The organism is Cupriavidus sp. SW-Y-13 (assembly GCF_009793345.1).
Classification (GTDB): Bacteria; Pseudomonadota; Gammaproteobacteria; order Burkholderiales; family Burkholderiaceae; genus Cupriavidus.
This window is the reverse complement of sequence record NZ_WHLX01000001.1, coordinates 685,189-741,871: the sequence shown is the minus strand read 5'-3', so window position 1 is coordinate 741,871 and position 56,683 is coordinate 685,189. Positions and strand designations below refer to the sequence as shown.

50 protein-coding genes (2 of these 50 running past the window's edge) are annotated in these 56,683 nt (G+C 65.4%); 28 read left to right on the top strand and 22 right to left on the bottom strand.

Annotated elements, in window-relative coordinates; genetic code table 11:
• Together lolA and GA566_RS03390 are read right to left on the bottom strand one after the other, a co-directional pair.
• Positions 1–208, bottom strand: partial view of an outer membrane lipoprotein chaperone LolA gene (lolA, locus tag GA566_RS03395; RefSeq protein WP_160471635.1) — the 5' end (the start) only. 428 nt of this gene lie to the left of the window's left edge; 208 of the gene's 636 nt are visible here — the first part of the coding sequence; its start codon is at positions 206–208; the stop codon falls past the left edge of the window.
• Positions 209–327: 119 nt separating this feature from the next.
• Positions 328–2,661, bottom strand: a complete 2,334-nt coding sequence (locus GA566_RS03390) for a DNA translocase FtsK (RefSeq protein WP_160471633.1) — start codon at positions 2,659–2,661, stop codon at positions 328–330.
• Between the two features lie 181 nt (positions 2,662–2,842).
• Here GA566_RS03390 and trxB point away from each other — a divergent pair, with 181 nt between their 5' ends.
• The 3 genes from trxB to GA566_RS03375 all read left to right on the top strand — a co-directional run bounded on the left by trxB (position 2,843) and on the right by GA566_RS03375 (position 5,215).
• Positions 2,843–3,796 (top strand): thioredoxin-disulfide reductase, encoded by a 954-nt coding sequence (gene trxB / locus GA566_RS03385; protein ID WP_137926669.1) that lies wholly within the window; start codon positions 2,843–2,845, stop codon positions 3,794–3,796.
• 106 nt (positions 3,797–3,902) lie between these two features.
• On the top strand, positions 3,903–4,568 hold the full coding sequence (locus GA566_RS03380) for a Smr/MutS family protein (RefSeq protein WP_137926670.1): 666 nt from the start codon (positions 3,903–3,905) through the stop codon (positions 4,566–4,568).
• A 5-nt stretch (positions 4,569–4,573) separates the two neighbouring features.
• Positions 4,574–5,215, top strand: a complete 642-nt coding sequence (locus GA566_RS03375) for a trimeric intracellular cation channel family protein (RefSeq protein WP_137926671.1) — start codon at positions 4,574–4,576, stop codon at positions 5,213–5,215.
• 134 nt (positions 5,216–5,349) lie between these two features.
• Here GA566_RS03375 and glnK read toward each other — a convergent pair whose 3' ends face one another.
• Entirely contained in the window at positions 5,350–5,688 is a 339-nt protein-coding gene (glnK, locus tag GA566_RS03370) for a P-II family nitrogen regulator (protein ID WP_006162803.1), read from the bottom strand.
• A gap of 133 nt (positions 5,689–5,821) precedes the next feature.
• Complete coding sequence (locus GA566_RS03365) at positions 5,822–7,891, bottom strand: NAD(+) synthase (RefSeq protein WP_137926672.1); 2,070 nt, start codon at positions 7,889–7,891, stop codon at positions 5,822–5,824.
• A gap of 178 nt (positions 7,892–8,069) precedes the next feature.
• Here GA566_RS03365 and GA566_RS03360 point away from each other — a divergent pair, with 178 nt between their 5' ends.
• Positions 8,070–9,266, top strand: a complete 1,197-nt coding sequence (locus GA566_RS03360; protein WP_160471631.1) for a GNAT family N-acetyltransferase — start codon at positions 8,070–8,072, stop codon at positions 9,264–9,266.
• Between the two features lie 12 nt (positions 9,267–9,278).
• On the opposite strand, the gene GA566_RS03355 is transcribed toward GA566_RS03360, so the two are convergent.
• Together GA566_RS03355 and ppa are read right to left on the bottom strand one after the other, a co-directional pair.
• Positions 9,279–9,791, bottom strand: coding sequence for a cytochrome b (locus GA566_RS03355; RefSeq protein WP_370459298.1), 513 nt, complete (start codon positions 9,789–9,791; stop codon positions 9,279–9,281).
• 224 nt (positions 9,792–10,015) lie between these two features.
• Positions 10,016–10,543: an inorganic diphosphatase gene (ppa, locus tag GA566_RS03350; protein WP_137926675.1), complete on the bottom strand. Its 528-nt coding sequence runs from the start codon at positions 10,541–10,543 to the stop codon at positions 10,016–10,018.
• Positions 10,544–10,764: 221 nt separating this feature from the next.
• Between ppa and GA566_RS03345 the strand changes: the two genes are divergently transcribed.
• From GA566_RS03345 to GA566_RS03330, 4 genes are all read left to right on the top strand, one after another.
• Complete coding sequence (locus GA566_RS03345; protein WP_160471629.1) at positions 10,765–12,201, top strand: aldehyde dehydrogenase family protein; 1,437 nt, start codon at positions 10,765–10,767, stop codon at positions 12,199–12,201.
• Positions 12,194–12,430, top strand: coding sequence for a hypothetical protein (locus tag GA566_RS03340; RefSeq protein WP_137926677.1), 237 nt, complete (start codon positions 12,194–12,196; stop codon positions 12,428–12,430). The genes GA566_RS03345 and GA566_RS03340 overlap by 8 nt, the downstream gene beginning before the upstream one ends.
• A 111-nt stretch (positions 12,431–12,541) precedes the next feature.
• On the top strand, positions 12,542–13,303 hold the full coding sequence (locus GA566_RS03335) for an SDR family oxidoreductase (RefSeq protein ID WP_160471627.1): 762 nt from the start codon (positions 12,542–12,544) through the stop codon (positions 13,301–13,303).
• A gap of 75 nt (positions 13,304–13,378) precedes the next feature.
• Entirely contained in the window at positions 13,379–14,692 is a 1,314-nt protein-coding gene (locus GA566_RS03330; protein ID WP_160471626.1) for an MFS transporter, read from the top strand.
• Between the two features lie 164 nt (positions 14,693–14,856).
• On the opposite strand, the gene GA566_RS03325 is transcribed toward GA566_RS03330, so the two are convergent.
• The 6 genes from GA566_RS03325 to GA566_RS03300 form a co-directional block, all read right to left on the bottom strand.
• Positions 14,857–20,808: an Hpt domain-containing protein gene (locus tag GA566_RS03325; RefSeq protein WP_160471624.1), complete on the bottom strand. Its 5,952-nt coding sequence runs from the start codon at positions 20,806–20,808 to the stop codon at positions 14,857–14,859.
• Positions 20,809–20,846: 38 nt separating this feature from the next.
• Positions 20,847–23,051, bottom strand: coding sequence for a methyl-accepting chemotaxis protein (locus tag GA566_RS03320; protein WP_137926681.1), 2,205 nt, complete (start codon positions 23,049–23,051; stop codon positions 20,847–20,849).
• Between the two features lie 61 nt (positions 23,052–23,112).
• Positions 23,113–23,658: a chemotaxis protein CheW gene (locus tag GA566_RS03315; protein ID WP_137926682.1), complete on the bottom strand. Its 546-nt coding sequence runs from the start codon at positions 23,656–23,658 to the stop codon at positions 23,113–23,115.
• Between the two features lie 91 nt (positions 23,659–23,749).
• Positions 23,750–24,118: a PleD family two-component system response regulator gene (locus tag GA566_RS03310; protein WP_137926683.1), complete on the bottom strand. Its 369-nt coding sequence runs from the start codon at positions 24,116–24,118 to the stop codon at positions 23,750–23,752.
• Positions 24,119–24,149: 31 nt separating this feature from the next.
• Positions 24,150–24,644, bottom strand: a complete 495-nt coding sequence (locus GA566_RS03305; RefSeq protein WP_137926690.1) for a response regulator — start codon at positions 24,642–24,644, stop codon at positions 24,150–24,152.
• Between the two features lie 362 nt (positions 24,645–25,006).
• Entirely contained in the window at positions 25,007–25,177 is a 171-nt protein-coding gene (locus tag GA566_RS03300; protein WP_008644874.1) for a rubredoxin, read from the bottom strand.
• Between the two features lie 253 nt (positions 25,178–25,430).
• Between GA566_RS03300 and hemL the strand changes: the two genes are divergently transcribed.
• Complete coding sequence (hemL, locus tag GA566_RS03295) at positions 25,431–26,723, top strand: glutamate-1-semialdehyde 2,1-aminomutase (protein ID WP_160471622.1); 1,293 nt, start codon at positions 25,431–25,433, stop codon at positions 26,721–26,723.
• Between the two features lie 83 nt (positions 26,724–26,806).
• Here hemL and dapA read toward each other — a convergent pair whose 3' ends face one another.
• Complete coding sequence (gene dapA, locus GA566_RS03290; RefSeq protein WP_160471620.1) at positions 26,807–27,694, bottom strand: 4-hydroxy-tetrahydrodipicolinate synthase; 888 nt, start codon at positions 27,692–27,694, stop codon at positions 26,807–26,809.
• 370 nt (positions 27,695–28,064) lie between these two features.
• On the opposite strand from dapA, the gene GA566_RS03285 reads away from it, so the two are divergent.
• Genes GA566_RS03285 through GA566_RS03275 form a run of 3 tightly spaced genes read left to right on the top strand, consistent with a single transcriptional unit; the run spans position 28,065 to position 30,039 of the window.
• On the top strand, positions 28,065–28,661 hold the full coding sequence (locus GA566_RS03285; protein WP_160471618.1) for a LemA family protein: 597 nt from the start codon (positions 28,065–28,067) through the stop codon (positions 28,659–28,661).
• A 13-nt stretch (positions 28,662–28,674) separates the two neighbouring features.
• Positions 28,675–29,493 carry a YgcG family protein gene (locus GA566_RS03280; RefSeq protein ID WP_160471617.1) on the top strand — a complete coding sequence of 273 codons (819 nt, stop codon included), beginning with the start codon at positions 28,675–28,677 and terminating at the stop codon, positions 29,491–29,493.
• A 9-nt stretch (positions 29,494–29,502) separates the two neighbouring features.
• The gene (locus tag GA566_RS03275; protein ID WP_137928640.1) at positions 29,503–30,039 is read left to right on the top strand and encodes a TPM domain-containing protein; all 537 of its coding nucleotides are present in this window, start codon (positions 29,503–29,505) and stop codon (positions 30,037–30,039) included.
• 3 nt (positions 30,040–30,042) lie between these two features.
• Here the strand turns inward: GA566_RS03275 and GA566_RS03270 are convergent, their stop codons facing one another.
• Positions 30,043–30,804 carry an MHYT domain-containing protein gene (locus GA566_RS03270; protein WP_137928639.1) on the bottom strand — a complete coding sequence of 254 codons (762 nt, stop codon included), beginning with the start codon at positions 30,802–30,804 and terminating at the stop codon, positions 30,043–30,045.
• A gap of 95 nt (positions 30,805–30,899) precedes the next feature.
• Complete coding sequence (locus tag GA566_RS03265) at positions 30,900–32,186, bottom strand: nitrate/nitrite transporter (protein ID WP_160471615.1); 1,287 nt, start codon at positions 32,184–32,186, stop codon at positions 30,900–30,902.
• 106 nt (positions 32,187–32,292) lie between these two features.
• Between GA566_RS03265 and GA566_RS03260 the strand changes: the two genes are divergently transcribed.
• The 13 genes from GA566_RS03260 to GA566_RS03200 all read left to right on the top strand — a co-directional run bounded on the left by GA566_RS03260 (position 32,293) and on the right by GA566_RS03200 (position 45,677).
• Positions 32,293–33,219 (top strand): LysR substrate-binding domain-containing protein, encoded by a 927-nt coding sequence (locus GA566_RS03260; protein ID WP_137927499.1) that lies wholly within the window; start codon positions 32,293–32,295, stop codon positions 33,217–33,219.
• A gap of 1,081 nt (positions 33,220–34,300) precedes the next feature.
• Positions 34,301–34,480, top strand: a complete 180-nt coding sequence (locus GA566_RS03255) for a Flp family type IVb pilin (protein WP_137927500.1) — start codon at positions 34,301–34,303, stop codon at positions 34,478–34,480.
• Between the two features lie 132 nt (positions 34,481–34,612).
• Positions 34,613–35,158 (top strand): prepilin peptidase, encoded by a 546-nt coding sequence (locus tag GA566_RS03250; protein WP_160471613.1) that lies wholly within the window; start codon positions 34,613–34,615, stop codon positions 35,156–35,158.
• Between the two features lie 330 nt (positions 35,159–35,488).
• Complete coding sequence (gene cpaB / locus GA566_RS03245; RefSeq protein ID WP_137927502.1) at positions 35,489–36,334, top strand: Flp pilus assembly protein CpaB; 846 nt, start codon at positions 35,489–35,491, stop codon at positions 36,332–36,334.
• 88 nt (positions 36,335–36,422) lie between these two features.
• On the top strand, positions 36,423–38,204 hold the full coding sequence (locus tag GA566_RS03240; protein WP_160471612.1) for a type II and III secretion system protein family protein: 1,782 nt from the start codon (positions 36,423–36,425) through the stop codon (positions 38,202–38,204).
• Between the two features lie 37 nt (positions 38,205–38,241).
• Positions 38,242–38,583 carry a hypothetical protein gene (locus GA566_RS03235; protein ID WP_237380036.1) on the top strand — a complete coding sequence of 114 codons (342 nt, stop codon included), beginning with the start codon at positions 38,242–38,244 and terminating at the stop codon, positions 38,581–38,583.
• 34 nt (positions 38,584–38,617) lie between these two features.
• The gene (locus GA566_RS03230; protein WP_137927504.1) at positions 38,618–39,811 is read left to right on the top strand and encodes a CpaE family protein; all 1,194 of its coding nucleotides are present in this window, start codon (positions 38,618–38,620) and stop codon (positions 39,809–39,811) included.
• 22 nt (positions 39,812–39,833) lie between these two features.
• Complete coding sequence (locus GA566_RS03225; protein WP_160471610.1) at positions 39,834–41,195, top strand: CpaF family protein; 1,362 nt, start codon at positions 39,834–39,836, stop codon at positions 41,193–41,195.
• A 10-nt stretch (positions 41,196–41,205) separates the two neighbouring features.
• A complete protein-coding gene (locus GA566_RS03220) occupies positions 41,206–42,183 on the top strand; it encodes a type II secretion system F family protein (protein ID WP_137927506.1) in 978 nt (325 codons plus the stop codon).
• A 39-nt stretch (positions 42,184–42,222) separates the two neighbouring features.
• Complete coding sequence (locus GA566_RS03215; RefSeq protein ID WP_137927507.1) at positions 42,223–43,164, top strand: type II secretion system F family protein; 942 nt, start codon at positions 42,223–42,225, stop codon at positions 43,162–43,164.
• A 39-nt stretch (positions 43,165–43,203) separates the two neighbouring features.
• Positions 43,204–43,647 carry a TadE/TadG family type IV pilus assembly protein gene (locus GA566_RS03210; protein WP_137927508.1) on the top strand — a complete coding sequence of 148 codons (444 nt, stop codon included), beginning with the start codon at positions 43,204–43,206 and terminating at the stop codon, positions 43,645–43,647.
• On the top strand, positions 43,619–44,719 hold the full coding sequence (locus tag GA566_RS03205) for a TadG family pilus assembly protein (RefSeq protein ID WP_370459262.1): 1,101 nt from the start codon (positions 43,619–43,621) through the stop codon (positions 44,717–44,719). The genes GA566_RS03210 and GA566_RS03205 overlap by 29 nt, the downstream gene beginning before the upstream one ends.
• A 169-nt stretch (positions 44,720–44,888) precedes the next feature.
• Positions 44,889–45,677, top strand: coding sequence for a metallophosphoesterase (locus tag GA566_RS03200; protein WP_160471608.1), 789 nt, complete (start codon positions 44,889–44,891; stop codon positions 45,675–45,677).
• A 58-nt stretch (positions 45,678–45,735) separates the two neighbouring features.
• On the opposite strand, the gene GA566_RS03195 is transcribed toward GA566_RS03200, so the two are convergent.
• From GA566_RS03195 to GA566_RS03180, 4 genes are all read right to left on the bottom strand, one after another.
• Entirely contained in the window at positions 45,736–46,689 is a 954-nt protein-coding gene (locus tag GA566_RS03195; protein ID WP_160471606.1) for an IS110 family transposase, read from the bottom strand.
• A gap of 381 nt (positions 46,690–47,070) precedes the next feature.
• Positions 47,071–48,714, bottom strand: a complete 1,644-nt coding sequence (gene groL, locus GA566_RS03190; protein WP_137927511.1) for a chaperonin GroEL — start codon at positions 48,712–48,714, stop codon at positions 47,071–47,073.
• 90 nt (positions 48,715–48,804) lie between these two features.
• Positions 48,805–49,095: a co-chaperone GroES gene (groES, locus tag GA566_RS03185; protein WP_130390881.1), complete on the bottom strand. Its 291-nt coding sequence runs from the start codon at positions 49,093–49,095 to the stop codon at positions 48,805–48,807.
• A 278-nt stretch (positions 49,096–49,373) separates the two neighbouring features.
• A complete protein-coding gene (locus GA566_RS03180) occupies positions 49,374–49,658 on the bottom strand; it encodes an ArsR family transcriptional regulator (RefSeq protein ID WP_137927512.1) in 285 nt (94 codons plus the stop codon).
• 196 nt (positions 49,659–49,854) lie between these two features.
• Between GA566_RS03180 and GA566_RS03175 the strand changes: the two genes are divergently transcribed.
• Both GA566_RS03175 and GA566_RS03170 read left to right on the top strand, forming a co-directional pair.
• Positions 49,855–50,385, top strand: coding sequence for a sigma-70 family RNA polymerase sigma factor (locus tag GA566_RS03175; protein ID WP_137927513.1), 531 nt, complete (start codon positions 49,855–49,857; stop codon positions 50,383–50,385).
• Positions 50,372–50,671 (top strand): anti-sigma factor, encoded by a 300-nt coding sequence (locus GA566_RS03170; RefSeq protein ID WP_137927514.1) that lies wholly within the window; start codon positions 50,372–50,374, stop codon positions 50,669–50,671. The genes GA566_RS03175 and GA566_RS03170 overlap by 14 nt, the downstream gene beginning before the upstream one ends.
• 69 nt (positions 50,672–50,740) lie before the next feature.
• Here GA566_RS03170 and GA566_RS03165 read toward each other — a convergent pair whose 3' ends face one another.
• The 3 genes from GA566_RS03165 to GA566_RS03155 form a co-directional block, all read right to left on the bottom strand.
• The gene (locus GA566_RS03165) at positions 50,741–53,002 is read right to left on the bottom strand and encodes a xanthine dehydrogenase family protein molybdopterin-binding subunit (RefSeq protein ID WP_160471604.1); all 2,262 of its coding nucleotides are present in this window, start codon (positions 53,000–53,002) and stop codon (positions 50,741–50,743) included.
• Between the two features lie 10 nt (positions 53,003–53,012).
• Positions 53,013–53,471, bottom strand: coding sequence for a (2Fe-2S)-binding protein (locus GA566_RS03160; RefSeq protein ID WP_137927516.1), 459 nt, complete (start codon positions 53,469–53,471; stop codon positions 53,013–53,015).
• 167 nt (positions 53,472–53,638) lie between these two features.
• Positions 53,639–54,520: a c-type cytochrome gene (locus tag GA566_RS03155; RefSeq protein ID WP_137927517.1), complete on the bottom strand. Its 882-nt coding sequence runs from the start codon at positions 54,518–54,520 to the stop codon at positions 53,639–53,641.
• A gap of 370 nt (positions 54,521–54,890) precedes the next feature.
• On the opposite strand from GA566_RS03155, the gene GA566_RS03150 reads away from it, so the two are divergent.
• Positions 54,891–56,683, top strand: the 5' portion of a protein-coding gene (locus tag GA566_RS03150; protein WP_137927518.1) for a diguanylate cyclase. It continues 1,570 nt past the right edge of the window; the window shows 1,793 of its 3,363 coding nt (coding positions 1–1,793); its start codon is at positions 54,891–54,893; the stop codon falls past the right edge of the window.

Here is a 56,683-nt window from a genome sequence, read left to right as displayed (position 1 = left end):
GCGCAAAGGCGAACGTGCCGCTGGAGGTACCAGCCACCTTGGTGTCGGCGCCCTGCCCCTTGATCTGCTTTTGCGTGAATTCGCCGCGTGCGGACTTCACGGTGGTCACGAAGGTCTGCAACTGGTCGGTAGCAGCGGCCTGGGCGGCAGGCACAGCCGCCAGCAACGCCAGCGACGCGCACAGCGGCGCGAGGATGCGAGTTCGCATGAATCCAATCCTTTATGAGTCGCGAATGACGGTTAGAGCCTAATGCGGAACGGCAATTCCGCGACAGGCTGTGACCGGCGTAACGGTATATTACCCGTCACATGGCAGAGGGGAGGCGCTCAGTCGTCGCTGGCGGCCCCGGCGCCAGCCGGCACCAGGATGTCGCGATTGCCGTTGCCCGACATGGCCGAGACCAGGCCGGCCTTCTCCATGTCTTCCAGCAGACGCGCCGCACGGTTGTAGCCGATGCGCAGATGACGCTGCACGAGCGAGATCGAGGCGCGGCGGTTCTTGACCACCACTTCCACGGCCTGGTCGTAGAGCGGATCGGCCTCGCCGCCGCTGCTGCCGATACCGGCGCCGCCACCGAGGCTGTCGCCAGCCCCATCGCCGTCGACCAGCCCGCCTTCGAGAATGCCCTCGATGTAGTTGGCCTCGCCACCTTCCTTGAGCTTCTCGACCACGCGGTGGACTTCATCGTCCGAGACAAACGCGCCGTGCACCCGCACCGGCATGCCCGTGCCCGGCGCCAGATAAAGCATGTCACCCATGCCCAGCAGCGCTTCGGCGCCCTGCTGGTCCAGGATCGTGCGCGAATCGATCTTGCTGCTGACCTGGAACGCGATGCGGGTCGGCACGTTGGCCTTGATCAGACCGGTGATCACATCCACGGACGGACGCTGCGTGGCCAGCACGAGGTGCAACCCTGCGGCACGCGCCTTCTGGGCAATCCGCGCAATCAGTTCTTCGACCTTCTTGCCCACCACCATCATCAGGTCGGCCAGTTCGTCGATGACGATGACGATGGTCGGCAGCTTGTCGAGCGGCTCCGGTGCGTCCGGCGTCAGGCTGAACGGGTTCGGAATCTTCTCTTCCTTGGCCGCAGCCTCGTCGATCTTCTTGTTGTAGCCGGCCAGGTTGCGCACGCCGAGCTTGCTCATGAGCTTGTAGCGGCGCTCCATCTCGCCCACGGCCCAGTTCAGCGCGTTGCCGGCCTGGCGCATGTCGGTCACCACCGGGCACAGCAGATGCGGAATTCCTTCGTAGACGCTCATTTCGAGCATCTTGGGGTCGATCAGGATCAGGCGGACCTGATCCGCGCGCGCCTTGTAGAGCAGCGACAGGATCATCGCGTTGATGCCCACCGACTTGCCCGAACCCGTGGTGCCGGCCACCATGCAGTGCGGCATCTTGGCGAGGTCGGCCACCATCGGCTTGCCGGCGATATCCTTGCCGAGCGCCATGGTCAGGCTCGACACGCTCTCGTTGTAGACCTGCGAACCGAGGATTTCCGAAAGCCGCACAGTCTGGCGCTTCGGATTCGGCAGTTCCAGACCCATGTAGTTCTTGCCGGGAATCGTCTCAACCACGCGGATCGACACCAGCGACAGGCTCCGCGCCAGATCGCGCGCCAGGTTCACCACCTGACTGCCCTTCACGCCCGTGGCCGGCTCGATTTCGTAGCGCGTGATGACCGGACCCGGATAGGCGGCCACGACCTTGACCTCGACGCCAAAGTCCTTGAGCTTCTTCTCGATCAGCCGTGACGTGTATTCCAGCGTCTCGGCGCTGACGGTTTCCTGCTGCGTCGGAATCGGATCGAGCAGCGACAGCGGCGGCAGGTCCGTATCCTGGATATCGGCGAACAGCGGCTGCTGCTTCTCGCGCTCCACACGTTCGTGCTTGGGCACGGCCTGCGGACGCACGATCTGCACCGGCGCGGCTTCTTCCTGCTTCACGCGTTGCACTTCCACCGTCTCGGTACGTTCCACCTTGGCGGCGGCACCGATGATGCGGTCCTGCTTGTTTTCACGACGCGCCTTGAAGCCGGCGAAGCCCGTTTCGACGAACGCGCCGACCTGCTCTGCCACGGCGATCCACGAGAAATGGAAGAACAGCGACAGGCCAATCGCAAACATCAGCAACAGCAGCAGCGTGGCGCCGGAGAAGCCCAGCGCGAGTTGCAGCCAGCCGCCGAGCAGGTCGCCCAGTACGCCGCCCGGCGCGCGCGGCAAGGCCGAGCGCAGCGGATACATGCGGATGGCTTCCAGGCCCATGCTGGAAACGAGTGTCAGTGCAAAGCCGATCCAGCTCACGGCGGTGCTGTGCTGCTGCGGTTCGGGCAGGCGCTCGGGCAGTTCGGCGGTCAGCACACGCCAGCCGCGCCAGCAGCGGCGCATCAGCAGCACGCTCCACCAGTAAGCCGAGAAACCGAAAATGAAGAACAGCACATCGGCCACCCAGGCGCCCACACGGCCGCCGAGGTTGTGGATATCCGCCACCTGGCTGGCATGCGACCAGCCGGGATCGGCCTTGCTGTAGCTCGCCAGAACGCAGACGAAGCCAAGGGTCACGGCGAGCAGCAGGAACCAGCGTACCTCGCCCAGCAGCTTGCCGATTCGCGAGGGAAGTGCCGACGGGTCGGTTCGGGTAGTCGTGGTTGCGCGCGCCATGCCTCAGGTTTCAGTCGATCGCTCGGAGTGGAGGATGGCGGCCATTTTACCCTTGGCCGGCACTATCGCACTCATTGGAATTTGCAACAGTCGGCAAACGCCGTGCCACTTATAATGGCGGTTTCCGATGACACCGGTGCGACCATCGCACCGGCTCATCTGCTGCCTACAGGAACGCATCATGTCCGCAAAACACGCAAAAGTGCTGATTCTCGGGTCCGGCCCGGCTGGTTATACCGCCGCCGTCTACGCGGCCCGCGCCAACCTGAACCCGGTGCTGATCACCGGCCTGGCCCAGGGCGGCCAGCTGATGACCACGACCGACGTGGAAAACTGGCCCGCCGATGCTAACGGCGTCCAGGGACCGGACTTGATGCAGCGTTTCCTGGCGCACGCCGAGCGCTTCAACACCGAAATCATTTTCGATCACATCCACACGGCCAAGCTGACCGAGAAGCCCATCCGCCTGATTGGCGATTCCGGCGAGTACACCTGCGATGCGCTGATCATCGCCACGGGCGCCTCGGCACAGTATCTGGGCCTGCCGTCCGAAGAAAGTTTCATGGGCCGCGGCGTGTCGGCCTGCGCCACCTGCGATGGCTTCTTCTACAAGAACCAGGAAGTGGCCGTGATCGGCGGCGGCAATACCGCTGTCGAGGAAGCGCTCTACCTGTCGCACATCGCCAGCAAGGTGACCGTGATCCACCGCCGCGACAAGTTCCGTGCCGAGCCGATCCTGGTGGACCGCCTGCTGCAACGCGTGAAGGAAGGCCGCGTGGAACTGCGCTACGACCACACGCTGGACGAAGTGCTGGGCGACAACTCGGGCGTGACCGGCCTGCGCATCCGCAGCACCAAGGACACGACGAAGACGGAAGACCTGAAGCTCGCCGGCCTGTTCGTGGCGATCGGCCACAAGCCGAACACCGATCTCTTCGTGGACCAGCTCGAGATGAAGAACGGCTACATCGTGACCAAGAGCGGCCTGTCGGGCGACGCTACCGCCACGAACATCCCGGGCGTGTTTGCCGCCGGCGACGTGCAGGATCATGTGTATCGCCAGGCCATCACCAGCGCGGGCACGGGCTGCATGGCCGCGCTCGACGCGCAGCGTTACGTTGAAGCGCTGAAGTAAATTTGTCCGCCCCCGGACGCCGGGGACAGGAAGAACGGGGACGTCCGCCTAGCCGCGGCCGTCCCCGTTTTCCTTATAATCGACGCGCGTATCTGGAGATTTTCCCATGCCACAAGGCGCCAAGACTCCCCCGAAGCGGTTCGGCCTGAACGATCTGGCCGCCCTGCGAGACAACCTGAAGGTGGAAGCCGAACGGCGCGAAGCCGAGCGGCTGGCCGCCGAGGCCGCCGCACAGCGCGCTGCCGAAGAAGCCAACGTCTTCCGCGCCAACGTCGGCCAGGTCAGCACGCTGCGCGACCGCAACCATGTGCCGACGCCCCGCAAAGCCCCCGCCCCCATTCCGGTCCAAAGCCAGCTCAACGACAAGGCCGTGCTCGAAGCATCGCTGTCCGACGAGTTCGATGTCGAGAACCTGCTCGATATCGACGAGACCATGTCGTTTCGCCGTCCCGGCATTGGCGAAGACGTGATCAAGAAGCTGCGACGCGGCGAGTGGGTGCCGCAGGACAAAGTGGACCTGCATGGCCTGCGCAGCGACGAAGCGCGCGAGGCACTGGCCAACTTTCTGCGCCGCTCGGTGCGTAACGGCGTGCGCTGCGTGCGCGTGATCCACGGCAAGGGCATCGGCTCGCCCGACAAGCTGCCCGTGCTCAAGGGCAAGGTGCGCAGCTGGCTCGTGCAGAAAGAGGAAGTGATCGCCTTCGTCCAGGCGCGCGAGTCCCAGGGTGGCGCCGGCGCATTGATGGTACTGCTGCGCCAACCCAAACCCTGACGCCCATGCACCTGCCGTTCGATCTGCTGATGGGGCGGCTGCCGCTGATCCTGCATGTGATGGAGGTCATCGGTGTGCTCGCGTTTGCCGTGTCTGGCGTGGTCGATGCACGCAGGCAGCGGATGGATGCCGTGGGCACCTTTATCGTCGCCTTTGCCACGGCGTTCGGCGGCGGCACCCTGCGCGACGTGCTGCTGGATCGGCGCCCGTTCTACTGGGTCGAGCATGAATACTACGTGCTGCTGATCTTTGCGATGTCGATCGGCGCGGCCATCGTGTTCCGCGTGGTCAGCAGCGTGGCGTCCGACCGCACGATGCTGGTAGCCGATGCCATCGGCCTGGGACTGTTCTCGGTCACGGGCACTTCCCTGGCGCTGGTGGCCCAGATGACGCCGACGGTGGCCGTCATGATGGGCATCATTTCGGCCGTGTTCGGCGGCGTAGTGCGCGACGTACTCTGCAACGAAGTACCGATGATCCTGCGTGACCGCTCGCCTTACGCGACCTGCTCGTTCTTTGGCTGCTGGGTGTACGTGGGCCTGACGTGGCTGCGCACCGGGCAGGAAGTGGCGCTGCTGGCGGGGGCACTGGTGACGGTGAGCATGCGGCTGCTGTCGGTGCAGTTCAAGTGGAAGTTGCCGAGTTGAAATCGGCGTACCACTGTTTTTCTCCCCTCTCCCGCACAGCGGGAGAGGGGAATCAAACAATAGGTAGATTCAAAAAACGCCAACAAAAAAGCCGGCATTCGCCGGCTTTTTCTCAACTCAAACCCAACAACCGCTCAAACAGCTGCTTCATCCTGTTCGCCCGTGCGAATCCGGATCACGCGTTCGATTTCGGTCACGAAGATCTTGCCGTCGCCGATCTTGCCGGTGTGGGCGGCCTTGACGATGGCGTCGAGCACGGTGTCCAACTGGTTCTCGGCCACGACCACTTCGATCTTGATCTTCGGGAGGAAGTCCACCACGTATTCGGCGCCGCGATACAGTTCAGTATGACCCTTCTGGCGGCCGAAGCCCTTCACCTCGGTCACCGTCAGGCCCGTCACACCCACATCTGCCAGCGCTTCGCGCACTTCGTCGAGCTTGAACGGTTTGATGATGGCGGTAATCTGCTTCATGGCTGGCCTCTGTGTCTCTGATGTCGGAAGATGTCAGATTCTAGCCCGAAACACCACATGCGGATTGCGGGCACCCCCACATTGTCCGCAATCCTTATGCCAGACGGGGACTCGATGAGCCCCCTCAAACGGGTCAATCGGCTTGATCGGGAATCCGCGCCAGATCACGCATCCACACCGCCGACTCCCCATCGCTGGGCGCACGCCAGTCGCCACGTGGCGACAGCGAGCCGCCCGAACCAACCTTCGGTGCATTCGGCACACACGAGCGCTTGAACTGGCTGGTGCGGAAGAACCGATCGACGAAGATGCCGAGGATGCGCTTGATTTCCGGGAGTTGATAGCTGTTGCGGGCCACATGCGGGCCATTGGGCCACGCGCCGCGCTCCACGTCGCTCCATGCATGAAGCGCAAGAAAGGCCACTTTCGACGGCGAATAACCGTAGCGCAGCGTGTAGTACAGGTTGAAATCCTGCAGCTCGTACGGCCCGATGATCTGCTCGGTCTTCTGCTCGGGCGCCTTGTCCAGGCCGCCCGCTGCCGCACCGCTCGGCACCAGTTCGGGGCTGATGTCCGTGTCGAGCACCGCCATCAGCACCTCCTTGCCGCTGTCGATGACCTGACCAGTATCGGCCACCCAGCGCACCAGGTGGCTGATCAGCGTCTTGGGCACGCTCGCGTTGACGTTGTAGTGCGACATGTGATCGCCCACGCCGTACGTGCACCAGCCCAGCGCCAGTTCGCTGAGATCGCCCGTGCCGATCACGATAGCGCCGTTGTGGTTGGCCAGCCGGAACAGGTGGTTGGTCCGCTCGCCGGCCTGCACGTTCTCAAAGGTCACGTCGAACACCGGCTCGCCGCGTGCATAGGGATGATCCAGATCCTTGAGCATCGCCATGCAGCTAGGCCGGATATCGATTTCGCGCGCGGTGCAGCCCACCACTTCCATCAACTCGCGCGCCTGCTTCAGCGTGCGGTCGCTCGTGGCAAAGCCCGGCATCGTATAGGCCAGGATGTTGGCGCGCGGCAGACCCAGGCGATCCATCGCCTGGGCGCAGACCAGCAGCGCGTGCGTGGAATCAAGTCCGCCCGATACGCCGATTACCACCTTGGCAATCTTGCTCGAAGACAGCCGCTGCACCAGCGCCTGCACCTGGATGTTGTAGACCTCCATGCAGCGCTCGTCGCGACGGCGCGGGTCGGCCGGCACGTACGGGAACCGCTCGACGCGACGCTCCAGCGGCAGCGTCCCCGCCGGCAGGTCCACGCGAAACGCCACCACGTCGAACTGTTCCACTTCCTCGCGATGCCGGCGCACCGACTGGCCGAACGAGGTCTGGTGCATGCGCTCGCGCGAGAGCCGCTCCAGGTCCACATCGGCGAACAGCAGATGCGAACTGTCGGCAAAGCGCTCGGATTCGCCTAGCAGTTCGCCGTTCTCGCAAATCAGTGCCTGACCGTCCCAGGCCAGGTCGGTGGTGGATTCGCCCTTGCCGGCCGAGGTGTACAGGTAGGCGGCCATGCAGCGCGCCGACTGCTGCGACACCAGTTGATGCCGATAGCCCGACTTTCCCACCACGATGTTCGATGCCGACAGGTTCACCAGCACCGTGGCGCCGGCCAGCGCCGCAAACGACGACGGAGGGATTGGCACCCAGACGTCCTCGCAGATTTCCACGTGGAAACGGAAGAACGGAATGTTCTCGATCTCAAACAGCAGGTTGGCGCCGAACGGCACCTCCGCGCCAAGCAGCGAGAGGGTGTCGATGGCCGCGCAGTCGGCCGGGCTGAACTGGCGGGCTTCGTAGAATTCCCAGTAGTTCGGCAGGTAGGATTTCGGCACCACGCCCTGCACCGCGCCGTTGTTGACCACCACCGCGCAGTTGAACAACTGGTGCTCCACCAGCACAGGCATGCCGACGATGATCGCGGCGCGGATGCCGGTGGATGCCTCGACGATGGCCTGCAGCGCCAGTTCGCACTCGCGCAGCAGTGCGCGCTGGTGGAACAGATCGTCGCAGGTGTAAGCCGGCAGCCCGAGTTCGGGGAACGCCACCAGCACGGCGCCGCCGTCCGCCGCCTGGCGGGCCAGCGCAATGGTCTGCTCGGCATTGAACGCCGGATCGGCCACACGGCACTCGGGCACGCCAACGGCCACGCGCGCAAAGCCGTGGGAATAGAGGTTATAGAACGGGTGCGTCATGTCAGGGCCCAGGGGGAGGCGCGATGGAAGCAATGGAGGCATTCTACGACGCCAAGCCCATAGACGGCGTCGGCGTCACGCTGACTACGCCTGCAGCACACAGGCGATTCCGGTAGACTCGGCCAGCCCTGCCGTCGTCCCCTTGTCTGCTCCCGCCTGCCCTCATGACCGCGCCCCGATGACCGAACCGCGCCCCGAATACCGCACGGAAATCGTGTCGGACCTTGCCGAGATCGATGCCGCCGACTGGGATGCCCTGCTCGCCACGCAACCCGAACCCACGCCGTTCCTGCGCCACGCCTTCCTGCATGCATTGCATGGCAGCGGCAGCGCTGACGATGACACTGGCTGGTCGCCGCGCTTCCTGACGATCTGGGTGACGGATGGCAAGGCGCCAGGCGAAGACCGGCTGGCGGCTGCGATGCCGCTGTATGCCAAGTCGCACTCTTATGGCGAGTACGTATTCGACTGGGCCTGGGCCGACGCCTATCGCCAGCATGGCATTCCCTACTACCCCAAGCTGCTGTCGGCCATTCCGTTCACGCCGGTGCGCGGCGCCCGCCTGCTGGCCGAGGACGATCTCGCGCGGCGCATTCTTCTGCGTTTTGCGCTGACGCTGGCCGAAGAGAGCCAGCTGTCGTCGCTCCACATCCTGTTTCCGTCCGACCATGAAGCCGATCTCATGGACGAGGCCGGCCTGATGATGCGCCACGGCGTGCAGTTCCACTGGACCAATCCGGGATACGAAAGCTTCGACGCGTTCCTGGCCACGCTGTCGCAGAAGAAGCGCAAGAACATCCGCGCCGAGCGGCGCCGTGTGGCCGACGCCGGCATCACGTTCCGCCAGTTGCGCGGCGTGCAGATCGACGATGACGCGTGGAAATTCTTCAACCGATGTTATCGGCAGACGTACCGCGAGCATCATTCCACGCCTTACCTGAACCTGGATTTCTTCCGGAAGATCGGCGAGGCGATGCCGGAAAACCTGCTGCTAGTCATCGCCCAGCGCGACGGCCACGACATTGCCAGCTCCCTGGTGGTCTACGACGCCGACCCGGCCGTGAGCACGCTGTATGGCCGCTACTGGGGCGCGCTGGAACATCACGCGTGCCTGCACTTCGAGACCGCGTACTACCAGCCGCTGGAGTTCTGTATTGCCGAGGGAATTCGTACCTTCGAGGGTGGCGCGCAGGGTGAGCACAAGATGGCGCGAGGCTTTTTGCCTGTGGCCACGCGCTCTGCACACTGGCTGGCGCACTCGTCTTTTGCCGATGCGGTGGAGCGCTTTCTGGAACGCGAACGCCAGGGGATGGATGCCTACCTCGACGAACTCAACGAACGCAACCCGTTCGCGCGGCAGGCCGAGGCAGACTGAACTGAAACTCGACTACCGGCGACGCGACATGCGCCGCATCGTGTTGTCGCCCAGCATGTAGTGTCGGAACAGCGCGGCCATGGCATGCAGGCCGATGATCAGGTAGAACGCATTGCCAATCAGTTCGTGCGCATCGCCTGCCGCATCGTTGAGCGCTTCGCTCGGTGCCACGATGGCAGGTATTTCGATGCCCAGGATCGGCACAACCAGCATGCGCCCTGCCGCATTCATCATCACGATGCCGATCAATGGCTGCGCGATCAGGAACAGGTATAACGCGCCGTGCATCAGGCTGGCGAGCCGATGGCCCCAGCGCGGCCCGGGTTCCGGCGCGGGCGCGCCATTGAACAGGCGCCACAGCAGCCGGGGCACCGCCAGGACCAGCACCAGTGCACCGGACCACTTATGCGATTCCATCAGGACCATGCGCGCGAGCGTGCCCTTGTCGGCAAAGTCGCGCAGTTCGATCGTCGCGTACGCGACCGCGATCAGCAGGAACATCAGCCAGTGGAAGGCGATGGCCATGGCGTCATAGCGCTCGAAGCTCGGGAAGGGGACATCCGCGGGTGAGGAGGGCCGGACAATGACTGACTGGTCGGAAGGGGGTTGGGAGTACGACATCGTTCGTGGACGGCTTATGTGGGGAGCGGCAAGCCTAACGCCGACGCTTGGGTCCCCGCGTTGTCGCGGATCAGGACGGCCAATAAAAAACCCCGCCGCAGCGGGGTTCGCATCGCACAAGATGCCGCTTACTTCTTGAAGTTCGCCACGCCGTCGGTGATTTCCTTGTGGGCTTCCTCGATACCCGCCCAGCCTTCCACCTTGACCCACTTGCCTGCTTCGAGTGCCTTGTAGTTCTCAAAGAAGTGCTTGATCTGGTCGAGCAGGTTTTGCGGCACATCCGACAGGCCCTTCATAAAGGCGGTAGCCGGCGAGAGCTTGTCCACAGGCACGGCCACGAGCTTGGCGTCCACGCCCGACTCGTCGGTCATCTTCAGCATGCCCAGGGCGCGGCAGCGCACGACAGCGCCGGCCAGGATCGGGAACGGGCTCAGCACCAGCACGTCCACGGGGTCGCCGTCACCGGACAGGGTCTGGGGAATGAAGCCGTAGTTGGCCGGATAGCGCATGCCGGTGCCGATGAAACGGTCCACGAACAGCAGCCCGGTTTCCTTGTCGGCCTCGTACTTCACGGGATCGCTCTGTGCGGAGATCTCGATGATGACGTTGAAATCGTTGGGCAGGTCCTTGCCCGGGGAAACGAGGTTGAAGCTCATGCGAGTTCTCCGAATACCTGTGAAATGGGATGGGCGGCATTATAGCGGGTCAGCCCTGACCAGATGCTGACAACGCAGGCGCGGTCGGGCGCGGCGGCCGGTTTGGCGCCCCGGCCGGGACCATGTGGCGAACCCTGCCTTGCATCAAGGTCGCGGTGCGCGATAATGCGGCATTCCCGAATTTCAGCATGTGCTCCATAACCGGAGCCGTGGAGACCTGCATGCACGCCCAGCATTTCGTCGCCAATCGCCTGATCGCCCCCGATTCTGGCCTGCGCATCAAGGTGTTCGATCCCTCCAGCGGCCAGCCCTTTGCCGAGATCGCCCGGGGCAACGCCACCGATATCAGCGTGGCCGTCCACGCCGCCCGCCAGGCCGCCGAAGGCGCCTGGGGCACGATGAACCCGGCCGACCGCGTCCGCCTGCTGAACCGCCTGGCCGTCAAGCTGATGGAGCACGAGGACGAACTGGCCGCGCTGGAAGCCCGCGACACGGGCAAGCCGCTGCGCCAGGCTCGCGCCGACGCCCGCGCCGTGGCCCGCTATTTCGAGTTCTACGCGGGTGCAGCCGACAAGCTGCACGGCCAGACCATCCCCTACCAGGCTGGCTACACCGTTCTGACCGTGCGCGAGGCGCACGGCGTGACCGGCCACATCATTCCCTGGAACTATCCGCTGCAGATCTTCGGACGCAGCGTCGGCGCGGCGCTGGCCACCGGCAACGCCTGCGTGGTCAAGCCTGCCGAGGATGCCTGCCTGTCGATCCTGCGCGTGGCCGAACTGGCCGCCGAAGTTGGCCTGCCCGAAGGCGCGCTGAACATCGTCACCGGCTACGGCCACGAGGCTGGCGCTGCATTGGCCCGCCATCCTGGCATCAATCACATTTCGTTCACCGGATCGCCGCAGACCGGCAAGCTGGTCTCGCAACTGGCTGCCGAGAACCACGTGCCCGTGACACTCGAACTAGGCGGAAAATCGCCGCAAGTAGTCTTTGCGGATGCCGACCTCGACGCCCTGCTGCCCGTGGTGGTCAACGGCATCGTGCAGAATGCCGGCCAGACCTGCTCGGCCGGCAGCCGCCTGCTGGTGGAGCGCCCGGTCTACGAGGCACTGCTGGACCGCCTGTCGGGCGTGTTCGAATCTCTGCGCGTGGGCCCGTCTGAACTCGATCTGGAATGCGGCCCGCTGATCAGCCGCAAGCAGCAGCAACGCGTGTGGGATTTCGTATCCGATGCGCAGCACGCCGGCATTTCGGTCATGGCGCAGGGCCAGATCGTGGGCGAGGCGCCGGAGTCCGGTTACTACCAGGTGCCGATGTTGTTCCGCGACGTGCCACCCACGCATCGGCTGGCGCAGGAAGAAGTCTTCGGCCCGCTGCTGGCAGCCATGCCGTTCGACACCGAGGACGAAGCCGTCCGCATGGCTAATGGCACCGCCTACGGGCTGGTGGCGGGCGTCTGGACGCGCGACGGTGCGCGGCAGATGCGCCTGGCGCGCAAGCTGCGCGCAGGGCAAGTCTTCATCAACAACTATGGCGCCGGCGGCGGCGTCGAGCTGCCGTTCGGCGGCACAGGCCATTCAGGCTACGGCCGTGAAAAGGGCTTTGAAGCCCTGTACGGATTCACCACTTTGAAAACTATCGCCATTCAGCATGGGTAACATCAATTTCCTCTCGGTCGCCTTCGCCATCTTCTTTTTCTGGATGGCATGGCATGTCCGGGCCAAGCGCGCGACGAATCCGTCGGGCATGCCCCGCCTCCAGATCTTCAAGCGCAAATGGGGCGAGACCGTGGGCGACCGCGTCCACTGGTGCCTCTACGTGGCACTGCCGTTTCTGCTGGCGATCATGATGGTCGGCAACGCCTTGCGTAACAAGGGACCGTTCTAACCCATCGTTCTTTTTTGCTTTTGCGTTTATCAACGTTGTTCCGCCCGCAGTGCGGCACCAGGCAATAGACGACAGACCGCGCCGGGCCTTCACCAAGACAGGAGACAGGCAATGACCAGACTGGCTGGCAAGGTAGCGGTTGTGACGGGCGGCGGTTCAGGATTCGGCGAAGGCATCGCGCACACCTTTGCGCGCGAAGGGGCCAGTGTGATGGTGGCCGACCTGAACCTCGACGCTGCGGAACGCGTGGCGTCCGCCATCCGTGACGCGGGCGGCCAGGCACGCGCCGTGCGCGCCGATGTCTCGCATGGCGACGACGTGGCGGCGATGCGCGATGCCACCATCGCCGCCTTCGGCCGCATCCACTGCGTGATCAACAACGCAGGCACCACCCATCGCAACAAGCCGATTCTCGACGTCACAGAGGAAGAGTTCGATCGCGTCTATGCGGTCAACGTCAAGAGCATCTACTGGTCGGCCCAACACTTCATCCCGCATTTCCGGCAGCACGGCGGCGGCAACTTCGTGAACGTTGCATCCACCGCCGGTATCCGGCCGCGCCCCGGCCTGGTTTGGTACAACGGCAGCAAGGGCGCCGTGATCGTGGCCAGCAAGGCCATGGCTGCGGAACTCGGCCCCGACAATATCCGTGTCAACTGCGTCAACCCGGTGATCGGTGCGACGGGCCTGCTGGAGCAGTTCATGGGCGTCCCCGACACACCCGAGAATCGCGCGAAATTCCTCGCCACGATTCCGATGGGCCGCATGTCCACGCCGCAGGACGTTGCCAACGCCTGCCTCTACCTGGCCTCGGACGACGCCAACTTCATCACCGGCACCTGCATCGAAGTGGACGGCGGTCGCTGCGTCTGACCGTTCGTTGGTAGCACCCCGGAAGTATCCCGGCAGTACAACAAAAAATCGGACAAACCGAGAAAGGAGACACCCATGACTTCCACCGCATCCCATGCCGGTGCGCATGACGCCGCCTTCGAAGACGCCACCTACCGCAAGGTGAGCTGGCGCCTCGTCCCCTTCCTGCTGCTCTGCTATGTCGTGGCCTATCTGGACCGCGTGAACGTAGGCTTTGCCAAGCTGCAGATGCTCAACGACCTGCAGTTCAGCGAGACCATCTACGGGCTGGGCGCAGGCATCTTCTTCATCGGCTACTTCCTGTTCGAGGTGCCGAGCAACGTCATCCTGCACAAGGTAGGCGCGCGCATCTGGATTGCGCGGATCATGATTACCTGGGGCCTGATCTCGGCGGCGATGATGTTCGTCACCACGCCGACGATGTTCTACGTGCTGCGCTTTCTGCTCGGTATCGCCGAGGCGGGTTTCTTCCCCGGCATCATCCTGTACCTGACCTACTGGTATCCGGCCAATCGTCGCGGTCGCACCACCACGTTCTTCATGACGGCCATTGCGCTGTCGGGCGTGATCGGCGGGCCGCTGTCGGGCTGGATCATGCAGAACTTCGACGGCCATAACGGCTGGTCGGGCTGGCAATGGATGTTCCTGATCGAAGGCATTCCGTCGGTGCTCGTCGGCATCTGGGTGCTGGTGCGCCTCGATGACCGCATCCGGCACGCAAAGTGGCTGACCGAGGAGGAAAAGGCGCTGCTCGAACGCAATATCGCAGCCGAAGACCAGCACAAGGAAGATCCGCCCATCCGTACCGTGCTGTTTAGCCCACGCGTCTGGCTGATGAGCGCGATCTACTTCAGCTTCGTGATGGGACTGTATGGCGTGAGCTTCTGGCTGCCGACGATCATCAAGCAGACCGGCGTCAAAGGCGCACTCGATGTGGGCCTGCTGACGGCGATTCCTTACGGCTGCGCGGTGATCGGCATGATCGTGGTGGCCTACAGCGCTGACCGTCGCGGCGAGCGCCGCTGGCACATTGCAATCCCGGCCCTGCTGGGCGCGCTGGGTCTGGTGCTGTCGGTGCAATGGCACGGCGATACGACGATGGCCATGATCGCGCTAACGCTGGCCACCATCGGCATCCTGACCACGCTGCCACTGTTCTGGAGTTTGCCGACAGCCTTCCTCGCTGGAACGGGCGCTGCGGCAGGCATCGCGCTGATCAACTCGCTGGGGAATCTGGCGGGATTCATCAGCCCCTATGCGGTGGGCTGGCTGAAGGACCTGACCAAGAGCACGGACTCGGGCATGTATCTGCTGGCCGTGTGTCTGGTGGTGGGCGCGGCACTGACGTTGTCAGTGCCGGCAAGGATGGTGAACCGGAAGGCCGATTGAGCCGCGGTTGGTCTTTACTCCCCTCTCCCTCTGGGAGAGGGGTTGGGGGAGAGGGCTGGCGGTTCTGGTTGCCGACCACATCGCAATTTGAACTGCTGGCCCTCTCCCCCGCCCCTCTCCCGCAGAGCGGGAGAGGGGAGCAAAACACTAGGGAGATTTAATGCTTAAGCATCCCCCAACATCTGCGCCACCGACCCCGCTGTCCCTTCCGCCTTTTCCCCGATCAGCTGCTGCAGCGTACGCAGCAACTCATCCTCGTTGAACGGCTTGCCCAAGTACACGTTCACGCCGATCTCCGCGGCGTAGCGACGGTGCTTCTCTGCCGTGCGCGACGTGATCATGACGATGGGCATGTGGTTGGTGTCGTTGTCGGCGCGCACGTTGCGCGTCAGGTCGAAGCCGTCCATATTCGGCATCTCGATGTCGACCAGCATGGCATCGGGCATCACTTCCTGCAGTTGCTTCAGCGCATCCACACCATCGCGCGCCAGTACCACCTTGTATCCCGCACGCGTCAACAGACGCTGGCTGGCCTTGCGCACCGTCAGCGAATCGTCCACCACCATGACTGTTGGCTGGGTCAGCAGACCGGCGACCGGTACCGAGGTATTGGCATCGACCAACTCGGCCACAGCGCCCATCTGCGGCGGCACCCCCGCCACCAGCAGCGGCACAGCGGGCGATGCCTCGCCGCGTTCGCGTACCCAGCGCTGGGCCAGCACCACCGGGTTGTAGATCAACACGATCTCGCCATCGCCCAGCGTCGTGGCACCGGCGATACCTTCCAGACGTGCCAGATGGGGGCCGATGTGCTTCACCACCACTTCGCGATTGCCGATCACGTCGTCCACATGCACGGCCACGCGTTCGGCGCCCGAGCGCACCACCACCACCGGAGAATACTTGCGGCCCGAGCCCATCGCCGCCACTTCTTCCAGTAGCGCGCCGAAGTAGAAGAACGGTGCTTCCAGTCCGCCGGCAGCAAAGCGGCCCGCGTTGTATGCATCGAGCAGCGGCTTTTCGCGCAACTGGTGGACCTGGTCGATCATGCCACTCGGGATCGCGTACAGGCGACCACCCAGCGACACCAGCAGCACCTGCGTGATAGCCGTGGTCAGCGGCAGATGCACCGTGAAGCTCGTGCCGCGTCCTGCCTCGGTAGAGAGCGTAATCCGGCCGCCGAGTGCCACGGTCTCCGAGCGCACGACGTCCATGCCCACGCCGCGTCCCGCCAGTTCGGACACCGTATCGACGGTGGTGAACCCCGGCGCAAAGATCAGTTCGGTCAGACGCGCCTCGCTGACATCCTCGTCGGCGGCCAGCAGATGTCGCGACACCGCGCGCTCGCGAATGCGGCCGAGGTCCAGGCCGCTGCCGTCGTCGAAGAACGTCAGCACGACCTCGTTGCCTTCTTGCTGCACTTCCAGCGTCAGCGCCCCAGTGGCCGACTTGCCCACCGCGCGACGCGTCTCCGCCGGTTCGATGCCATGTACCACGGCATTGCGGATCAAGTGCTCGATGGGGCCAGCCATGCGGTCCAGCACCGAGCGGTCGATTTCCACCGTACCGCCCTTGATCAGCAGGCGCACTTCCTTGCCGGTTTCGGTGGCAGACTGGCGTGCCACACGGTACAGCCGTTCGGCCAGCGCATCGAACTGCACCATGCGCGCCTGCATCAGGCCGCGTTGCAGCCCGCGCGTCAGCCGTGCCTGTGCGGCGAGGTCACCCGAGGCGCGGTCGAAGCCGCGCTGCAGATTCTGCTCCACGGTTGCCACGTCGTTCACCGACTCGGCCATCATCCGCGTCAGTTCCTGGAAGCGCGTGAAACGGTCAAACTCGAGCGGATCGAATTCCTGGTTGTGCTGGGCGTCCGCAATACGCGACGCCATCTGCGTTTCGGCCTGGATTTCGATCTCGCGCAGCTGCATGCGCAGACGCGCGACGTTGTCGTTCAGTTCACCAAGATAACTGCGCAGCGCCAGCAGTTCGCTGTCGAGACGGGCACGTGTGGCACCCACTTCGCCGGCATCGTTGATCAGCGTATCGAGCGTGCGAGCCTGCACGCGCACCAGCGCGCGCTGGCGTTCGGCATCGGTCGGCAGCGCCACGACGGGCTGGATCGATGGCGGCGCGATGACCTGCGTTGGCACCAGCGCCTGCGATGGAGAAGCTGGCTCCGGCGCGGCAGCGACAAGTCCGTTCACCACGTCCGCATCGTCCACCGGCAGCAACTGGCCGTTCTGCAATGCCTCGACGTGCGCCAGGATGCGGTCGTACCAGGCGTAGAGCTTGCCGAACAAGTCGGGGGTCACGCGCTGGCCGCGCACGCTGGCATCCAGCAGCGTTTCCATTTCGTGCGCTGCCTGGCCCAGCGCCATTGCCCCGGCCATGCGGGCGCTGCCCTTGAGCGTGTGCAGCCCGCGCAGGATCAACCCGCCCTGCTGCAACTCCTCGGGCGAGGCTTCCCACGTCCGCACCAGCTTGCCAAGATCCGGCAAGGCACCCTGCGCTTCTTCGAGGAAGATCTCGACGAGTGCGGGGTCGAGCGACGAGGCATCGGTCGGCACCTCGGGCAGCGTCTCTGGAACATCGGGCGAGCTGGCCGATACGTGTGCCACGGCAACGGAATCGTGACGCGGCGTCGGCATCGTGATCACCACCGCGTCATGGACTTCCGTGACCGGGGTGATGGCAGCCGGAGTCGGCACGATCGGCGGGAGCGACACCACAGGCGTCAGCTTCACCGGCGGCAACCCGGGCGCGGGCGCTTGCGCCGCATTGTCGATCTCGGGCAGCGGCGACACAGGCGACGGCGGCTGGCTGCCAAACAACTGCGAGACAGAGCCCTCCTGCCCGGCGGACTGCTCGGGCGGCACCGCCGCACGCGGACGCACCAGCGCGCGTTCGCCAAAATCGTTCAGGTCGCGACACAGCGACGGATCCGCATCGGGCCAGATGCCGGCAGCGAACTGGTGCAGCATCGCGCGCAGGCTGTCCACGGCCATATCGAGCAGACGGAAGTCGGCCGGATGCATCACCACCGGATGACGGCCCAGCAGCAACAGCAGTTGTTCCAGCGCCTCGGCGATATCGCGCACCGGTGTCAGGCCGACTGTCGATGCGCTGCCCTGCAGCGTGTGTGCCACGCGCAGCGCGAGTTCGCTCGGGCACGGATGGTTCTCGTGCTTCCACTCGGAGAGATCCGTGGCGAACTGCCGCAGCAGATCGTCGGCTTCCTGCAAATAGACGTTATAGAGCGCCAGCCCGATGCGAACCGGGCCGATAACCTTGTAGTGGTCGTCCTCGTCGGCCAGCCCACCACCAAGGCGGAACGGCAGCACGTTGCTGTCGATGTCGGCATTGCCCTCCGGAACGATAGGTTCATCGGGCAGGGCTGGAATCTCGATGGCTTCGGCCTCGACCAGCAGGGCATCGAGCGGATCCCCGGCAGAGATGGCATCCACAGCATCGACGGACCTGGATTCCGGCACCGCCTGAACCGAACCCGGCTCGCGCACGCCCTGCGCCGCATCCACCAATGCCGCGATATCACGCAGCGTGGACGAATCGTCGCGCAGCGCCAGCGCCCATTCGCGCAGCAGGTCATGCGCCTGGTTCAGCAGCGTCAGCAATGCCGGCAGCGGAGCGCGACCCTCGGCGATCCACAGGTTCATCACCTGTTCCACAGCCCACGCCGCTTCGCCATACCGATTCAGGCCCACCATGCGGCTGGAGCCCTTCAAGGTATGGAACGCGCGGCGCAGGCGGCTCAGCGCGTCGGCATCGCCCAGCGCGTCGATGCCACCCGCCATATCGGCAGCGATGTTGCCGAGCACTTCCTCGGCCTCGAACAGGAAGATCTCGAGCAGTTCTGCGTCGATGGCCGCCGCATCGACCGGCACGGGTGCCGTCATCGGCAGCGGTGCGGCCGGCGCAGCTGCAGCAGGTATCGGATCGGCCAGTGCCACAACCAGACGCTCGGCGGCGGAATCGCTGCCGGCCAGCCAGGCGTTCAGTTGCGTCGCCGCCTCGCTGGCCTGGCGGCGCAGCGTGGCGTTATCGTCGATGGTGGCATGGTCGGCCACAGCCTGCAGTGCGGCGCGCAGCCGCTGAATTTCGGGAGAATCGGCGGCAGCCGCCACGCGGATCGCATCCATGGCGGCGCTCCGGGCCGCGCCGAGCGTACCCTGCGGCAGACTCTCGTGCTCCGAGGCAATCCATGCCAAGGGATCGTCCTCCGCATCGGCACCGGGCTTGCGGCCAAATTCGAGCAGGTCCGCGAACGAATGGACCGCGCCCAGCTCGGCCGCGATGTCGGAAAGCTGATCGACGCGGGCGGTCTCGTGTTCGGTCTCGCGCAGCACGGCCAGCCGCCCCATCACAGAGCGTGCGGCTGCCAGCGCGGCGTCGGCAGGCTCGTCGGCACCTTCGGGCATGGCCGTGCTGCCATGGATATTTTCCAGCGTCGCCAGCAATGCCCCGAAAGCCTGGGCGGCGTCATCCAGCGCTTGCGGCGCATCGGCACGCGCCGCATTGCGGTCATACGTATCAAGCCACGATTCCCCGCTGTCAAGCTGGGCACGCAACTGGGACACGGCTTCGGCACGTTGCGCCTGGGCGCCAGCCACCTGCACCATCTCCGCCAGCCAGTCCGGCGCGGTGGCAGCAGCATCGCCCAAAGCGCCTTCCAGGACCGCGCACTGCTCCGCAAAGATCCGTGCGGCGATGTGGCCGGACTTGCCATGCACGCGCCACGGCATGGCGAGTGCGCGCGACAGGAACAGCGCCACGCCGGCGCGGCCTAGCGCATCGCCGGCAGGACGCTGTCCTGCATACGCGGCGGCGGCCGTCAGACATTGTTGCAGCGCGGGCTGGGCCAGCGGCATCGCCGCCTCGGCCAGCGAGGCCAGCGCCAGTTCCCAGCCTGACTGATCGTCACTGGCGGCACGGCCGATGGCAGTGGCCGCGTGCTGAAGGTTGCGGGTATCGATCGGATCGAGCCAGCCGTAGTAACGCTGCTGGAAATCGGCCCGCGCCACCGCGTGCGCTGCATCCACACGGAAGGCCTGGAGCGAGCGCGTGATGTCCGCACGCAGCACGCCGATGGACGCCTGCGTCGCAGGCGGCGTCGTAGCAGGATCACCATCGGGTGTCAGGCCGGTATTGACGAGGAAGAACACCGCATCGTTGAGCAGAGCCTGCGGCACGCGAACCTGGCCTTGCAGGTACTGGCGCACCAACAGGTGCACGCGCGCGGCAAATCGCTTGGCGAGCAGGTCCGACGGCAGCAGGCCATGCGCCAGGGCCCGGAACACCATGGCCAGCGTGTGCCAGATGCCACGATCGGGCGTATCAGTGGTGCGGCGGGCGTCCTGTTCGTGATGGCGTACTTCGTCGAGTGCCGCCTGCAGCGGCAGCCACGCTTCACGCAGCAGCGAAGCGTCCGTGCATGGGGTAGGCAGCCGAAGCGCCTTGAGCAGCGCGGCTTCGAAACGCTGGCGCGCACGCGTGACCGCCGACGCCGAAAGCGTGGGCAGCACGATGCCGGGCAGCATCTGCAACTCTTCGCCCCAGAGGTCGGCCGGATGGATGCGCTCTTCCTTTATCAAGGACAGCGCGGCGGCATAGGGCTGGAACAGGCGCAACGGATCTTCCGCGTCGCCGGCCATCAGGTCGTCCACATATTCCGCCAGTGCCTGCACGCCTGTGCGAAACACCGCCAGTGTGCCGGCATCGGCAGGCACGGCACTCGTATCGACCGCTTCCAGCAACCGGCGCAGCGCCTGGCAATAGGCATCCACGCCGCGCAGGCCGACGATATGCACCGCGCCAGCGGCCTGATGCAATTGCTGGCCCGCCAGGCGCAGCGAGGTGGTGTCGCGCGCGCCCAGCGCCTCGGGCGTCTGGCGGATCTCGTCGACATAGTGGCCCAACTCGGCCGCTGCATCGTCGAGCGCGGTGCGCAGGCTCGGCGCCAGCCAGGCCAGCACGGAAAGGTCGCGCAGCGGCGCGGCCGGCGGAGCCGCCGGGATCAGTGGCTCATGCTCGGCGGCGACGGGCGGTTGCGAAGCGGCCGGATCGGCCACGTCGCTGGTAACTGTTGAATGCAAGGACATGACGAGTTCCGGTGTGCCCGTTAGGTAACGGGCCCGCCTCAGGCGATCTTGAATCGCAATACCGAGTTACGGAGTTCTTCGGTCAGCGCCGTCAGCTGGCGCACCGAGGTAGCGGTCTGGCGCGTACCGGCCGTCGTCTGGGCCGTGACCTCCAGGATGCCTTCGATGTGGTGCGCCACGTTGGTGGCCAGACCGGCCTCGTGCGACGTGGTCTGCGAGATCTGCTCGATCAGCTCGGCCAACTGGCGCGACACGCGGCCAATCTCCACCAGTGCGGCACCGGCGTTGTCCGAGAGGCGTGCCCCTTCGACCACGCCGGCCGTGCTCTGCTCCATGGCGTGGACCGCGTCCTGCGTATCGGTCTGAATCGTGCGGATCAGGGCGCCAATCTGTTTGGTAGCTTCGCCCGAACGTTCAGCCAGGCGCTGCACTTCTTCGGCCACCACCGAGAACCCGCGACCCGCTTCACCCGCGGACGCCGCCTGGATGGCAGCGTTCAGTGCCAGCACGTTGGTCTGCTCGGTAATGTCCGAAATCAGTTCGACGATTTCACCGATCTCCTGCGACGATTCGCCCAGCCGCTTGATCCGCTTCGAGGTTTCCTGGATCTGCTCGCGGATGCCGTTCATACCCGCGATGGCGTTCTGCACCGCGTTCTGGCCCTGTTCGGCAGCGGCCAGCGAGGCGCGCGCCACATTGGCCGATTCGGCTGCGCCGCGCGATACTTGCGTGATGCGATCCGCCATCTCCACGACGGACTCGCCGGTCTGTCGGATCTGGCGCGTCTGTTCCTCGGTCGTCGCGGCCAGTTGGACCGAGGTCTCCTGCACCTGCGACGATGCGGTCTGCACTTCCCCGGCGGTCTGCTGCACGCGGCCCACCAGTTCCTTCAGTTCTTCCACCGTGTAGTTCACCGAGTCGGCAATGGCGCCGGTGATGTCTTCGGTCACCGTGGCCTGGCGTGTCAGGTCGCCGTCGGCGATGTCCTGCAGTTCGTTCATCAGTTGCAGAATGGCCTTCTGGGTGGTGTCGTTGTTGCGCTTTTCGTCGAGACGACGGGCTTCGGCCTCGCGTTCGCGCGCCTCGGCTTCCAGTGTACGGACGCGCGAATCGCGCAGGTACAGCGCCGCCAGCCCGGCCAGGCACAGCAGCGTGGCCACCGCGGAGGCGATCATCGCGCCCAGCGTCCACGGTCGGAACCGCGCGCCCTCGGCATACGTGGTCTGCAGTTGCGACAGTTCGCCGCGCAGGGCTTCGTTGTCGTTGAAGATCTGCTGCTGCGCGCGCTTGGCAGCAATCAGGCCCGGCAGGTTTTGCAGGATGGTCTGCGTGGTCTTCTGCACCGCCTCGAATCGCTCCGAAAGCTGCTTCAGGTACGTGCGCGTCTCGGCATCGTTGGCCGGCGACAGGCGCAGCGCCTCGGAGCCGTTGGTCAGGCCGTCCAGCGTTTCGCGGAAGGTGTTGGTGTCCTTGCCCAGCAGGAACGCCGTCTCCGGGTTCACGCCTTCGCCGGAAAGGAACTCGTTCAGGTTCTTGCCCAGGCGCTGCGTCAGCATCACAAGCTGCGCGGACGCAGCCACCTCGCGGGTATTCGAGCCCGCCTGGAGCTTGATCGCCGCCACCTGCTCGGCGGCTTCGAGCAGCTCGGGGTTCGATGCATTGAAGATCTGCAGCGTCTGGCCGATCGTGGTCAGGATGGGCTGCTGGGCCAGCACGTCGGCCGCGCTCTTTTCGGAGCGCTTCCACGACGTCTGCGCTTTATCGAGCAGCGGCACGGCCTCGCCCGTTGTCGCGCGCACGTGCATCTCGTCGCTGCCGTTCTGCAGCGCGAGCAAGTCGGCCGTCATCTGCTCCTTCGACTGGCGCAGCTGCGTGAATGCCTGCGCGTTACCGAGCAACGCCACCGGCACCGCCTTGCCCAGACGCTGCGAATGCATCAGCATGTTGCCGGTGATTTCGATCTGCGCCGCGCCGTTGGTAGCCTGCCGGTTATCAAGATAGACCGAGGCCAGCAGGGCCAGCAGCGACACCACCACGCCCGCCGTCAGCGCACGCTGTTGCGACGCGAACGGCATGTTGGTCAGCCAGCCCGACATCTGCCCGGCCGGACTCTGGCCCAGACCACCCGTCTTGCTGGCCGCCTTGGCGAATACCGAAGTGTGCGGCGCGTCGGCATTCGCCGAGCCACCGGCCCCACCAGCGGCCGAGGTGCGGCGACCCAGGCTGATCTTCTTGATAACCATAGCAACCCTCTGTTCGTTTTCTTGCGTTATTCGATTGTTCTTGGTGTGTCCGCCCGGCCGGTCAGGCCGCGCTGCGGCCCACCTGGAGAAAGGCGGGTGCGTCGAGCAACCGGCCGATGTCCAGTACCCGCCAGTCGCGCCCGTCGCGATCCACCAGCGGCGCGCCGTGCCAGGCATCGCCCTCGGGGGACTGCGCGGACGGCGTCAGGTCCACCGCGTGGCGCAGGCCCACCACGCGTGTGGCGATGATCCCGCAGGCCCGTTCCACGTGCCGCGACAACACCACGATCTTGCTGCCGGGCTGCACTGGCGTCGGACCCTCGCCGCCAAACAGGCTGAAATCGATCACGCCAAGCAGGTTGCCCCGCGCGTTGACCAGGCCGCGATACCACGGCTGGGTCAGCGGCACGGGCGCTGGCGCGCGCATCTCCAGCACTTCGCCGGTTTCGGTCAGCGGCAGCAGCCAGTGGCGTTGCCCCACCAGCACGCCGAGGTAGCTGTCCACGGCCGGCATGCTGCGCGCCTCGCGCAGGCGTCGGGCCAGCATGGCCTGGTAGTCATGCAGTCGGGTCTGTCGGGCTCGGATGTCCTGGCGCGGCGCATTCATGATCGGGGTCCCGGTGAAGCGGGTCGTGAGGCAAGGGCTGGCCGGAAGCCAGCAATAAAGCCCGAGAGCGGCTCGGGCTCGTGGCTCGGGCTCAGTGGGTCAGCGCGGCGATCTTCGTCAGCAGTTCTTCGCCATCCACGGGCTTGACGATGTAGTCCGACGCGCCCTGTCGCATGCCCCAGATGCGGTCCGTCTCCAGGCCCTTGCTGGTGCACATGATGACGGGGATGTCCTTGAAGCGGTCGTCGCGCTTGATGGCGCGCGTGGTCTGGTAGCCGTTCTGGCCGGGCATCACCACGTCCATCAGGATCAGGTCGAAGGTGTCCGCTTCCAGCCGGGCCAGGGCCTGGTCGCTGTTGCCAGCTACCGAGACCTTGAAGCCCTTCTTGCCGAGCAGGTCGGACATGAACAGGGCTTCGGTAGGCGAATCGTCGACGATGAGGATTTTGCTGATGGTCATTGTTGTATTCCTGAATGCTGCGGCGGCAGGATCATGCCGCCTCGGCCGCGCCCTCTTCCGCCACGCAGCCGCCCAGGCAGGTTTGCACCGCCTCCAGCAGGGCTTCGCGGGAAAATGGCTTGGCAAGATGGTTATGGGCGCCCACGAGCCGCCCGCGCGATCGGTCGAACACGCCATCGCGGGACGACAGCATGATCACGGGGATGGCGTGGAAGCGCGGGCTTTTCTTGATGAGGGAGCAGGTCTGGTAGCCGTCGAGACGCGGCATGAGGATGTCGCAGAAGATGACGTCCGGGCGCAGGTCGCCAACCTTGGCGAGCGCCTCGAAGCCGTCCTCGGCCAGCATGACCCGGAAGCCTGCCTGCGTCAGGAAGATTTCCGCGGTGCGGCGGATGGTGCTGGAGTCGTCGATCACGAGCACCTTCGTGGCGGCCTTGCGTGGCGCGCCGGTGTCGCTGACGCCGGCCATGCCGCCGCCATCGACCCCATCGACAGACGTGTCTTGTTCAGTAGGATTGACCCGCATCTTGTTCCCGCGGCCAACTGCCTGAAATTGCGACAGGCGTCGGCATTCACTTGAGAACTTCCGCACGGCAATGCGCAATGCACGCGCCGGCGGCCCCCGATTACCGTATTCCCAATCAAAATCCCGGTAGCCCTGACAAGGCTTGCCGGTGGCGGCGCGTACCCGAACGCGCTGCCGACACTGCAATGTTTTCGATGTTCTTTTACTGCAAGCCACGCCCGGTGCCAGATGGCCGGACGTATGCTCAGTTTTGCCGCAGAGTGTGACGATTCAAGGTGGGGCCGTCAATCCGGACACTCCGGACATTCCGGCGCCACCTGCCGTTCTGTCGCTTCGGCGCGACGAACAGTAGAAGGTTTGCGTCAGATCGCAACCATCTCGAAATCTTCCTTGCGTGCCCCGCATTCCGGGCAGGTCCAGTTGATGGGCACGTCTTCCCATTTGGTCCCCGGGGCGATGCCATCTTCCGGCGCGCCGGCAGCCTCGTCGTAAATCCAGCCGCAGATCAGGCACATCCAAGTCTTGTATTCCATATATGCAGGCGCTTGCCACTCTCCATTAAAATCCAGCGCATGATGGTACCCAATCAGCGCCGATGACGCCACCCATGAAACCGCGTAGTTGGCCCGATATCGCCGCGTTCGCGCAATTTAGCGGGGAGATGCCGTTCGAACGGCACCCTTTTGGACCCGATTTGCTGGATTTCCGGCCAGTTGGCCCCGCCGCATGCGCCCCTGTCACCGCCGGACGCCCGTCTATCCTCTGAATTTTCCCGAACCGATTCCCATGTCCCGAAACCAACAGCTCTTCGACCGCGCCCAGCAAACCATTCCCGGCGGCGTCAACTCGCCCGTGCGCGCCTTCCGCTCCGTGGGTGGCACGCCGCGCTTCATCACCCGGGCCGATGGCGCCTACATGTGGGATGCGGATGGTCAGCAATACATCGACTACATCGGCTCCTGGGGCCCGATGATCGTCGGCCACGCCCATCCCGATGTGGTACGCGCCGTGCAGGAGACCGCCGTCCAGAGCTTCTCGTTCGGCGCGCCGACCGAGGCCGAGATCGTGATGGCCGAGGAGATCTGCAAACTTGTGCCGTCGATCGAGCAGGTGCGGCTGGTGTCGTCGGGCACCGAGGCCACCATGAGCGCGCTGCGGCTGGCGCGCGGGTTCACGGGTCGTGACCTGATCGTCAAGTTCGAGGGCTGCTATCACGGTCACGGGGACAGCCTGCTGGTCAAGGCCGGCTCGGGCCTGCTGACGTTTGCCGACACCACGCAGAACGCCCCGTCCTCGGCCGGTGTGCCCGCCGACGTGACGCGCCACACGATGGTGCTGGAGTACAACAACGTCGCGCAACTGGAAGAGGCATTCGCCAAGCACAAGGGCGAGATCGCCGCGGTCATCGTCGAACCGGTGGCCGGGAACATGAACCTGGTGCGCGCCAGCGAGGCGTTCCTGCAAGGCATGCGCAACCTGTGCAGCGAGCACGGTGCCGTGCTGATCTTCGACGAAGTGATGACCGGCTTCCGTGTGGCACTGGGCGGCGCGCAGGCGCACTACGGCATCCAGCCGGACATGACCTGCCTTGGCAAGGTCATCGGCGGTGGCATGCCCGCCGCAGCCTTCGGCGGCCGCCGCGACATCATGGCCAAGCTGGCACCGCTGGGCGGCGTCTACCAGGCCGGCACGCTGTCCGGCAACCCGCTGGCCGTGGCCGCTGGCCTGACCACGCTGAAACTGATCCAGGCGCCCGGCTTCTACGATCGACTCGCCACGCAGACGCGCAAGCTGACCGACGGCCTGACCGCCGCCGCCCGCGCCGCCGGCGTGCCGTTCTCCGCCGACGCCATCGGCGGCATGTTCGGCCTGTATTTCACCAACGAGATTCCGGCCAGCTTCGCAGAGGTCACGAAGGCCGACGTGGGCCGCTTCAACCGCTTCTTCCACGCGATGCTCAACGAAGGCGTCTATCTGGCACCGTCGGCATTCGAAGCCGGGTTCGTGTCGGCGAAGCATGACGACGCAATCATTGCCACGACGATCGAGGCAGCGAAGAAGGCGTTTGCGGTGGGGTGAAGGCTCCAACCTGCTTCTGGTTTGCTCCCCTCTCCCACTTCGCGGGAGAGGGGAGCAAAACCGAGGGGAGGAGCACGAACGCTTCACGCAAACACCACATCCAACCCCTCGTGCAGCGCCGCCAACTGTGCCGCGAGGGGAAACGATGCCGCCGTCATCGGCGCGCGCAGGCTGTTGCGCAACCAGCCTTGCTGCGCCAGCAGCGCCTTGACCGGCCCAGGGTTCGGTTCCGCGAACAGGGCCTGCATCAGTGGTACCAGCGCATCGAACAGGCGATGTGCCTCGTCGATCCGGCCTTCGCGCATCGCCCGCCAGATCGCCACGAACAGCTCGGGGCGAACATGGGCTGACGCAATGATCGCGCCCTGCCCGCCCCGCTCCAGCGTATTCAGCATCTGAAGATCCTCGCCGGCCAGCACGGCCAGGCGGCCATCGTCGATCAGCGCCTGCGTGGTCTGCACGTTGCCGCCGCAATCCTTGATGGCGACGATATTGTCATGGTCGGCCAATTGCAGCAGCGTATCCAGGGTCAGCGTGGCGCCCGTGCGGTACGGGATGTCATAGAGCACCAGCCGCGCACGCGACGCATCGGCCAGGCGACGGAAATAGTCGAGCAGCCCCGCCTGCGACGGGCGGATGTAGTACGGCGCCGGTGCCAACACTCCCGCCAGCGGGAAGTTGCCAAGCCGGTCGAGCCGGGCCAGGACATTGCCGAGATGGTTACCGGCCAGGCCCATCGTCACGGGCATGTCGCCGGCAGCGCCGAGCACGGTATCGAGTACCGCCAGTTGCTCGGCTTCGTCGAGTGCTGCGGCCTCGCCGGTGCTGCCGCAGACCACGAGTCCCGACAGGCCACTGGCGCGGTAGCGGGCGACCATGTTCGCCAGTGCCGCGTGGTCCACCGCGTCACCAAGAAAAGGGGTGACCAGCGGCAGCCAGATACCTTGAAAAGCATGTTGCATCGTTTGCATCGGAAAACTCCGTACGACCGGGTGAGAAACCGCCGATGTGCAACGTTGCAGGACGCGTGAAGGGAAGAAAGAGAGGCAGGTCCGCTCTCCCCGGCCGGGTACTGTTCCGTCGCCCATCTGACGGAACAGCGCGCTCCGGTCAGACGAGCGACTGTTTTTTGGCTTTGGCGCAGGCAGCCATCATCGACGTGCCCGAAGCGGGAACGTGCGCGGAGGCAAAAAGGATGGCTGTCTGCGGCATGGGAGCGAATCTACCACGGCTGCCCAAACGCCGCATGCCCTCGCTCGACGCCCACAGAAATTGAACATCCCCGCCACATCACCTGCACTACACTCCATATTTGCCTTTTCGATTTTCGGAGTGCTCACCATGCGCAATGCTTCCGCCCTGTTCCGCTGGCTGGTGCTGGCCCTGTTCGCCAGCCTGCTTTCGGCATGCGGCTACAACGATTTCCAGAAGAAGGACGAGGCCGTGAAGGCGTCGTGGGGCGAGGTGGTGAATCAGTACCAGCGCCGCGCCGACCTGATTCCGAACCTCGTGGCGACGGTCAAGGGCTATGCCAGCCATGAGCGCGAGACGCTGGAGGCGGTGACGCGGGCGCGGGCGCAGGCCACGAGCATCCAGGTCACGCCCGAGACGCTGAACGATCCCGAGGCGTTCGCGAAATTCCAGCAGGCGCAGGGTCAGTTGACCGGCGCGCTGTCGCGACTGCTGGCAGTGGCCGAAAACTATCCGCAGTTGAAGGCCGATGCCGCCTTCCGCGATCTGCAATCGCAACTCGAAGGCACAGAAAACCGCATCACGGTGGCCCGCCAGCGCTATATCGCCGCCGTGCAGGACTACAACGTGCTGGCGCGCAGCTTCCCGACCAACCTGACCGCGATGGTGTTCAAGTACCCGGTCAAGCCATCGTTCACGGTGGAGAACGAGAAAGCCATCTCCGCGCCGCCGGCCGTGAAGTTCTGAGCGCCGCGAAACGATGATGCGCAGGCTGATCTCCTTCTGCTGCCTGATGTGGCTGCTGGCCGTGCCCGCATGGGCGGCCGATGGTTTCGTGGCCGTGCCGCCGCTGCAGGCCCGCGTCACCGATCTGACTAACACGCTGAGCGCCGACCAGCGCAATGCGCTGGAGAACGTGCTGGCCGAGTACGAGCAGCAGCGCGGCAGCCAGATCTTCGTGTTGATGGTGCCGACCACCGAGCCGGAGACCATCGACCAGTACAGCATCCGCGTGGCGGAGGCATGGAAGGCGGGCCGCAAGGGCGTGGATGACGGCGTGATCGTGACGATCGCCAAGGACAACCCGCCGGGGCTGCGCAAGATGCGGATCGAGGTGGGGCGCGGCGTGCAGGGATCGCTGACCGATGCGATGTCGTCCCGCATCATGCGCGACGTGATGGCGCCGCATTTCCGTCAGAATGATTTTTATGGTGGTCTGGCCGCGGGCATCTCGGCGATACAAGCCACCATCGACAAGGAGGGGCTGGCCGGTCCCGACCGCGCCAAGGCGAAGGACGATGGCCTTGGCGACTGGCTGCCTGTGCTGTTCCCCATCGCCATCATCGTGTTCTTCTTTGTGTCGGCGCTCATGCGGCGCGGACGGCAGCCCTATGTCGTGACGAGCCGCCGCGGCTGGCCGTCGGGCACGGCTGGCGGGCTGGGCGGCATGACGGGCTACGAGATTGGGCGCCACTGGGGAAGTGGTGGTGGCGGCTTCGGCGGCGGTGGCGGAGGGGGCGGTTTCGGAGGCGGTGGCGGTGGCGGCTTCGATGGCGGCGGCGCCTCGGGCAACTGGTAAGGAGCGGCGATGAAGACACCCAAGGCATCGCGTCCTCCGCTCGGCGTCTCGCTGCAGCGCACGCTCCGGCATTTCGGTACCGGCCCGAGCGTGGCGCGCCGCGCGTTTCCCGATGAGGCGCGGCATCAGATCCAGGTGGCCGTGCACAGGGGCGAGCAGCATCATCGCGGCGAAGTGCGCGTGGTGATCGAATCCAGCCTGCCGCTGGGGCTCGCGTGGCGCGGCACCACACCGCGTGATCGAGCGCGTGCACTGTTTGGCGCGCTGGAAGTCTGGAATACCGAGGATCACTCGGGCGTGCTGCTCTATATCAATCTGGCAGATCACGCCGTGGAGCTACTGGCCGATCGCGGCATCGATGCCTGCGTCAACGCCGAGGCGTGGCGCGGCATCTGCGACGAACTCGTGCAGGGCCTGCGCGAGAAGCTCTGCGTCCAACCCGTGCTGCATGCCATCGCCCAGATTCACGCGCTGCTGATCCAGCACTTCCCGGCCTCGGCAGGACACAACCCCAACGAACTCGACGACCGGCCCATCGTCCTCTGAACCCTACTTCGCGCGCGCCGCGCTGCGGGTTGCCTCGACGATGAAGATGAACGTCAGCACCGCAGCCGCCAGCGCAAAGATCGCGTAGCCCATGTTTGTCCCTTCGAGCGCGAGCAGCGTGGGCGAGTAGGTACGGCTCGTGCAGATCATCGTGCCCGCTGCCATGCCTGTGTAGTGCATGCCGCAGACCGCCACGCCCATCACAAACGCGGCCACCACCTGCCAGCCGCGCGTCTTCACGGTCGTTGCCAGCCACAGGCCGACAATCGACACCACCACGGCGATGCCCGCCGACAGCGCGACGATGTTCCAGTCCCATTCGAAACGGCTGTTGGTATGGATAGCGGCCATGCCGGTGTAGTGCATCGTCGTGACGCCCAGCCCCGTCAGCACGCCGCCCGCGACGATATTGCCCGGCACGCTGCCTGTGTGGCGCGATGCCCGCGCCAGTCCGGCGGCCACGAACGCCATGACCACGACCAGTGAACCCAGCGTTGTCAGCAGGTCGAACTCGCGTCCGGTAGGCGTGCGATACGCCACCATGCCGATGAAGTGCATCGCCCACACCGCTCCACCGCCGAGTGCCACGCTGGCACAGAGCAGCCGGTCGGCATCGATCGACCCATCGGCTCGACGAATGCCGCGCGACCAGCGCAGCGCCACGTAGGCGCCACAGACCGAGATCAGAAACGACAGGCCAACCATCGGCCAGTTGTACTGGTACGGGACTACCGCACCGGGCACTGCCTGGAATCCCTCGAACATGACCCCTCCGTTTGGCTCTGTTGTCCAATGCGGAAGAGTGTGGCGAGCGATTCAAACGTTCACCAATACCTCATACGAGTATCAGAAGTGGGGTGTCAGGCCGCTTTCGTCGCTTTCGGCGGCTTCTTCTCCATCAGATACCAGATGGCGGCCAGCACCTGCACCACGACCAGCCCGCCCCAGACCATCAGATGGGCCGAGACAGGATGCCGTCCATCGGTGGAGGGGAAGAAATCGAGCACGAAACCGATGCCTACCTGGAACACGAAGGTTGCCAGGAACACGGTCAGCGTCATCGCCGTGGTGGCACGGCCAATCAGGTTGTCGGGAAAACGGCGCGCCAGCAGCGCGTAGGTCAGGATGCCACTCGATCCGAACACGCCATAGGCGCCCCAGAGCAGCGCCAGCGGGATGAACGGCAGCCGCGCCATCAGCAGCAACTGGATCACGATGAACGCGATCATGCCGAAGCCCGCGAACGCGTAGAGACTGATGCCGCGCCGCTCCAGATGTCGCGCTGCCCAGCCGGCGCCCACGCACCCGCCCATCATCGCCAGGCCGATCACGGAGACCAGCCGCGCGCTGGCGCTGGCGTCGAGGCCCTGCACGTCGTGCATGAACGCGCTGACCCACAGCGTCTGCACAGCCAGAAAAATCCCCTGATTCAGCAGCGTCAGCGGCACCACGCGCCAGAACCGCTCGCTGCCGAGAATCAGCCGTGTACCGCGCATCTGCTCGGCAAAACTCTCCTTGCCAGGACGCCGGGCGTCGGGCACGCCAAACCAGAGCAGCAGCGCCATGCCGAACGAGACGACGCCCATGCCGATGCTGACCGTGCGCCAGTCCGTCACCGAGAGCAGCCAAGACAGCGGCGCGCCGACGACCACCGCCCCCATGCCGCCGATGGCCATCACCAGCCCGTTCAGGAACGGCATGCGCGCGAGCGGGAACCACATCGACAGCGCCTGGATGGCCGCCCCAAGGCAGACCGAGACACCCACGCCGATCATCGCGCGGCCCGCCGCCAGTCCGGCCATACCCGGTGCAAAGGCGAAGATGAACGAGCCTGCCACGGCCAGCAGCAGCAACGCGGCTTCCGTACGGCGCGGACCGAAGCGGTCCAGCAGGATGCCAGCCGGCAATTGTGCGCAGGCGAAGCCGAGGAAGTAGAAGCTCGTGAGCAGGCCGAGGTCGCCAGCGGTCAGTCCGAGATCGCGCGTGAGAAACGGCGCGAAGCCGAGATTCACGCCCCGGAAGATATAGGAGACCAGGAAGCCGAGCGAAAACAGCGCGAGCACGCGCCAGCGGGCCGGCGAGGCGTGGCGCGGCTCCGTGGACGGAACACCGGCGCGCGGCACCGGTTGAGTAGTGGAAGCAGTCATGCCGCCATTGTGATCACCATCGTGGTGCAAATCCAACGAAAGATACCCGCCGCAATTGTGAGTAGAATTTGACGACCTCGCCCCAGCCGCCCCGCCCCCACTGCCCTTGTCCGATATCCGACCGCCCCGTCCGCCTCACCTGCCGCCGCTTCAGGCGCTGCGGGCACTGGAAGCTGCCGCGCGCCACCGGAGCTTTTCACGGGCTGCCGAAGAGTTGGCGCTCACCCACAGTGCCATCAGTCATCACATCCGCGCGCTGGAGGACAACCTCGGCACCAAGCTGTTCCGGCGCACCGGGCTCACGATGACGCCCACCAGCGCAGGCGCCCGGCTGGCGGAACAGGTGCGCGGTGCGCTCGACCAACTGGAATCGGCCCTACGCGAGGCCAGCGACGTGGCTGGCCCGCCCGTGGTGCGGCTCCAGGTCAGCGTGATGGCCGACCTCGCCAACGCATGGCTGATCCGCCGCTTGCCCAGCCTGCACGCGCAGGCGCCCGAACTCGACCTGCACCTGCGGCTGCATGCCGAGATCTCGCCGCCCGATCCGTATTCGGTGGATGTCGGCATCTGGCACCAGCGCGTGGACCTGCCCGGGTTCGAATGCCACAACCTGATCGAAGATCATGTCATCGCCGTGGCCAGCCCCGCGCTGCTGGCGCGCTATCCGGGATTCACGCTGGCCGACCTGCCCCGCCTGCCCATGCTGCGGTTTGCGCTGCGGCCATGGCGCGACTGGCTGCTGCTGGCCGGCTTGCCGCCGGAGGAGCCCGAGCGCGGGCCGATCTTCCAGGACGCCGGGCTGATGCTTCAGTCCGCCGTGGCCGGGCTGGGCGTGGCCACGGCCCGTGCGCAACTGGCCAACGACTATCTGGCGAGCGGCCAGCTTGTGCAGATCGGCGAGACACGCATCCCGTCGAGCCTGCACTACTGGGTGACGTGGCGCGAGGGCAATCCTCGCGAAAAGGCCATCCAGCAGTTCCATGCCTGGCTCAAGGCGCAGGCTGAAGAATCTACATGGCCGTCTCGAGGCTGAAACAGATTGCATGACGAAGCTGTCAAATAGGCCCATAAAAGCACTTCAATTTCGCAACAACTTCCGCCTCATAGCGCCTGAAGTTTCATCAATGCAACCATTTTGCCCATCGCTTGATCCGGCGCCGGTGAGCATGATTTCTCCTCCATCAGGCCGATAGCCAGGTATCCAGAACGATCCATCTGCACTCGGCATCGTTCAAAAGGATGAGGCGCAGATCGCTCGTGACGTAGCCCGCCTGGTACTCGCAACGCGCTGCTGGGCATGCCGCGCTACATCCGTTCAGGGGGTAGGCCTCAGCCGGACAGTACCCTCCCCCGGATGGGCCACACCTTCAATGCCGTATCAGGCGCTTCAAAAATGAAACGTTTTTGGCCATCTGTAGCGTTTGCTGCATAACGCTTACAAAGCGGCGCTTGCGATACCGCGCCGTCTGTTTGAAGCACGCTTCTCCGCACATTTGCCAGCCAATTCGCGGGTTTCTACGCGTTTTCTGCCTTCGGCATCACGCTCGCGTTTCGAAACATTCAGTTACACAGTTTCGTCCACGACGCATCGCCAAACCCTCACCCCTTTAAAAATCAATGAGTTGGCGACAGTGGCACGTTCGTCGCTCAATGCCCTGCAACCACGGCAGGCCAGCAGGTTCCGCAGCAGAGGGAGCCAGGGCACACAGACCGAACACAACAAGTGGGACGGGTGATCGGACCAGACGGTCAGATCGAGGGAGCGAAACAGGGGCGGCACGCTGCAGTGCCCCCCGAGGCGTAGAAGGCCGGCAACAGGCCCGACCGCAGCAGTTGCAGCGCATTCAGGCGTGGAACGATCCCTGGAGAGCAGGACGGATCGGACCACGGCGCCCACTCGGGATGTTGGTGCCGCCGGAAGCGGCCTGACATCGGGCGAAGATGTGCAACCGGATTGTTTCCGGAAACGCATCGCCTGAGCCAGGTGGAATCGCACAGACGCCACGTCAGTGACAGCTTTGCGGTTTGGCCTCGGTCAGCATTATCGGCCGAAACCTTGTGCCCGACCTCCAGCGGGCGCTTTTTTCCAAAACCATGACGTCAAGGAGAAGGACATGAAAGCCATGTTCGATGGAATCAAGCGTTTTGTTCGTGAAGAAGACGGCGCAGCGGGCGTGGAATATGCCCTTCTGCTCGCCTTCGTGGCCCTGGTGATGGTGGGCTTCGGCGGCGACGTGAAAGCTGCCGTGGGCGGCATCTGGGGCAACATCGTCGCCGGCCTGCAGGGCGCCTGAGCCAGCCGCCGCAGGCAGGGCCGGCCCGACGCGCCAGCGGGCCGGTCCGCCACCCAGCACAGATTTCCACGCCATGCCCGGCCATCGTGCCGACGCACGGCTGACAACGACCGCCTGACCGGGGGAACCGCCATGATCACATTCGCCGCACTTGCCAACCTGGGCCTGGCCGCGATGGTCGTCGTGGCGGCGGTCAGCGATGCCCGCTCGCGCCGCATTCCGAACGCCCTTGTGGCTGCCGGACTCGTGGCCGCCCTGGGCTTCCAGATCGCGGCGTTGGGCTTCACTGCCGGCGCCTGGCAGTGGATAGGCGGCCTGGCGACGGGGATGGGACTGTTCCTGGCCATCTATCTCTTCGGCGGCCTGGGGGCCGGCGACGTGAAGTTGATGGGGGCGGCGGGCGCCTTCCTGGGCCCACTTGGCGCCGCACACGCCGCGCTGGCGAGCTTTCTGGTCGGTGGCTTGCTGGCACTCGCGGCGATGTTGCTGCATCGGCCTTCGCGGCAGGCGCTGACCGCGCTGGGTTCGCTGCTGATGGCATTGCCTTTCGGACGCACCGCCACCACCGCCGCACGCATCGATCCGGCCAGCGAGGCCGGCAGTTCTGCCACAGCACGGCTGCCCTACGCGATTGCCATTGCGGCGGGCGTCTTGCTGGTGAAGTGGGAGGTGCTCTGAACCGGCACCTGCCGGCGCGGAGCGCAATCGCACGGCAACGTCCGTGCGCAAGAACGAAGTACAAGGCCGATGCCGGCACAGCCCGGACGTTGGCGGGAACGGGAGACGGCCATGCCAGACAGCAGCCGCACACATGCGCAACAGGGGTCGGCCCGGCCCTGCGCAGCGCCACATCGCCACAGAAACGCCGTGCAGCAGACCGCCGCGCGGCATAGCGTTGGCGCCCGCCGGGCACCGTTGCGCGGCAGGCCAGCCGGCCGCCCCGTCACGCCGCCAGCCTGCCGCATCGTGCGGGCCCGCCGCACCTTCCTGTTCTGAACGGAGACCATCATGAAGAACCTCCGCATCCTGTTCATGCTGCTGATCGCCACCGTTGCCGGACTGACCGCCGTGGTACTGGCTTCCCGCTGGCTCATGCAGCAAGGCGCCAGCGGCATTACCAAGGTGGCTGTCGCCAATGCCGACATCGACCTGGGCCAGCAGATCACCGCCGAATCCATCCGGCTGGTGGACTGGCCTTCGGCCAGCCTGCCGCCCGGCGTGGTCAACGACGCGCACCTGCTCGACGGCCGCGTCACCAAGGCCAGCCTCACGCGCGGCGAGCCGATCCTTGAATCCAAGCTCACGCCGGTGGGTACCAAGGGCGGACTCTCTGCCGTCATCGCCAGCGGCAAGCGCGCCATCACCGTACGTGTGAACGATGTAGTCGGCGTGGCCGGTTTTGCATTGCCGGGCAGTTTCGTCGACATCATCGTCAATACGCAGCGCGACAAGGACGGCAAGCCCAGCGCCAGCCACGCGGAGAAAGGCGAGCAGTCGATTTCGAAGATCGTGCTCGAGAAGATCCTGGTGCTGGCCGTGGCGCAAGAGGTCAATCGCGACGAGACCAAGCCGAAGGTCGTGAATGCGGTCACGCTGGAAGTCACGCCCGAGGAAGCCGAGAAGATCGACCTGGCGCGCAGCGTGGGCAACCTCTCCCTGGTGTTGCGCAACCAGGTAGACCCGCGTCCTGCCGAGACGGCGGGTGCCACCAAGGATTCCCTGCTCAAGGTGCCCGTCGTGGCCGTGGCTGCCCCGTCGATCCGGACCGTGACCGTGCGCCAGATGGCCGAGCGCAAGCCTGGCAACTGCGTGGGCGTGATCAACGGCACCCAGCACAACCAGGAATGCTTCTGAACCACCACTACAACGGCACCCGTTGACCAGAGGAAGCAGGCCACACCGGACACTGCTCCCGAAAACGGCGAACCACCGGGGGAACATCATGGAAAGCAACCTCACAGGCCGCGGCTTGCCGCGCGCTGCCGGCACGCGCCTGCACATCTCGATCCTGGCACTCGCGGCGCTGGCCGCCGTGGCCAGCGGCAAAACCTACGGCCAGGCGGCCATCGAGGCGGCCATTGCCGCCGCCAGCAGCGCCGGCGTGCCAGTCCAGCTTGTGGCGCAACAGCCCGTCGGCGACGCCGCCGCAGCCCAGCGCGCCCAGCAGGCATCGGCAGCGGCGGCGGCACGCGGACCGAACTGCACGGGCGCCGTGCGCGACCGCCGCGAGGTAGCGGTGGCCGTCGGCAAGTCCACAATGATCGAGATGCCCGAAGCTGTGCGAAACCGCTCGCTCGGCAATCCGCACGTCGCGCAAGCCATGCTGGTCTCGCCGCAGACGCTCTACGTACTGGGCCAGGAGGTGGGTACGACCAACATGATCGTGCAGGGCCGCAGCGGATCGTGCAGCGTGATCGATGTCATCGTGGGCGCAGACCCTGGAGGGTTGCAGGCCACGCTGCGCCAGTTGCTGCCCGAGGCAAGCCGCGTCAAGGTGTCGTCGGCTGCCGACAGTCTCGTACTGACCGGCACCGTGGCCGACGCCGTGCAGGCGCAGAAGGTGCTCGACATCGCCAACGCGTTCGTGGTCCGGCAAACGCGCGGCCCTACGCAAACCCAGCAGGCCCCGGCGGCGGCGCAGCAAACGCCGATCGCACAACTCGTGAACCCGGCCACGGCCGGTATGCCGATACGCAGCCCGCGCATCATCAACATGATGGTGGTCGAGGCGCCGCAGCAGGTCATGCTCGAAGTCAAGGTGGCCGAGGTCTCCAAGACGCTGATCGACCAGATGGGCTCGGCGGCCAACCTCGCGGGGGCATTCGGAAGCTGGAACTTCGGCCTGCTTGCCAACTTCCTGTCCTCGGGCGCGCCGGACCTGATCACCTTCAGCAAGAACAACAACCTGCCGTTGCAGTTCGCGCTCGATGCGCAACGCGGCGACGGACTCGTCAAGATCCTGGCCGAGCCAAACCTGATGGCAATCAGCGGACAGGAGGCCAGCTTCCTGGCGGGCGGCAAGGTCTTCATCCCCGTCCCGCAGAGCTTCGGCGGCAATACCACGACGATCATCCTCCAGGAAGAAACCTTCGGTGTGGGCCTGCGCTTTACGCCCACGGTGATGGAGAACGGCCGCATCAACCTGAAAGTGGCGCCCGAGGTATCGGAACTCTCCCCGACGGGTGTGGCGCTCACCGCGCCGAATGTGTCCGGCGCCACGATCCTGCCGCTCATCAACACGCGGCGGGCCTCCACCACGCTGCAGGTGTACGACGGTCAGAGCTTCGCAATCGGCGGCCTCATCAAGAACAACATCACTGGCAGCCTGAAGGCGCTGCCCGGCGTAGGCGAGCTGCCGGTGGTGGGCGCGCTGATGCGCAGCACGAACTTCCAGCAGGACCGCACCGAACTGATGTTCGTCGTGACGCCGCGCCTGGTGAAGCCGCTGCCGCAGTCCTATCCGATGCCGACCGACACCTTCGGGCCGGTTCGCCCCGGCGAGGTCTACATCAACGGCAACATGGAAGGCCACCCGGTTCGCCCCGCCACGGCACCGGCAGCCATGCCAGCACCGATGCCCGGCGCATCGCCCGCTACCGCCCCGACATTGATGCCTGCGCCAATGCCCGCACCCGGCTCCGCACCGGCACCGCTCACGCAGGCACCGGCTGGCGGCAACGCCACGCTGGCCGCCACCGATATCCCGGCGCGGTCGGATCGCTGAGTCGCCCGCCACCGCCAACCCGTTTCAGGAGCTCATCATGATCGTCCACAACCTGTTCCGCCCGGCCCTGCTCGCGGCCACCTTCGCGGCCTTCCTGCCAGTGCTTGCGAGCCTCGGCGGCTGCATGGCCTCGACCCCGCTCTACGACAAGCAGTTCGGCGATGCCGTGCGCACCGTGCGCGCCATGCAGACGCTGAACCCCGACGCCAGCAATCCCGCCAACCCCGGCGCCAGTGTCGACGGGCGCACCGCCACGGCGGCGATGGACCGCTACAACGGGTCGTTCCGCGCGCCCCAGGGCGATGCCAATGGCTATACGGTCGGCGTCGGCTCCGCGAACGGCGGCGGTAGCAGCGGCCTCAACAGCATGGGCCGCTGAAGCCCCTTTTCGTCATCCTTACAGGGAGCGAGCCATGGCAAAGATCGTCGTTGTCTCCGCCGAAGAATCGCAGTTGCAGCACGTTGCCGGACTCATCACGCAGTCCGCCAACCATGTGGTGCAACGTATGCTGGCCGCGCCGACGCTGGCGCTGGCGCAACCCGGCCTCACGCTCGGCACCGACCTGCTGATCCTGGCCGCCCCGGACTTCAGCGCGGACGATCTGTCCCAGCTGCGCCGCCTGCGCACCGACGCGCCCGGCACGCTGTGCATGTTGCTGACCGGCCACGCCTCCGCCGATCTCCTGATGCGCGCCATGCGTGCGGGTGTACAGGGCGTGCTGCCATGGCCGCCCGAGCCCGGCGAATTCCGCGATGAACTCCTGCGCTGCACGAGCCACGCACTCAGCAACGGCCGCGCCGAGGGGCAGGTACTGGCCTTCCTGTCGTGCAAGGGCGGCAGCGGCACCACGTTCATCGCCGCCAACACCGCGCACCTGCTGGCGGTCCGCCATCAGAAACGCGTGCTGATGGTGGACCTGAGCCAGCAGTACGGCGACGCTGCGTTCGTGCTGACGGACCAGACGCCGCCCGCCACGCTCGCCGAAGTGTGCCGCCAGATCGACCGGCTCGACGCTGCCTTGCTCGATGCCTGCGTGACGCATGTCTGCCCAGGCTTCGACGTGCTGCCCGCCGCCGGCGATCCAGTCAAGGCTGGCGAGATCAAGGCGGCCCATCTTGAACGACTGCTCACCATCGCGCGGCAGCAATACGACGCCGTGGTGCTGGATGTGGGGCAGGACATCAATCCAGCATCCATCGTCGTGCTCGATCACAGCAACCTGATCTATCCAGTGCTGCAGCCGAGCCTCTCGCACCTGCGCGGCGGTCACCGGCTGCTTGAGATCTGCCGCTCGCTCGGCTATCACGCCGACCGTCTGCGCCTGGTGCTCAACCGCCAGGACAAGCACGCCCCACTCGATCTCCGGACGATGGAAAACGCCTTCGGCATGCGCTTTGCCCATGTGCTGCCCAACGACACCGTGCCCGTGCGCGATGCCAGCAATCAGGGCCTGCCGCTGCTACAGGTGGCGCCGAAAGCTGCACTGACCCGCGCGCTCGGCGACATGGTCGGCGAGCTGTTTCCCGATACTGCGCCGCAGCGCGACAGCCTGCTGCGCAAGCTGTTCGGCCATGGTCCGCAGGTAGCCGCCCCGGCGCGCGCCTGACCCCCCCTGCCTGGAGCCCATCATGTCTTTGCGAGAACAACTCTTTCAGCAGGCCGGCGAGGCGCTGCCGCCGCGCGTGGCCAAGGCAAACGGCACCGGCGCGGTCAGCCAGGCCTACCAGCAACTGGCGATGGAGATCCACCAGACCATCGTCGACCGTGTGGAACTGGCGCGGCTGCAGCAGCTCACGCCCGAACAAGTCAAGCGCGAACTGGCGCAACTGGTGGAGCGGATCATCGACGAGGGCAATCACCCGGTCAACGAAGCCGAGCGCCGCCGCCTGGTCTCCGACGTGCAGGACGAGATGCTCGGCTACGGCCCGCTGGAGCCGCTGCTGGCCGATCCCACGATCTCGGACATCCTCGTCAACACGGCCCGGCATGTCTATGTGGAGCGGCATGGCAAGCTCGAACTCACGGACGTCACGTTTCTCGATGACGCCCACCTGCTGCGCGTGATCGAGAAAATGGTGTCGCGCATGGGCCGGCGCATCGACGAGTCCAGCCCCATGGTGGATGCCCGGCTGCCCGACGGCTCGCGCATCAACGCCATCATCCCGCCATCCGCCATCGACGGCCCGCTGCTCTCGATCCGTCGCTTCTCGGTCAATCCGCTACAGATCAAGGACCTCGTCGAGCTATGCACGCTGACGCCGCAGATGGCGCAGTTGCTCGACGCCATGGTGCGCGCCAAGCTCAACGTACTGATCTCGGGCGGCACGGGTAGCGGCAAGACCACGCTGCTCAATATTCTCTCCGGCTTCATTCCTGCCGACGAGCGCATCGTGACGATCGAGGATGCGGCCGAACTGCAATTGCGCCAGAACCACGTACTGCGGCTCGAAACGCGGCCCGCCAATATCGAGGGACGCGGCGAGATCACGCAGCGGGCGCTGGTACGCAACGCACTGCGGATGCGGCCGGACCGGATCATCCTGGGCGAAGTGCGCGGTGCCGAGGCACTCGACATGCTGCACGCGATGAACACGGGCCACGAAGGATCGCTCGCCACCATCCACGCCAACACGCCGCGCGACGCGCTGACGCGGCTGGAGAACATGATCAGCATGGCCGGCCTGAACCTGCCCACGCGCACCATGCGCCAGCAGGTCACCTCGGCGATCTCGGTGGTGGTACAGGTTTCGCGCCTGACCGATGGCCGCCGCAAACTCGTCAGCGTGCAGGAGATCACGGGCATGGAAGGCGAGGTGGTGAACATGCAGGAGATCTTCACGTTCCGCCGCAAGGGTGTGGATCGCGACGGTCGCATCCGCGGCCACTTCTGCGCCACCGGTGTCCGTCCCAAGTTCTGCGAACGGCTCCAGGCGTTCGGCATTCATCTGCCTGAGGCGCTGTTCGACCCCGCTGCCACGCAGGAAGTCTAGGAGCACGATCATGAACGCCACGATGGTCGGATTTTCCGTCTCGCTTTTCCTGGCCCTGCTGCTGGGCGCGCTTGGCGCATGGCAATGGTGGAACCAGACGCGCAGCCAGCGTGCCCGGCGCTTCAGCCATCGCGTGGAAGCGGCGATGCTCAAGAGCGTCAGCCACGGTGCCGATGCCGGCATCCTGAAGCAGCGCGTGCTGGGCGACTCGCCTGGCATGACACGGCTGCTGCGTCGGCTGCCGCGCGTGGAGGCGCTCGACCTGATCCTGCTCCAGTCCGGGCTTGACTGGTCCGTGAGCCGACTGCTGGCGGTGACCGGCCTTGCTGCGGTGGCCGCCATCGGCATGCTCCTGCCTTTCCACCCGCCTGCGTTTGCGCTGTTGCCGATCGCCATCTGCGCGGCCTGCCTGCCCACGCTTTTCGTGATGCGCAAACGGGGCAAGCGGCTCGCACGGCTGGAAGAACAATTGCCCGAGGCGGCCGACCTGATTGGCCGTGCGCTACGCGCCGGGCATTCGCTGCCGAGCGCACTCGACATGGCCGGCCAGGAGCTGCCCGACCCGATCGGCAACGAACTGGCACTGGTGTTCGGCGAGATCAACTACGGCATCCCGATTGGCGACGCACTGGCGGGCCTGACCGACCGCGTGCCTCTGGAAGACCTGCGCTATCTGGTCATCGCGATCATGATCCAGCGCGAATCGGGCGGCAACCTGGCCGAGATCCTCGACAACGTGGGCGCCCTGATCCGCAAGCGGCTGCAACTGCTGGACAAGGTGCGCGTGCTGTCGGCCGAGGGGCGTCTCGGCGGCGTCATCCTGACCCTGCTGCCGCTGGTCATGGGCGTCCTGGTGTACCAGATCAACCCTGACCTGATTTCCACGCTGTGGACCGATCCGGCCGGCATCCGAATGCTGTGGGCGGCCATCGCCATGACCTGCGTGGGCATCGTGTGGATGCGCCAGATCGTGCGGATTCATGTCTGAGACAGCCAGCAACCGAGGCGGGCGCCAGCCCGGACCATCATGCCCATGACCACCATCCTCCTGCTCACGGCCACCTTTGTCATCGTCTTCGGCGTGTCCTGCGTGGCAATGGCGCTGCTAAGGCCCAGTGCAGTGCAGCGCCGCGTGGGGCAGATCCATCGCGAGATACCGGGTGTGGAAATGCCGTCGCCACAAAGGGGCTGGCTACGCCAGGCCGAAAAGCTGGCCCGTCCGCTCGCCCGGATATCGCTGCCGAAGGAGGGATGGGAAAACTCCGCGCTGCGCACGCGCTTCATCCACGCAGGATGGCGCCAGCCGGAAGCCATGGCCGTGTACTTCGCACTGAAAACGCTGCTTGTGACCGGCCTGCCCCTGGTCATGTGGGTCCTGCTGTCCGGGCACCTCGACCCCGCGCAGCAGGCCAAGCTGCCACTGGCAATGTTTGCCGCAGCCGTGGCAGGGTTCTACCTGCCCGACCTGGTGCTGCGCCACAAGGTGCGCAGGCGCCAGCGCGAGATCTTCGAATCGTTCCCCGACAGCCTGGACCTCATCATGGTCTGCGTGGAGGCTGGCCTGGGTCTCGATGCGGCCGTGCTGCGCGTGGTGGAGGAAATGCGCAGCGCGCGCCCCGCAATGGCCGAGGAATACGAACTTCTCACGCTGGAGTTGCGTGCCGGCCTGCCGCGCGAGAAAGCCATGCGGAACCTGGCCTCGCGCACCGGCGTGGAAGACGTGAGCATGCTCGTGGCGATGCTGATCCAGGCCGACCGCTTCGGCACCAGCGTGGCGGATTCGCTGCGTGTGCATTCGGACATGCTCCGCACGCGCCGCCACATGCTGGCCGAGGAGCGCGCCGCAAAGATCGGCACCAAGATCCTCTTCCCGCTGATCTTCTGCATCTTTCCGTCGCTGTTCGTGGTGCTGCTTGGACCAGCCGCCATCCAGGTCATCACGGCACTGCGTTCGGTGGCGAATCAATAGGCACGCCCCAGTCTTCCGCCCCATCCGAAGGAGACCATCATGCGCCATCGCACCCGCTCTCGCCCTGCTGCCTCCGGCCAACGCGCCCGGGGAGCCGCAGCCGTGGAATTCGCCCTGATCTTCCCGCTGCTGATGTTCATCGTGTTCGGCGCGATCGAGTTCGGTACCGCGCTATACGACAAGGCCGTGATCACCAACGCCAGCCGCGAGGCGGCGCGTGCCGGCGTGATCCTGCGCACGCCCGCAATGACCAGCACGCAGATCAAGCAGGTAGCCACGAACTATTGCCAGAACAAGCTCGTGGCCTACGGCGCCTCTGCCACCTGCACCTACCCTGGCACGGTGACGGCATGCAGCACCACCGGCACGCCACTCACCGTACAGGTGGCCTACAACTTCAATGGCCTGCTGCTGGGTCCCCTGATCCGGCCGTTCACGGGTCCGATCACGATCAATGCATCGACCACCATGCTCTGCGAGTAGCGGGCATGCACCCCGAGGGAGGCCAGTGATGACACATCGCCCAACCAACATATCGTCCCGCCCTCGTCGGCAACGCGGCGCCATTGGCATCATGATGCCTTTCATGATGATCACGATCCTGTCGATCGGTGCCATCGCCATCGACGTGGGTCATCTCGTGGTGGTGCGCAACGAACTGCAGAATGCCGCGGATGCCGCGGCACTCGCGGGCGCGGCAAAGCTCTACCCAGCCACGCCTGCGCCGCAGTGGACCAACGCGGTCAGCAACGGCACATCGGCCATCGGACTCAACAAGGCGGCGGGCGTGACCCTTAGCACGGGCGCTGTACAGGCCGGCTACTGGAACCTGGCCGGCTCGCCTGCCACGCTGCAGGCGCAGACCATCGTGCCAACTTCCAACGACGCGCCAGCCGTCCAGGTCACGATCAGCCGCGGCGCGGGCAGCAACGGCGGCCCCGTGGCCATGCTGCTCGCGCAGGTCTTTGGCGGATCTGCGGCCAGCACTTCGGCCACCGCCGTGGCGGTGGTATCCGCACCGGGCGCGCTGCTGGCGGGCGCTACACCGCTGCCCATGGTGATCTCGTCCTGCCTCTACAGCCAGTTCTTCAATCCCACCACGGGGCAGCCACTCACCACGAGTTTCAAGATCGGATCGAGCTATCACTACGGCCCATGCGAATCCGGCCAGTGGACCACGTTCTTCTCGAATACGAATAGCGACTCCGCCACCAAGAACATCATCAATGGCAATACGCCCAGCCCAGCCATGAAGATCGGCGACAAGGTGTGGGTGCAGACCGGCACCAAGACGAACCTGTTCGGCGAAGTGGCCAGCGAGCTGACGGGAAAGACCGTGATCATTCCCGTCGTGTCGGACCCCACCAACACCGGCTTCCAGACCAATGGGCAAATGTCCATCGTCGCGTTCGCGGCGTTCTACATCGAGACCGCTGTGGGCGGGTCAGGCAAGTATGTACAAGGCCATTTCGTGGGTGGGGCGCCCGTGACCAACAGCGGCGGTGGCGTAGGCCCCTACTACGGCGCCTACGTCCCGCCCCGCCTGGCGAAGTGACCCCGAATGGAGCCGGCGGCCCGCCAGTGCCCCAGGCAATGGTGGCCCCTTGCGGCGCGTATCCATGACGCGCCATGAGGCCCCCCTGGCTCCTTTTGCGGCTCGGTCCTTGACCGGGCCGCTTTTTTTTCGAAGAATCGACCGCAGCCACCCCACAACCGGAGCCTGCATGAAGCTGCGCGTCCTCAGCGACATTCACGTCGAACACAATCCGTCCGAGCCCGTGCCTGACTGCGCGGCCGACCTCGTCATCCTGGCCGGCGACATCGCCAACGGCCGCGACGGCATCGACTGGGCCGCACGCACTTTCGACGTGCCCGTGCTCTACATCCCAGGCAACCACGAGTACTACGAAAGCGCGTTCGATACGGTGGACCAGTTGATGGCCGAAGGCGCCGCCGAGGCCGGCAACGTGACGCTACTCAACGGCACCGTGGCGGAATTTGCCGAACCCGACGGCCAGCGCGTGCGAATTGTCGGCACGACCTGGTGGACCGACTACTGCCTCTACGGCGAGAACCGCGCGGACGAGGCCATGGAAGCCTGCGCCCGGGTGATGGTGGACCATCGCCTGATCGCCACGACCGATGCCGATGGCTCGCATCGCGGCTTCACACCTGCCGACGCACTGGCCCGCCATCACGCCGCCACCGCCTGGCTGGCCGATGTCCTGTCGCAACCGTTCGACGGCAAGACCGTGGTCGTCACGCACCACGGCCCGGACCTGGGCAGCCTCGATGCCCGCTACGCGCACGACATCGTCTCCGCCGGCTTCATCTCCCGCCGCCCCGACCTTGTGGCACAGGCCGACGTCTGGATTCACGGCCACACGCATACCAGCTTCGACTACTGGATCGAGGATTCGCGCGTGGTCTGCAACCCACGCGGGTATATCTCGCGGCGGACGGGGCAGCCGGAGAATCCGGTGTTCGATTGGGGGAAGGTGGTGGAGGTTTGAAGAGCCCTCCCTCCGCCTAGGTTTGCTCCCCTCTCCCGCTTGCGGGAGAGCAACCGTGTCAAGCAGGTCGGTTGTTCTGCCAAGGCCGACCCGTCTTGACCATGACATTGAGAATCGTCAGAAGCTTCCTCATGCACCCGACGATGGCGACTTTGAACGGCTTGCCAGCCGCTCTCATGCGTTCATAGAACTCGGTGATCGCCGGGTTGTGCTGCATCGCTGTGACTGCAGCCATGAACAGCGCCTTGCGAACATCGGCACGCCCGCCCCTTATGTAACGCTGACCACGCCGCCTGCCGCTATCGTCATTGAAGGGCGCAAGTCCGACCAGCGCGGCGATCTGCTGGCGGTTTAGCGTGCCAAGTTCCGGCAGCCGTCCGAGCAGCGTGAAGATTGTCACCTTGCCCACCCCCGGCATGCTATCGAGCAAATCCACCTTGTTCTTCCAGGCTTCGCTGGTGCGTAGCCGGTGCGTCATGTCGAGGTCGGTGGACTTGATCCGCGCATCCAGCCACGCGATATGCTCCTTCAAGCTCTTCTGCGCGACAGCCGGCGCCTTGTCCAGGCGGGTCTTTTCCTGCGCACGCATGACGACCAACTGACTGCGACGATCCAGCAAATCAGCGAATTCACGCTGCATCTCGTCGGGCAGCGGTCGCACCGGCGGCCGAATTTGCTGGGCAAAGCGCGCAATTACCCGCGCATCCAGCCTGTCCGTCTTGGCCAGGATGCCACACGCTTTGGCAAAGTCGCGGATCTGCCTGGCATTGATCACCACCACCGGCAATCCAGCGGCAGCCAGTGCCATGCTCACAGGGGTCTCATAACCGCCTGTGGCCTCCATGACAACCCGATCCACCTCGCCATTGACGTTGAGCTCCGTCAGGTGCTCCACGAGCAAGGCGATACCCTTCTCGTCGTTGCTGAACTGGCGCGGGCCGCCTTGCGGCACAACATCGATATCCAGGGTCTTCTTGCTGACGTCGATGCCGATTGCTAGCTTGATATCCATTTGGCTTGTCCCATCCTTGTGTCAATCCGGCGTGCTGCCTTACAACCGTTCGGGCTTAGGCTAAACGCTACCAAGAAATGGACACCACGATCCTAGCTCTCCCTCGAACTTGGACTAACGTCCAGAGCATGGGGTTGTCGATCTGTGGCGTCCGGAGACAATGATGCGACATACAAGGGGTTGGGGGAGAGGGCCAGAGGTTCTGTTTGCCGCCTTGTAGCCATTTGAACTGCCCGCCCTCTCCCCCACCCCTCTCCCAAAGGGAGAGGGGAGAAAATCAAAAACAAGCGATCCGGGAGCAAAAACAAAAACCCCCGAGGGCTCACGCCCTCGGGGGTTTTTTCGACAGTCAGGCGGGTTGGCCTGGCAGTCCGGCGCGATTTACATCATGCCGTCCATGCCGCCCATGCCACCCATGCCGCCCGGCATTGCCGGCGCCGATTCTTCCTTGGCGGTTTCCGCCACGGCGCAGTCGGTCGTCAGCATCAGCGAAGCCACCGAAGCGGCGTTCTGCAGCGCGGTGCGGGTCACCTTGGTCGGATCCAGCACGCCCATTTCCACCAGGTCGCCGTACTCGCCCGAAGCCGCGTTGTAACCGTAGTTACCCTTGCCTTCGATGACCTTGGCCACCACGACCGAAGCTTCTTCACCAGCGTTCAGCACGATCTGGCGCAGCGGCTCTTCCATGGCGCGCAGCACGATCTTGATGCCGGCGTTCTGGTCCGGGTTGGCACCGGTCAGGTTCGAGATGGCAGCACGTGCACGCAGCAGGGCCACGCCACCGCCAGGAACAATGCCTTCTTCCACGGCAGCGCGCGTAGCGTGCAGCGCATCTTCCACGCGTGCCTTCTTTTCCTTCATTTCGACTTCGGTGGCAGCGCCAACCTTGATCACGGCAACACCGCCGGCCAGCTTGGCCACGCGTTCTTGCAGCTTTTCACGGTCGTAGTCCGAGGTGGCTTCCTCGATCTGGGCGCGGATCTGCTTCACACGGCCTTCGATGGCCGAGCCGTCGCCGGCGCCGTCGATGATGATCGTGTTTTCCTTGCCGATCTCGATGCGCTTGGCTTGACCCAGGTCTTGCAGGGTAGCCTTTTCCAGCGTCAGACCGATTTCCTCGGCGATCACCGTGCCGCCCGTCAGGATGGCGATGTCTTCCAGCATGGCCTTGCGGCGGTCGCCGAAGCCCGGAGCCTTGACGGCGGCGGTCTTCAGGATGCCACGGATGTTGTTCACCACCAGCGTGGCCAGGGCTTCGCCTTCCACGTCTTCAGCGATGATCAGCAGCGGGCGGCCAGCCTTGGCGACTTGTTCCAGCACCGGCAGCAGGTCACGGATGTTCGAGACCTTCTTGTCGAACAGCAGGACGAACGGGTTGTCCAGGGCAACAACCTGCTTTTCCGGGTTGTTGATGAAGTACGGCGACAGGTAGCCGCGGTCGAACTGCATGCCTTCCACGACTTCCAGCTCGTCGGCCAGCGACTTGCCGTCTTCGACGGTGATGACGCCTTCCTTGCCAACCTTGTCCATGGCTTCAGCAATGCGCTCGCCAATCGAGGCGTCGCTGTTTGCCGAGATCGCGCCAACCTGGGCGATTTCCTTGCTGGTCGTGGTCGGCTTGCTCAGCTTCTTCAGCTCTTCCACGGCCGAGGCCACGGCCTTGTCGATGCCGCGCTTCAGGTCCATCGGGTTCATGCCGGCGGCCACGAACTTCATGCCTTCGCGGACGATCGACTGGGCCAGCACGGTTGCGGTGGTGGTACCGTCACCGGCGTTGTCGCTGGTCTTGGAAGCCACTTCCTTGACCATCTGCGCGCCCATGTTCTGCAGCTTGTCCTTCAGTTCGATTTCCTTGGCCACGGACACGCCGTCCTTGGTCACGGTCGGGCCACCGAAGCTGCGCTCCAGCACCACGTTGCGGCCCTTCGGGCCCAGGGTCACCTTCACTGCGTTGGCGAGAATGTTCACGCCTTCGACCATCTTGGCACGTGCGGCGTCGCCGAACACTACGTCTTTTGCTGCCATGTCTTGAATCTCCGAATCTGGGAAGACCGTCCCGCGGTCATGGTGGGGACGGTCAGGGAATCTGGTGTGATGCGGTCAGGCTTGCGTCAATTACTTGTTGACGACGGCCATGATGTCTTCTTCGCGCATGACCAGCAGTTCCTGGCCATCCACCTTCACGCCCTGGCCGGCATACTTGCCGAACAGCACGCGGTCACCCACCTTGACGTCGAGCACAATGTTGTTGCCCTTGTCATCCTTCTTGCCCGGGCCAACGGCCAGGACTTCGCCTTGATCCGGCTTCTCGGCTGCATTGTCGGGAATCACGATGCCGGACGCGGTCTTGGTTTCATTGTCCAGACGCTTCACGATCACACGGTCGTGCAGAGGACGCAGGTTCATACGGACTCCTAAATACAAAAAAGTGAGTTTTGATTCACAAAATGGCCGTCATCTTCAACGGCCATCCGGGTTTGGGTCTACCGCAGAGGTGTGACTAACCGGTTGTTAGCACTCTCCCCCAGCGAGTGCTAATTATAGGGACGGGGTATTTCCTTTTCAAGACGCGGACTGAATGGGGGTTTACCCGCGCTCATGCAGATTCACCGCCTTTGACATGAAAAAACCCCGTACCGGGTCACCAGTACGGGGTCGAATCGGGGTCGGGACGGGAGGGAAAGTCAGTCCAGGCCGCTGCTGTCGATATAGCCCAGTGCTTCGCGCACCGCGCGCCTGGCCTTGAGCACGTAGCAGACCTGGCGCTCGCGGACGACCAGCGCCAGCAGGTCGGCCTGCACCATTTCCTGGAAACAGTGGGCCGCATGCTTGTGGGTCAGGCCCGAGACCTCCACCAGCGCCATGGCCGGCAGGCCATCGTCGCCGGCTTCGAGCAAGGCACGACAGATAGCGGCGCGCGCGGGCACCGTCAGCAACGCGAGGGCCAGGGTGCTTTCCTGGGTGTCCATCCGCTCTCTCCCCGAAAAATCTGATCAGTCATCGGATGATGCCCCACCGGGCCGGCATCGTATGCCTGAAACAGACGGTGATTCGAGGGCCGTATCGCCACGGCAACGCTCTGTCCACGCTCTCCGGGTCTACCCCGTTGGCGCGATGCCGGTCCCGGCATAGAATCGTCTGGCGCCAGTACTCTCAAGGGACTGAATGGACGCTGCCAACCCACGCCAACGTTTCGAGACCCAGTTGCTGCCGCATCTGGACGCCGCCCACAACCTTGCCCGGTGGTTGTGCGGCAACGACGAAGACGCCAGTGTCGTGGTGCAGGAAGCCCTTGCACGCGCCTGCCCCCTGTTTGGTAGTGCCCGTGCGGCTCAGCCCCGCCCCTGGCTGTTGGCCATCGTCCACGCCACCTGGCAGTCCCGATATCCTGCGCCGCGCCACGCCGACAACGCCTGGGCGCCCGACACCCCCGATGACGCCACGCAATGGCTCCTCCGCGACGAGGACATCCCCCTTGTCAATGCCGCGCTCGAACGCCTGCCCGTGGCATGCCGCGAGGTACTGGTCCTGCGCGAGCTCGAAGGCTTGCACTACCACGACATCGCACGGATCGTCGATATTCCCGTGGATCAGGTGGCGTCGCGCCTGGACCATGGCCGGCGCCTGCTGGCGGCAACCGTCGCCTTGATACGCAACATTCCACCCGTCGGAGAGTCCCGTCATGGATTGCATTGAGGCACGCCACCTGCTGCGGGCCACCGCCGACGGCGAGGCGGGCGCAGCCGACAGCGTGCGGCTGGAGCGGCATCTGGAAGACTGCGACAGTTGCGTCGACACGCTGCGCCGCCTCCAGTCGCTGCGGCATGCCGTGCAGCACGCCGCCACCTACTACCGAGCGCCCGCCGGCCTGCGCGAACACATTCTCGAATCGCTACCGTCATCGCCATCGCTGTCCGAGCCTGGCTGGGACAGTGCGTCCCACCCGCCCGCCGAGCCCGGCTGGCGGCGCTGGTTCAGATAATTCCGAAGCAGCAAAGAAAAGACCCCGCGCGAGGCGGGGTCCTTCCTTATTGCCTGCGCGAACCGACAATCAGGTCAGCACGAACGGCAACTGGCGCTGGCGCTGGCCCGTGAGACGGAACAGCGCGTTGGCCACGGCCGGGGCAATGCCGGGCGTGCCCGGTTCGCCAAGCCCGGTCGGGTTGTCGTCGGACGGCACGAAGAACACATCCACCATGGGTGCGTCCGGCATGCGGGGCGGCGGATAGTCAGGGAAGTTGCTGTTCTTGACCGCGCCATTCTCGATCTCGATGGCAAACCCCGGGCGGGTCATGGCCAGGCCGAAGATGCATCCGCCCTGGATCTGCGCCTCGGCGCCCAGCGGATTGACGACGCGGTTGGCATGCACGCCGGCCGTCACGCGATGCACGCGCGGCTCGCCTTTCACCAGCGACACGTCCACCACGTACGCCACCACCGATCCGAACGATTCGTGCACGGCCACGCCCCAGGCGTGCCCCTTCGGCAGTTTCTTCTTGCCATAGCCCGAGCGGTCCACGGCCAGTTGCAGCGCCGCACGGTGACGCGCGTGCTTCTTCTCGTCGAGTTGCGCCATACGCCATGCCACGGGGTCCTTCTTCGCGGCGGTGGCCATTTCGTCAGCCAGCGTTTCCTTGACGAACGCAGTGTGCGTGTTGCCCACCGAGCGCCACCAGAGCACCGGCACATCCACCTTGGGGTGATGCACCTGCACCTGCAGCGGCACGTCGTAGTCGTTCTCGACGATACCCTCGGTCATCGTGGCATCGACACCGTTCTTGACCATCATCGGCTCGAACGGCGTGCCGGTGATGATCGACTGGCCGACGATCGTGTGCTGCCAGCCCACCACCTTGCCTTGCGCGTCCACGCCGATGCGGGCACGATGCACGTGCAGCGGACGGTAGTAGCCGCCCTTGATGTCGTCCTCGCGGCTCCACATCACCTTGACGGGTTCCGTGTGTCCGCTGGCGACCCACACGCGCAGCACGTTGGCCGCTTCGACGAGGTAGTCAGACGTCGGCACGGCGCGGCGTCCGAAACCGCCACCGGCCATCATCGTGTTCAGCGTGACCTTCTCGGGCGCGAGCTTCAGCGTGCGCGCGATGGCGCCCTGGTCGATGGTCTGGAACTGCGAGCCCACCCACACCTTGACGGCGTTGATCTGCTTGCCAGCCACCTCGGGCTGCAGCGTGCAGTTCAACGGCTCCATTGGCGCGTGGGCCAGGTACGGCACGCGGTATTCGGCGTCGATCACCTTGGCCGCGCCGGCCAGCGCCGAATCGATGCTGCCGCCTTCGAACGGCCGGGCCATGATGCCCGGCTGCGTGGACAGCTTGCTGTACTGATCGAACAGCGCGGCAGTGCTGACTGTGGAGCCCGCGTCTTCCCAGACAATCTCCAGCGCCTCGCGCGCAGTCTTGGCCGGCCAGTAGCCGTCGGCGATCACCGCCACGCCCGTGCCACCACGATCCACGTCGACCAGCAGCACATCGGCCACACCCTTGACCTTGCGGGCCTTGTCGGCGTTGAACGACTTCACCTTGCCGCCAAAGCGCGGCGGGCGGGCCACCACGGCCACCTTCATGCCCTTGAGGCTCACATCCATGCCGAACACGCCGTCGCCATGCAGCTTGGACGCGGCATCCAGGCGTGCTGTGGGCTTGCCGACGATGCGGAACTGCGCCGGGTCCTTGAGCTTGACCTCCTTTGGCACAGGCAGCTCCATGGCGGCCGCAGCCAGTTCGCCGTACGTCGCGCGATTGCTGCCGGAGGTGACCACGCCCAGTTGCGCGGTGCAGCTGGCCGGGTCGACCTTCCACTTCTGCGCCGCAGCCGTGATCAGCATGGCCCGTGCGCGTGCGCCCAATTCGCGGTACTGCGTGAACGAGTGGTTCAGCGCGGTGGAGCCGCCCGTCATCTGGATACCGAACGCGGGGTCCTTGTAAGCGTCGCCAGCCGGGGCCAGCACGCTCGCCACGTTCTTCCAGTCGACATCCAGTTCCTCGGCCAGCGCCATCGGCAACGCCGTATGCACACCCTGCCCGAACTCCAGCCGGTTCACCGCAATCGTCACCATGTTGTCCGGCGCGATGCGCAGGAACGCCTGCGGCGCGGGCACGGCCTTGGCCGCGCCCTGCGCCTGCGCGCTGCCTGCCACGCCGGCAATGCCCAGCGCAAACCCACCGCCCGCGAGTCCCGACAGCTTCAGGAAGCTGCGGCGCGACAACGCGCCTGCTGCCTGTGTGTCCTGCGCCGGTTGTTCCGGCGCACCGCTACCGCCCGCCAGGGCTTCAATGCCTCGAATACGCATGGCAATCCCCTCAGGCGATGGCGCGCGCGGCATCCTTGATGGCCGCGCGAATCCGTTGATAGGTGCCGCAGCGGCAGACGTTGCCGGCCATGGCCTGGTCGATATCGGCATCGGTCGGGCGCGGCTTGGTACGCAGCAGGCCCACGGCGCTCATGACCTGGCCGTTCTGGCAATAGCCGCACTGCGCCACATCGTGCTTGAGCCAAGCGGCGAGCACGGCCTTGCCGACCTTGTCGTCGCCCATGCTTTCAATCGTCTGGATCTTGCTGCCGGCCGTGGCCGAGATCGGCATCACGCAGCTACGCGTGGCCTGCCCGTTGATATGGACCGTGCAGGCGCCGCAGGCGGCCATGCCGCAACCGAACTTGGTGCCGGTCATGCCGAGGTTGTCGCGCAGTGCCCACAGCAGTGGCGTGGACGGATCGGCGTCCACCTCCACGGTCTTGCCGTTGAGGGTGAGGGTCGTCATTTGGGGGGGTGCTCCTTGGGTACGTGGCCCATGTTTGTTCGCTGCCTGCCGCCCGCTACCGGCCTATGGCAATCCCTGGCCCGAGCGGCAAACCCGTGGAGCATAGTGCAAATATGAAATGCGTGCGCAGGCACACAGACTTTATGTACTTCGCACCATATGCGTGATTATTTCGCTGTCAGGAACAGATATAGCGCGTTGAGGTCGGTGTCGTTCATTTTGGCGAAAGCGCCGAACGGCATCACGCGACTGACGTCGGTGCCATCGGGTCGCTTGCCAGTGCGCATCATCGTCACGAACTGGTCTGCCTGCGGATACGCCTTCATCGCGCCGCCCGGTTGCAGGTCAGCCGCCGGTGGCCAGTCGGGAGGCGCGCCGGGGATATGCCCGCCGCGCAGCGCGGCGCCATGGCACCCCTTGCAGGACTCCGCCACGTAGGCGCCGTACTGGGCGTTGACCGCCGCCGTGACGGCGGGCGCGGGTGGCAGGCTGTGGTCGATCTTCTCGGCGGCGTCCTTGATCACGCCCGCGCCGTACATACCCTGCACGAACCAGGGCAGATGCATGTCGCCGGGCTGTCCGGACGCGGGCGGCAGGCTGCGGACATAGGCCACGAGCGCGCCAAAATCCTCGTTGGACAACCGGTTGTAGTCCTCGCTCGGCATGACCAGCAGCGGCCGGCCGGAGGGGGCCACACCGTGGCGGATGGCACGGTCCCAGTCCTCGGGGCGATATTTGTCGATGGCGGGATTGGCGCGCGTGATGTCGGGCGCGCGCACCCGGAAGCCGTTGGCTTCATCGAACACCTGTTTGCCCGCACCATTGGCGCCGTGGCACTCCATGCAGCCGCGCGATTCGTAGAGATAGCGTCCGTGGGCAATCGCCACGGCATCGGTGGGAAAAGCCACTGGCTGCAGCGCGGGCACTTCCACCGTGCGGACGAGCTTGCGTCCGCCCCACCAGTACGTACTGCCCACGGCGAGCACCACGAACACGATGAAGGCCACCAGCGCGGAGCTGGCAATGCGGAAGAATCGCTTGACGTCCATGGGTGTCCCCCCTGAGCAGCCACCGGTCCAGCCACCGGTCGGCGCCGGCACATTGCACCGGCCCTGCACTTCGCATTCCGTGCGCGATCGTACAGAAGTCAGAAGTCTCGCGCTGGCCTTGATCCGTCAACAGTGTGATTCATATGTACAGTGCGACACCTGACGCGGCGCCCGGATGTGGCGCCCCACCCCATACCAAAATTCCGCGCCTCGCGCCAGCCTCAACAAAGCCATGGTCTCGCCCTTATCTCAGCCAAAGGATTTCGCCTGGCGGCACTACCATGCCGGCTAGGCTGGACCCGGTGCGACCATCGCCCGCGCCCGGCGCAGTATGCAGACGCGCGCCGCGTGTCCCTGGAAATCGACAGAAATGACGTCTGAAACGGTCGCGCCCCCTTCGACCCAACCGCCCCTGCCTGGCATCGTCAGCTGGCGCCCCCTGCTGCTCGCGGCCGGAGGCTACTTCGTACTGGCCCTCGTCGGCCTGTGGCTGGCGCGCGTGCCTGGCCATGCCGCAGCGGTCTGGATGGCCAACGCGTTCGGGCTGGGGCTGCTGCTGCACCGCTCCCGGCAAGAAGCGCCATGGCTGATGGGAGCCATGTTCCTCGGCAACATCGCCGCCGACCTCCTCGGCGGACATCCCATCGGCTCCGCGCTGCTGCTGTCCGGCGCCAACCTGATTGAACTCGTGGCCACCGCCGCCGTGCTGCGCAGCCTTGTGGGGCATCCGGTCCTGGCGCGCAGCGGCCAACTGGCGATGTTCGCCCTCACGCTCAGCGTGGCCTCCACGGTGGGGCCGGCCTTGAGCGGGCTGATGGGCGCGTGGATCATCTCTTCCACGTTCGGCACGCCGTTCCTCAAGGTCTGGTGGAACTGGTGGAATGCAGGCGCCATCGGCACGGTGCTGCTGCTGCCGCTGATGGTGTCGATCTCGCGCGAACGCGTGCGCGCCACCTTCGAGCGCACGCGGCTTGCGCGGCTGGGCGGCATGCTGGCACTGTGCGTGGCCATTGGCGCGGGCGCCATCCGCGCCGGGCACGATCCGTTCGTGGTCATGTCGCTGCCGCTGGTGATCGTGGCGCTGGCCAGCAACCCGTTTGCCACCGCGCTGCTGACGCTGCTCTCGGCCATCGCCGCGGAAGGGTTCTCGCTGGCGGCCGGCGTGGATGTCCTGGCATCGCGCTCGGTGCCGCTGTCCGGCGCACTGATCCTGGTGTTCCCGGTCTGCATCGCCTTCATGACCGAGCAGAACCGCAAGGGACGTCACGAACTGCGCAGCAGCGAACAGCGGTTCCGGCAGGCGCTGGAGCACTCGGCCATCGGCATGGCCATCGTCGGGCTGGACGGCCGCTGGCAGATGGTCAACCGCGCCATGGTGGAACTGCTCGGGTACACCCCCGACGAATTGCGCGACCTGCCATTCCAGTTGATGACCCACCCCGACGACCTGGCCGCCGACCTGCGCCAGATCGAGGGCCTGCTGTCCGGCGAGATCGACTCGTACCGACTGGAAAAACGCTACCGGCACAAGGACGGCCACTACCTGTGGACCCTGCTCGCGGTATCGCTCGTGCGCGACGACGAAGGCCGGCCCGACCACTTCATCTCGCAGGTGGAGGATATCCACACGCGCAAGCTCGCCCAGCAGCAACTGGAGGAACTGGCGCGGCGCACGCAACTGGCTGTGGAAGCCGGTGGCGTGGGCATCTGGGAGTGGGATTTCTCGCAGGCGTCGATCACCTGGGATGCACGCATGCACGGCCTGCACGGCACGCACCCGGAACTGGGGCCGCCCACGCTGGCCCAGTGGATCGCGATGGTTCACCCCGAGGATGTGAGCCGCGTCAGCGCGGAGATGCGCCAGGCCATCCGGGGCGAGCGCCGCTTCGATACGGAATATCGCATCGTGCGTCCCACGGGCGAGATCCGCCATGTGCGCGCCATGGCCAACACGTCGCGCCGCGAGGACGACACCACCAACGCGCTGGTGGGCACCAACTGGGACATCACCGAGCAGCGCAACCTGACGCGCGCGCTGTTCGAGGAAAAGGAGCGGCTGCACATCACGCTGCGCTCCATCGGCGACGCCGTGATCTGCACGGACCCGGTCATGCGCGTGACGTTCATGAATCCGATTGCCGAGCAGTTGACCGGCTGGAGCAT

What these genes read in the sequence shown, in the direction of transcription:
- GA566_RS03230 (WP_137927504.1), top strand. Translation starts at nt 38,618, where the DNA reads ATGGCAAAGATCGTCGTTGTCTCCGCCGAAGAATCGCAGTTGCAGCAC.
- GA566_RS03390 (WP_160471633.1), bottom strand. Translation starts at nt 2,661, where the DNA reads ATGGCGCGCGCAACCACGACTACCCGAACCGACCCGTCGGCACTTCCC.
- ppa (WP_137926675.1), bottom strand. Translation starts at nt 10,543, where the DNA reads ATGAGCTTCAACCTCGTTTCCCCGGGCAAGGACCTGCCCAACGATTTC.
- GA566_RS03265 (WP_160471615.1), bottom strand. Translation starts at nt 32,186, where the DNA reads ATGACTGCTTCCACTACTCAACCGGTGCCGCGCGCCGGTGTTCCGTCC.
- GA566_RS03240 (WP_160471612.1), top strand. Translation starts at nt 36,423, where the DNA reads ATGGAAAGCAACCTCACAGGCCGCGGCTTGCCGCGCGCTGCCGGCACG.
- GA566_RS03220 (WP_137927506.1), top strand. Translation starts at nt 41,206, where the DNA reads ATGAACGCCACGATGGTCGGATTTTCCGTCTCGCTTTTCCTGGCCCTG.
- GA566_RS03335 (WP_160471627.1), top strand. Translation starts at nt 12,542, where the DNA reads ATGACCAGACTGGCTGGCAAGGTAGCGGTTGTGACGGGCGGCGGTTCA.
- GA566_RS03340 (WP_137926677.1), top strand. Translation starts at nt 12,194, where the DNA reads ATGGGTAACATCAATTTCCTCTCGGTCGCCTTCGCCATCTTCTTTTTC.
- GA566_RS03250 (WP_160471613.1), top strand. Translation starts at nt 34,613, where the DNA reads ATGATCACATTCGCCGCACTTGCCAACCTGGGCCTGGCCGCGATGGTC.
- GA566_RS03305 (WP_137926690.1), bottom strand. Translation starts at nt 24,644, where the DNA reads ATGCGGGTCAATCCTACTGAACAAGACACGTCTGTCGATGGGGTCGAT.
- GA566_RS03300 (WP_008644874.1), bottom strand. Translation starts at nt 25,177, where the DNA reads ATGGAATACAAGACTTGGATGTGCCTGATCTGCGGCTGGATTTACGAC.
- GA566_RS03195 (WP_160471606.1), bottom strand. Translation starts at nt 46,689, where the DNA reads ATGGATATCAAGCTAGCAATCGGCATCGACGTCAGCAAGAAGACCCTG.
- GA566_RS03320 (WP_137926681.1), bottom strand. Translation starts at nt 23,051, where the DNA reads ATGGTTATCAAGAAGATCAGCCTGGGTCGCCGCACCTCGGCCGCTGGT.
- GA566_RS03155 (WP_137927517.1), bottom strand. Translation starts at nt 54,520, where the DNA reads ATGGACGTCAAGCGATTCTTCCGCATTGCCAGCTCCGCGCTGGTGGCC.
- glnK (WP_006162803.1), bottom strand. Translation starts at nt 5,688, where the DNA reads ATGAAGCAGATTACCGCCATCATCAAACCGTTCAAGCTCGACGAAGTG.
- GA566_RS03285 (WP_160471618.1), top strand. Translation starts at nt 28,065, where the DNA reads ATGCGCAATGCTTCCGCCCTGTTCCGCTGGCTGGTGCTGGCCCTGTTC.
- GA566_RS03375 (WP_137926671.1), top strand. Translation starts at nt 4,574, where the DNA reads ATGCACCTGCCGTTCGATCTGCTGATGGGGCGGCTGCCGCTGATCCTG.
- GA566_RS03345 (WP_160471629.1), top strand. Translation starts at nt 10,765, where the DNA reads ATGCACGCCCAGCATTTCGTCGCCAATCGCCTGATCGCCCCCGATTCT.
- GA566_RS03160 (WP_137927516.1), bottom strand. Translation starts at nt 53,471, where the DNA reads ATGACGACCCTCACCCTCAACGGCAAGACCGTGGAGGTGGACGCCGAT.
- groL (WP_137927511.1), bottom strand. Translation starts at nt 48,714, where the DNA reads ATGGCAGCAAAAGACGTAGTGTTCGGCGACGCCGCACGTGCCAAGATG.
- dapA (WP_160471620.1), bottom strand. Translation starts at nt 27,694, where the DNA reads ATGCAAACGATGCAACATGCTTTTCAAGGTATCTGGCTGCCGCTGGTC.
- GA566_RS03355 (WP_370459298.1), bottom strand. Translation starts at nt 9,791, where the DNA reads ATGGCCATCGCCTTCCACTGGCTGATGTTCCTGCTGATCGCGGTCGCG.
- GA566_RS03330 (WP_160471626.1), top strand. Translation starts at nt 13,379, where the DNA reads ATGACTTCCACCGCATCCCATGCCGGTGCGCATGACGCCGCCTTCGAA.
- GA566_RS03235 (WP_237380036.1), top strand. Translation starts at nt 38,242, where the DNA reads ATGATCGTCCACAACCTGTTCCGCCCGGCCCTGCTCGCGGCCACCTTC.
- GA566_RS03215 (WP_137927507.1), top strand. Translation starts at nt 42,223, where the DNA reads ATGCCCATGACCACCATCCTCCTGCTCACGGCCACCTTTGTCATCGTC.
- GA566_RS03365 (WP_137926672.1), bottom strand. Translation starts at nt 7,891, where the DNA reads ATGACGCACCCGTTCTATAACCTCTATTCCCACGGCTTTGCGCGCGTG.
- GA566_RS03180 (WP_137927512.1), bottom strand. Translation starts at nt 49,658, where the DNA reads ATGGACACCCAGGAAAGCACCCTGGCCCTCGCGTTGCTGACGGTGCCC.
- GA566_RS03280 (WP_160471617.1), top strand. Translation starts at nt 28,675, where the DNA reads ATGATGCGCAGGCTGATCTCCTTCTGCTGCCTGATGTGGCTGCTGGCC.
- GA566_RS03205 (WP_370459262.1), top strand. Translation starts at nt 43,619, where the DNA reads ATGCATCGACCACCATGCTCTGCGAGTAGCGGGCATGCACCCCGAGGG.
- GA566_RS03325 (WP_160471624.1), bottom strand. Translation starts at nt 20,808, where the DNA reads ATGTCCTTGCATTCAACAGTTACCAGCGACGTGGCCGATCCGGCCGCT.
- GA566_RS03380 (WP_137926670.1), top strand. Translation starts at nt 3,903, where the DNA reads ATGCCACAAGGCGCCAAGACTCCCCCGAAGCGGTTCGGCCTGAACGAT.
- GA566_RS03310 (WP_137926683.1), bottom strand. Translation starts at nt 24,118, where the DNA reads ATGACCATCAGCAAAATCCTCATCGTCGACGATTCGCCTACCGAAGCC.
- GA566_RS03210 (WP_137927508.1), top strand. Translation starts at nt 43,204, where the DNA reads ATGCGCCATCGCACCCGCTCTCGCCCTGCTGCCTCCGGCCAACGCGCC.
- GA566_RS03165 (WP_160471604.1), bottom strand. Translation starts at nt 53,002, where the DNA reads ATGCGTATTCGAGGCATTGAAGCCCTGGCGGGCGGTAGCGGTGCGCCG.
- cpaB (WP_137927502.1), top strand. Translation starts at nt 35,489, where the DNA reads ATGAAGAACCTCCGCATCCTGTTCATGCTGCTGATCGCCACCGTTGCC.
- GA566_RS03275 (WP_137928640.1), top strand. Translation starts at nt 29,503, where the DNA reads ATGAAGACACCCAAGGCATCGCGTCCTCCGCTCGGCGTCTCGCTGCAG.
- groES (WP_130390881.1), bottom strand. Translation starts at nt 49,095, where the DNA reads ATGAACCTGCGTCCTCTGCACGACCGTGTGATCGTGAAGCGTCTGGAC.
- GA566_RS03360 (WP_160471631.1), top strand. Translation starts at nt 8,070, where the DNA reads ATGACCGAACCGCGCCCCGAATACCGCACGGAAATCGTGTCGGACCTT.
- trxB (WP_137926669.1), top strand. Translation starts at nt 2,843, where the DNA reads ATGTCCGCAAAACACGCAAAAGTGCTGATTCTCGGGTCCGGCCCGGCT.
- GA566_RS03175 (WP_137927513.1), top strand. Translation starts at nt 49,855, where the DNA reads ATGGACGCTGCCAACCCACGCCAACGTTTCGAGACCCAGTTGCTGCCG.
- GA566_RS03315 (WP_137926682.1), bottom strand. Translation starts at nt 23,658, where the DNA reads ATGAATGCGCCGCGCCAGGACATCCGAGCCCGACAGACCCGACTGCAT.
- hemL (WP_160471622.1), top strand. Translation starts at nt 25,431, where the DNA reads ATGTCCCGAAACCAACAGCTCTTCGACCGCGCCCAGCAAACCATTCCC.
- GA566_RS03270 (WP_137928639.1), bottom strand. Translation starts at nt 30,804, where the DNA reads ATGTTCGAGGGATTCCAGGCAGTGCCCGGTGCGGTAGTCCCGTACCAG.
- GA566_RS03170 (WP_137927514.1), top strand. Translation starts at nt 50,372, where the DNA reads ATGGATTGCATTGAGGCACGCCACCTGCTGCGGGCCACCGCCGACGGC.
- GA566_RS03255 (WP_137927500.1), top strand. Translation starts at nt 34,301, where the DNA reads ATGAAAGCCATGTTCGATGGAATCAAGCGTTTTGTTCGTGAAGAAGAC.
- GA566_RS03225 (WP_160471610.1), top strand. Translation starts at nt 39,834, where the DNA reads ATGTCTTTGCGAGAACAACTCTTTCAGCAGGCCGGCGAGGCGCTGCCG.
- GA566_RS03200 (WP_160471608.1), top strand. Translation starts at nt 44,889, where the DNA reads ATGAAGCTGCGCGTCCTCAGCGACATTCACGTCGAACACAATCCGTCC.